This is a genomic window from Bacillus sp. AFS041924, from assembly GCF_002577195.1.
In the GTDB taxonomy this organism is placed as follows: domain Bacteria; phylum Bacillota; class Bacilli; order Bacillales; family Bacillaceae_G; genus Gottfriedia.
Genome location: NZ_NULG01000008.1, coordinates 1 through 56164, shown reverse-complemented (window position 1 = coordinate 56164; position 56164 = coordinate 1). Strand labels below are relative to the sequence as shown.

49 protein-coding genes, 15 tRNA genes, 1 pseudogene and 1 riboswitch are annotated in these 56164 nt (G+C 33.7%); of the genes and pseudogenes, 52 read left to right on the top strand and 13 right to left on the bottom strand.

Translation table 11 applies throughout. The features are described 5' to 3' along the window. The first annotated feature begins 25 nt into the window (after nt 1–25). From COC46_RS03460 to COC46_RS03415, 10 genes are all read left to right on the top strand, one after another. A tRNA-Gln gene (locus COC46_RS03460) sits at nt 26–100 on the top strand. A gap of 27 nt (nt 101–127) precedes the next feature. Beyond that, nucleotides 128–200, top strand: a tRNA-Lys gene (locus COC46_RS03455). Nucleotides 201–217: 17 nt separating this feature from the next. Continuing rightward, nucleotides 218–292, top strand: a tRNA-Gly gene (locus tag COC46_RS03450). Between the two features lie 19 nt (nt 293–311). Next, a tRNA-Ala gene (locus COC46_RS03445) sits at nt 312–387 on the top strand. 242 nt (nt 388–629) lie between these two features. Beyond that, nucleotides 630–1529, top strand: a complete 900-nt coding sequence (gene rocF, locus COC46_RS03440) for an arginase (RefSeq protein WP_098808363.1) — start codon at nt 630–632, stop codon at nt 1527–1529. 844 nt (nt 1530–2373) lie between these two features. After that, the gene (gene cdaA / locus COC46_RS03435) at nt 2374–3192 is read left to right on the top strand and encodes a diadenylate cyclase CdaA (protein ID WP_098808362.1); all 819 of its coding nucleotides are present in this window, start codon (nt 2374–2376) and stop codon (nt 3190–3192) included. After that, a complete protein-coding gene (locus tag COC46_RS03430; RefSeq protein WP_098808361.1) occupies nt 3185–4474 on the top strand; it encodes a CdaR family protein in 1290 nt (429 codons plus the stop codon). The genes cdaA and COC46_RS03430 overlap by 8 nt, the downstream gene beginning before the upstream one ends. Before the next feature lie 13 nt (nt 4475–4487). Further along, on the top strand, nt 4488–5831 hold the full coding sequence (gene glmM, locus COC46_RS03425; protein ID WP_098808360.1) for a phosphoglucosamine mutase: 1344 nt from the start codon (nt 4488–4490) through the stop codon (nt 5829–5831). Between the two features lie 539 nt (nt 5832–6370). Then, nucleotides 6371–8173 carry a glutamine--fructose-6-phosphate transaminase (isomerizing) gene (gene glmS / locus COC46_RS03420; protein ID WP_098808359.1) on the top strand — a complete coding sequence of 601 codons (1803 nt, stop codon included), beginning with the start codon at nt 6371–6373 and terminating at the stop codon, nt 8171–8173. A 602-nt stretch (nt 8174–8775) separates the two neighbouring features. Next, on the top strand, nt 8776–9351 hold the full coding sequence (locus COC46_RS03415) for a TetR/AcrR family transcriptional regulator (RefSeq protein WP_098808358.1): 576 nt from the start codon (nt 8776–8778) through the stop codon (nt 9349–9351). A gap of 161 nt (nt 9352–9512) precedes the next feature. On the opposite strand, the gene COC46_RS03410 is transcribed toward COC46_RS03415, so the two are convergent. The 5 genes from COC46_RS03410 to COC46_RS03390 all read right to left on the bottom strand — a co-directional run bounded on the left by COC46_RS03410 (nt 9513) and on the right by COC46_RS03390 (nt 15421). Continuing rightward, the gene (locus tag COC46_RS03410) at nt 9513–10619 is read right to left on the bottom strand and encodes a Ger(x)C family spore germination protein (protein WP_098808357.1); all 1107 of its coding nucleotides are present in this window, start codon (nt 10617–10619) and stop codon (nt 9513–9515) included. Beyond that, nucleotides 10609–11703: a GerAB/ArcD/ProY family transporter gene (locus COC46_RS03405; RefSeq protein WP_255294797.1), complete on the bottom strand. Its 1095-nt coding sequence runs from the start codon at nt 11701–11703 to the stop codon at nt 10609–10611. The genes COC46_RS03410 and COC46_RS03405 overlap by 11 nt, the downstream gene beginning before the upstream one ends. A gap of 11 nt (nt 11704–11714) precedes the next feature. Further along, nucleotides 11715–13223, bottom strand: coding sequence for a spore germination protein (locus tag COC46_RS03400; protein WP_098808355.1), 1509 nt, complete (start codon nt 13221–13223; stop codon nt 11715–11717). Nucleotides 13224–13507: 284 nt separating this feature from the next. Further along, a complete protein-coding gene (locus COC46_RS03395) occupies nt 13508–14056 on the bottom strand; it encodes a pyridoxamine 5'-phosphate oxidase family protein (RefSeq protein WP_098808354.1) in 549 nt (182 codons plus the stop codon). Nucleotides 14057–14197: 141 nt separating this feature from the next. Next, nucleotides 14198–15421 (bottom strand): epoxide hydrolase family protein, encoded by a 1224-nt coding sequence (locus COC46_RS03390; protein WP_098808353.1) that lies wholly within the window; start codon nt 15419–15421, stop codon nt 14198–14200. Nucleotides 15422–16376: 955 nt separating this feature from the next. On the opposite strand from COC46_RS03390, the gene COC46_RS03385 reads away from it, so the two are divergent. From COC46_RS03385 to COC46_RS03360, 7 genes are all read left to right on the top strand, one after another. Continuing rightward, a complete protein-coding gene (locus COC46_RS03385) occupies nt 16377–17276 on the top strand; it encodes a LysR family transcriptional regulator (RefSeq protein ID WP_098808352.1) in 900 nt (299 codons plus the stop codon). A 94-nt stretch (nt 17277–17370) separates the two neighbouring features. After that, the gene (locus COC46_RS03380) at nt 17371–17538 is read left to right on the top strand and encodes an aspartyl-phosphate phosphatase Spo0E family protein (RefSeq protein WP_098808351.1); all 168 of its coding nucleotides are present in this window, start codon (nt 17371–17373) and stop codon (nt 17536–17538) included. Nucleotides 17539–17866: 328 nt separating this feature from the next. Continuing rightward, a complete protein-coding gene (locus COC46_RS03375) occupies nt 17867–18124 on the top strand; it encodes a sensor histidine kinase (protein WP_369700011.1) in 258 nt (85 codons plus the stop codon). A gap of 170 nt (nt 18125–18294) precedes the next feature. Beyond that, the gene (gene mgsA / locus COC46_RS03370) at nt 18295–18711 is read left to right on the top strand and encodes a methylglyoxal synthase (protein WP_098808350.1); all 417 of its coding nucleotides are present in this window, start codon (nt 18295–18297) and stop codon (nt 18709–18711) included. A gap of 109 nt (nt 18712–18820) precedes the next feature. Further along, entirely contained in the window at nt 18821–18985 is a 165-nt protein-coding gene (locus COC46_RS22085; protein ID WP_176545042.1) for a hypothetical protein, read from the top strand. A gap of 255 nt (nt 18986–19240) precedes the next feature. Beyond that, nucleotides 19241–20605 carry an alkaline phosphatase gene (locus tag COC46_RS03365; RefSeq protein WP_098808349.1) on the top strand — a complete coding sequence of 455 codons (1365 nt, stop codon included), beginning with the start codon at nt 19241–19243 and terminating at the stop codon, nt 20603–20605. 64 nt (nt 20606–20669) lie between these two features. Continuing rightward, entirely contained in the window at nt 20670–21341 is a 672-nt protein-coding gene (locus tag COC46_RS03360) for a DUF4352 domain-containing protein (protein ID WP_098808348.1), read from the top strand. A 47-nt stretch (nt 21342–21388) separates the two neighbouring features. Here COC46_RS03360 and COC46_RS03355 read toward each other — a convergent pair whose 3' ends face one another. After that, a complete protein-coding gene (locus tag COC46_RS03355) occupies nt 21389–21754 on the bottom strand; it encodes a winged helix-turn-helix transcriptional regulator (RefSeq protein ID WP_098808347.1) in 366 nt (121 codons plus the stop codon). 421 nt (nt 21755–22175) lie between these two features. On the opposite strand from COC46_RS03355, the gene COC46_RS03350 reads away from it, so the two are divergent. The 3 genes from COC46_RS03350 to COC46_RS03340 all read left to right on the top strand — a co-directional run bounded on the left by COC46_RS03350 (nt 22176) and on the right by COC46_RS03340 (nt 25526). Next, a complete protein-coding gene (locus COC46_RS03350; protein WP_098808346.1) occupies nt 22176–23378 on the top strand; it encodes an MFS transporter in 1203 nt (400 codons plus the stop codon). Between the two features lie 43 nt (nt 23379–23421). Further along, on the top strand, nt 23422–24252 hold the full coding sequence (locus tag COC46_RS03345) for an aldo/keto reductase (protein WP_304362824.1): 831 nt from the start codon (nt 23422–23424) through the stop codon (nt 24250–24252). Nucleotides 24253–24638: 386 nt separating this feature from the next. Beyond that, the gene (locus COC46_RS03340; protein WP_098808344.1) at nt 24639–25526 is read left to right on the top strand and encodes a TVP38/TMEM64 family protein; all 888 of its coding nucleotides are present in this window, start codon (nt 24639–24641) and stop codon (nt 25524–25526) included. Between the two features lie 100 nt (nt 25527–25626). On the opposite strand, the gene COC46_RS03335 is transcribed toward COC46_RS03340, so the two are convergent. Both COC46_RS03335 and COC46_RS03330 read right to left on the bottom strand, forming a co-directional pair. Continuing rightward, complete coding sequence (locus tag COC46_RS03335; protein ID WP_098808343.1) at nt 25627–25938, bottom strand: magnetosome magnetite crystal formation protein family; 312 nt, start codon at nt 25936–25938, stop codon at nt 25627–25629. 112 nt (nt 25939–26050) lie between these two features. Next, nucleotides 26051–26695 (bottom strand): TVP38/TMEM64 family protein, encoded by a 645-nt coding sequence (locus tag COC46_RS03330; RefSeq protein WP_098808342.1) that lies wholly within the window; start codon nt 26693–26695, stop codon nt 26051–26053. Nucleotides 26696–26869: 174 nt separating this feature from the next. Between COC46_RS03330 and COC46_RS03325 the strand changes: the two genes are divergently transcribed. The 4 genes and pseudogenes from COC46_RS03325 to COC46_RS03310 all read left to right on the top strand — a co-directional run bounded on the left by COC46_RS03325 (nt 26870) and on the right by COC46_RS03310 (nt 29711). Then, complete coding sequence (locus COC46_RS03325) at nt 26870–27256, top strand: DoxX family protein (protein WP_098808341.1); 387 nt, start codon at nt 26870–26872, stop codon at nt 27254–27256. 219 nt (nt 27257–27475) lie between these two features. Next, nucleotides 27476–27998, top strand: a pseudogene (tnpA, locus tag COC46_RS03320) (IS200/IS605 family transposase). A 357-nt stretch (nt 27999–28355) separates the two neighbouring features. Next, nucleotides 28356–28823, top strand: a complete 468-nt coding sequence (locus COC46_RS03315) for a DinB family protein (protein ID WP_098808340.1) — start codon at nt 28356–28358, stop codon at nt 28821–28823. A 231-nt stretch (nt 28824–29054) separates the two neighbouring features. After that, nucleotides 29055–29711 (top strand): VC0807 family protein, encoded by a 657-nt coding sequence (locus COC46_RS03310; protein ID WP_098808339.1) that lies wholly within the window; start codon nt 29055–29057, stop codon nt 29709–29711. Between the two features lie 79 nt (nt 29712–29790). Here COC46_RS03310 and COC46_RS03305 read toward each other — a convergent pair whose 3' ends face one another. Continuing rightward, the gene (locus COC46_RS03305; protein ID WP_098808338.1) at nt 29791–30702 is read right to left on the bottom strand and encodes a cation diffusion facilitator family transporter; all 912 of its coding nucleotides are present in this window, start codon (nt 30700–30702) and stop codon (nt 29791–29793) included. Nucleotides 30703–31008: 306 nt separating this feature from the next. Then, a riboswitch (Lysine riboswitch) is annotated at nt 31009–31182 on the top strand. A gap of 135 nt (nt 31183–31317) precedes the next feature. On the opposite strand from COC46_RS03305, the gene lysA reads away from it, so the two are divergent. After that, nucleotides 31318–32640 carry a diaminopimelate decarboxylase gene (gene lysA, locus COC46_RS03300; protein ID WP_098808337.1) on the top strand — a complete coding sequence of 441 codons (1323 nt, stop codon included), beginning with the start codon at nt 31318–31320 and terminating at the stop codon, nt 32638–32640. 196 nt (nt 32641–32836) lie between these two features. Beyond that, the gene (locus COC46_RS03295) at nt 32837–34039 is read left to right on the top strand and encodes a C40 family peptidase (RefSeq protein WP_098808336.1); all 1203 of its coding nucleotides are present in this window, start codon (nt 32837–32839) and stop codon (nt 34037–34039) included. An 82-nt stretch (nt 34040–34121) separates the two neighbouring features. On the opposite strand, the gene mscL is transcribed toward COC46_RS03295, so the two are convergent. Beyond that, nucleotides 34122–34511, bottom strand: a complete 390-nt coding sequence (gene mscL / locus COC46_RS03290; protein ID WP_098808335.1) for a large-conductance mechanosensitive channel protein MscL — start codon at nt 34509–34511, stop codon at nt 34122–34124. Between the two features lie 152 nt (nt 34512–34663). Here mscL and msrA point away from each other — a divergent pair, with 152 nt between their 5' ends. From msrA to COC46_RS03225, 13 genes are all read left to right on the top strand, one after another. Next, complete coding sequence (msrA, locus tag COC46_RS03285; protein ID WP_098808334.1) at nt 34664–35611, top strand: peptide-methionine (S)-S-oxide reductase MsrA; 948 nt, start codon at nt 34664–34666, stop codon at nt 35609–35611. Between the two features lie 271 nt (nt 35612–35882). Beyond that, nucleotides 35883–36110: a hypothetical protein gene (locus COC46_RS03280; protein WP_098808333.1), complete on the top strand. Its 228-nt coding sequence runs from the start codon at nt 35883–35885 to the stop codon at nt 36108–36110. 171 nt (nt 36111–36281) lie between these two features. Continuing rightward, nucleotides 36282–37553 carry an MDR family MFS transporter gene (locus COC46_RS03275; protein ID WP_098808332.1) on the top strand — a complete coding sequence of 424 codons (1272 nt, stop codon included), beginning with the start codon at nt 36282–36284 and terminating at the stop codon, nt 37551–37553. 202 nt (nt 37554–37755) lie between these two features. Continuing rightward, entirely contained in the window at nt 37756–38856 is a 1101-nt protein-coding gene (locus tag COC46_RS03270) for a D-alanine--D-alanine ligase (protein ID WP_141550866.1), read from the top strand. 258 nt (nt 38857–39114) lie between these two features. Continuing rightward, a complete protein-coding gene (locus COC46_RS03265) occupies nt 39115–40497 on the top strand; it encodes a UDP-N-acetylmuramoyl-tripeptide--D-alanyl-D-alanine ligase (RefSeq protein ID WP_098808330.1) in 1383 nt (460 codons plus the stop codon). A gap of 448 nt (nt 40498–40945) precedes the next feature. Then, nucleotides 40946–42496 carry a degradosome RNA helicase CshA gene (cshA, locus tag COC46_RS03260; RefSeq protein ID WP_098808329.1) on the top strand — a complete coding sequence of 517 codons (1551 nt, stop codon included), beginning with the start codon at nt 40946–40948 and terminating at the stop codon, nt 42494–42496. Between the two features lie 124 nt (nt 42497–42620). Then, on the top strand, nt 42621–43586 hold the full coding sequence (uvsE, locus tag COC46_RS03255; protein WP_098808364.1) for a UV DNA damage repair endonuclease UvsE: 966 nt from the start codon (nt 42621–42623) through the stop codon (nt 43584–43586). 25 nt (nt 43587–43611) lie between these two features. After that, nucleotides 43612–43965, top strand: a complete 354-nt coding sequence (gene acpS, locus COC46_RS03250) for a holo-ACP synthase (RefSeq protein ID WP_098808328.1) — start codon at nt 43612–43614, stop codon at nt 43963–43965. A gap of 454 nt (nt 43966–44419) precedes the next feature. Beyond that, the gene (locus COC46_RS03245) at nt 44420–45439 is read left to right on the top strand and encodes a LolA family protein (RefSeq protein ID WP_098808327.1); all 1020 of its coding nucleotides are present in this window, start codon (nt 44420–44422) and stop codon (nt 45437–45439) included. A 168-nt stretch (nt 45440–45607) separates the two neighbouring features. After that, a complete protein-coding gene (alr, locus tag COC46_RS03240) occupies nt 45608–46780 on the top strand; it encodes an alanine racemase (RefSeq protein ID WP_098808326.1) in 1173 nt (390 codons plus the stop codon). A gap of 138 nt (nt 46781–46918) precedes the next feature. Beyond that, a complete protein-coding gene (locus COC46_RS03235) occupies nt 46919–47200 on the top strand; it encodes a CopG family ribbon-helix-helix protein (RefSeq protein ID WP_069033898.1) in 282 nt (93 codons plus the stop codon). A 4-nt stretch (nt 47201–47204) separates the two neighbouring features. Continuing rightward, nucleotides 47205–47555, top strand: coding sequence for a type II toxin-antitoxin system endoribonuclease NdoA (ndoA, locus tag COC46_RS03230; protein ID WP_056476047.1), 351 nt, complete (start codon nt 47205–47207; stop codon nt 47553–47555). A gap of 118 nt (nt 47556–47673) precedes the next feature. Then, nucleotides 47674–49872 (top strand): Tex family protein, encoded by a 2199-nt coding sequence (locus tag COC46_RS03225; protein ID WP_098808325.1) that lies wholly within the window; start codon nt 47674–47676, stop codon nt 49870–49872. Here the strand turns inward: COC46_RS03225 and cmpA are convergent. Then, on the bottom strand, nt 49862–49972 hold the full coding sequence (cmpA, locus tag COC46_RS03220; protein WP_088014579.1) for a cortex morphogenetic protein CmpA: 111 nt from the start codon (nt 49970–49972) through the stop codon (nt 49862–49864). The genes COC46_RS03225 and cmpA overlap by 11 nt on opposite strands. A gap of 303 nt (nt 49973–50275) precedes the next feature. Here cmpA and COC46_RS03215 point away from each other — a divergent pair, with 303 nt between their 5' ends. The 10 genes from COC46_RS03215 (at nt 50276) to COC46_RS03170 (ending at nt 52781) form a co-directional block, all read left to right on the top strand. Continuing rightward, nucleotides 50276–50728 (top strand): SprT family protein, encoded by a 453-nt coding sequence (locus COC46_RS03215; protein WP_098808324.1) that lies wholly within the window; start codon nt 50276–50278, stop codon nt 50726–50728. 83 nt (nt 50729–50811) lie between these two features. Beyond that, nucleotides 50812–50886: transfer RNA gene (locus COC46_RS03210), tRNA-Asn, on the top strand. Nucleotides 50887–50893: 7 nt separating this feature from the next. Further along, nucleotides 50894–50984 (top strand) — tRNA-Ser (locus COC46_RS03205). A gap of 7 nt (nt 50985–50991) precedes the next feature. Further along, nucleotides 50992–51066 (top strand) — tRNA-Glu (locus tag COC46_RS03200). Between the two features lie 9 nt (nt 51067–51075). Then, nucleotides 51076–51151: transfer RNA gene (locus COC46_RS03195), tRNA-Val, on the top strand. 12 nt (nt 51152–51163) lie between these two features. Then, a tRNA-Asp gene (locus COC46_RS03190) sits at nt 51164–51239 on the top strand. Between the two features lie 303 nt (nt 51240–51542). After that, a tRNA-Gln gene (locus tag COC46_RS03185) sits at nt 51543–51617 on the top strand. A 284-nt stretch (nt 51618–51901) separates the two neighbouring features. Next, nucleotides 51902–51974: transfer RNA gene (locus COC46_RS03180), tRNA-Lys, on the top strand. 14 nt (nt 51975–51988) lie between these two features. Beyond that, nucleotides 51989–52071 (top strand) — tRNA-Leu (locus COC46_RS03175). Between the two features lie 257 nt (nt 52072–52328). Then, nucleotides 52329–52781: a helix-turn-helix domain-containing protein gene (locus tag COC46_RS03170; protein WP_098808323.1), complete on the top strand. Its 453-nt coding sequence runs from the start codon at nt 52329–52331 to the stop codon at nt 52779–52781. A gap of 121 nt (nt 52782–52902) precedes the next feature. Here the strand turns inward: COC46_RS03170 and COC46_RS03165 are convergent, their stop codons facing one another. Then, a complete protein-coding gene (locus COC46_RS03165; protein WP_098808322.1) occupies nt 52903–53721 on the bottom strand; it encodes a M15 family metallopeptidase in 819 nt (272 codons plus the stop codon). A gap of 135 nt (nt 53722–53856) precedes the next feature. After that, the gene (gene cls, locus COC46_RS03160; RefSeq protein ID WP_098808321.1) at nt 53857–55302 is read right to left on the bottom strand and encodes a cardiolipin synthase; all 1446 of its coding nucleotides are present in this window, start codon (nt 55300–55302) and stop codon (nt 53857–53859) included. A gap of 596 nt (nt 55303–55898) precedes the next feature. On the opposite strand from cls, the gene COC46_RS03155 reads away from it, so the two are divergent. From COC46_RS03155 to COC46_RS03145, 3 genes are all read left to right on the top strand, one after another. Beyond that, nucleotides 55899–55975: transfer RNA gene (locus COC46_RS03155), tRNA-Arg, on the top strand. Between the two features lie 5 nt (nt 55976–55980). After that, nucleotides 55981–56057: transfer RNA gene (locus COC46_RS03150), tRNA-Pro, on the top strand. Nucleotides 56058–56061: 4 nt separating this feature from the next. Then, nucleotides 56062–56135 (top strand) — tRNA-Gly (locus COC46_RS03145). The last annotated feature ends 29 nt before the right edge of the window (nt 56136–56164 follow it).

The window sequence follows — 56164 nt, the reverse complement described above, 5'->3', positions numbered from 1 at the left end:
TCCGTCCCCCTCCACCATTTATTGTTGGGCTATAGCCAAGCGGTAAGGCAACGGATTTTGATTCCGTCATGCCCTGGTTCGAATCCAGGTAGCCCAGCCATTTTTTTATTTAATCGTAATTTATTACGAGCCATTAGCTCAGTAGGTAGAGCATCTGACTTTTAATCAGAGGGTCGAAGGTTCGAATCCTTCATGGCTCACTCTTTTTTTTTTATATGCGGAAGTAGTTCAGTGGTAGAATACAACCTTGCCAAGGTTGGGGTCGCGGGTTCGAGCCCCGTCTTCCGCTCCATTTCCATATAAATAATTAAGGGGCCTTAGCTCAGCTGGGAGAGCGCCTGCCTTGCACGCAGGAGGTCAGCGGTTCGATCCCGCTAGGCTCCACCAATATACATAAAGTTAAACCTTAGTCATTTGGCTAAGGTTTTTTGTTGTATATAATCATAAGATATCCTAAGATATAACACTTCAAAATGCATATGTATACAAAAAAATGTCGAGTTGACCCATTTGTTTCAAAAGATTTAAACTATTAATATAATTAGTAACTTTTACAGTCAAAAAATTATATTTTTTTAAAATCAAGTAAGCGTTTTCTTTTATGAATTCAGACGATGGGGGAAATAAAAATGTTAAAAGATATTTCAATTATTGGAGTGCCATTAGATTTAGGACAAACAAGACGTGGAGTAGATATGGGGCCAAGTGCAATTAGATATGCTCAATTACACGAACGTATTGAAAAAATGTCTTATCAGGTTGAAGACTTAGGCGATATTTTGGTAGAGCGTACGCCAGTTAAAGAAGATAATTCAGAACATAATTTAAAGAACTTAAAATCTGTAAAAGAAACATGTGAAAAACTCGCTGCTGAAGTGGATGAAGTAATTAAAAGAAATAGAATGCCATTAGTACTTGGTGGCGATCATAGTATTGCAATCGGTACATTAGCAGGTGTATCAAAGCATTATAATAATCTTGGACTAATTTGGTTTGATGCACATGGAGATTTGAATACTGCTGAGACTTCACCATCTGGTAATATTCACGGTATGTCATTGGCTGTTTCTTTAGGGCATGGGCACGATTTATTAACGAAAATAGGTGGTTACTTCCCTAAAGTAAAACCAGAGAATGTAATTATCATTGGTGCTCGTGATCTTGATGAAGGTGAAAGAGCTATTATTAAAGAATTAGGAATTAAAGTTTATACAATGCATGAGATTGATAAATTAGGAATGACTAAAGTAATGGAAGAAAGTATTGACCATTTGAAAGACTGTGATGGTGTACACTTATCGTTAGATCTTGATGGTCTAGATCCAATTCATGTTCCTGGGGTTGGTACACCTGTTCCTGGAGGAATCACTTATAGAGAAGGTCATTTAGCTATGGAAATGTTATCAGATGCTGATATTATTACTTCTATCGAATTTGTAGAAGTTAATCCAATATTAGACGAAAGAAACAGAACAGCAATCGTAGCGGTTGCTTTAATTGGCTCTTTACTTGGTGAAAAATTACTGTAAATAATAATTAGGATTTTGCTCTACAAAAAAGCTAGCATTTGTTTGCTAGCTTTTTTCACTGTTGAAAAAAATATAACTTTAAATCATATTTTTTCAATGTACAACAAGCTGTATGATGTTGATTTCCACTACGGGATGCTCGTTTTCCATGGGTAGAGACCTAGCCTCCTTAGCGCGCCTGTGAGGTCTTTAGACTTCCTGCATTTCCCATTGGAGTTGAGCACTCTTCCGTTTCAATCAACTTCTTTTACAAAAAAGAACTTTTTTTATTATCTTTTACTTAGAGAAAAGCATCGACCTATTAATTGCCCAGTATGTGTACCAATTTTGATAGTTCAGCAAATAATTTGATACTTATATCAATAGCGTCTAAATATTTTTAAATACTGAAAAAGATAAAAGGAATAACGAAAGTTTGTAAAATGATAAGATTCCAAAAAAAATTACCAGATAAAACCATTCCTATAAACCATTAAAAAATTACAACGGTAACATCAAATGTTTCGCAAAGGGTACGTTTTAACAATTGACGGTTTATCATTCAATGCTTTGAAAAAACTATCATTTTGCTAGTTTTTCTTTGTATCAATTTCTCTAGATAAAATCAGGAAAACGTACCTATATAAAAAACTTCTCACCAAAAAAATTATAAGTTAAATAGGAGTGTTTCTTCTATTAAAGAAGTAGGTCAACTGATATGGGATTTGTAATTTTATTTAATAATGCTTAAATAGTAGTAAAAGTAATGTTAATTTAATAAATAAGTCACAAATTTTGTGTATTACAAAAATATGGTATAATACTCAAGATACAGTTTTATTCTAAAGAATTGGGAGGGTAAAAGGTGCCTTCTTTACATATAAATTTTTTACAGTATTTACAAAATGGATTAGATATACTAATAGTTTGGTTTGTTATTTATAGATTAATTATCATTATTCAAGGGACAAAGGCAGTCCAACTTTTAAAAGGTGTAACGATCATTATTGTTGTAAAAGTATTAAGTAGTCTATTCGGCTTGCATACTTTGCAATTTTTAATGGATCAAGCATTAACATGGGGATTCCTTGCAGTTATTATTATTTTTCAACCAGAGTTAAGGAGAGCACTAGAGCAGCTTGGACGTGGTCGTTTCTTCTCTCGAACTACTGGTAATGGATTTAATGATCAAAATGATGTTGTTGAAAACATTGCAAAGGCCACTGAATATATGGCTAAACGAAGAATTGGCGCACTGATTTCATTTGAGAGACAAACGGGGATGGGTGACTATATCGAATCCGGTATTCGAATGAACGCTAATTTGTCTTCTGAATTACTAATTAATATCTTTATTCCGAATACCCCACTACATGACGGAGCGGTGATTATACAAGGGGAAAAGATTACAGCAGCAGCTTGTTATTTACCACTATCTGAGAGTGCATTTATTTCAAAAGAATTAGGAACTAGACATCGGGCAGCCGTTGGAATTAGTGAAGTTACTGATAGTATTACAATTGTAGTGTCAGAGGAAACAGGTGCAGTGTCAGTAGCTAAGAACGGAAATCTATATAGAGAATTATCTAAAGACGAGCTTGTGAATTTATTGAACTCGGAGCTGAAATCACCTGAAGAGTCCACCGCATCTAAATGGAATTGGAAGGTGAAGCGTAATGGATAATTTTATGGATAATCGTTGGATCTTAAGAGGAATCGCATTATTAGTAACTTTATTACTGTTTATGTCTGTCAACTTAGTTCCACAGTCAAGTTCATCAGGCTTAGGCGATATACCGTTTGTTAATAATAAAGAATTAGTACGAGAAGTACCAGTAACGTCAATTTATGATCAGCACAATTTAATCGTGACGGGTATTCCAAAGAATGTTTCAGTGGAATTAGATGGACCTAATAGTATTGTAAAAACTGCGGAAATGAAAAAAGATTTCGAAGTATATTTGGATTTAACTTCTTATGCTTTAGGTACATACGAAGTGCCTCTAAAAATTAGAAATATTTCAGATAAAATAAAAGCAACTATAAAACCGAGAACAGTAAGAGTAACGATTAAAGAAAAAATTGAAAAAAGTGTTCCAGTTAAAGTTGTTTATCTAAATGAAAAAAATATTAAACATGGCTATAAAGCTGAAAATGCAATTGTTAAACCAGGTTTAGTCAAAATTGTAGGTTCATCAGACGAAGTGTCACAGGTGGCATATGCGAGTGTTGGTGTGGATGTTACTGATGCCAATCAGACATTTAGCCAAGTGTTACCGATTAAGTTATATAACAAAAAAGGTGTTCAACTTCCAATTGCTACACAACCTAGTAAGGTTGAAGTAACTGTCCCAATTGTTTCTGAGAGTGCGGTTTATCCAATCAAGCTAGTGCAAACAGGAGTACTAAAGGATGGTTTAAAATTAAATAGCCTAGTGAGCAAAGTTGATTCAATAAGAATTTATGCTCCTAAAGATTGGTTAGATAATTTTGGTGGTCCTATAGAAGTGCCGGTTGACCTGTCTTTATTTGATAAAAATGGCACATATGAAGTAAGTGTACCTACTCCAAAAGGAGCGTTTAGAGTAGATCAAAGTACGATTAATGTGGACATTAATTTTGATGAGGAAATTGAAAAGAAATTTAGTAAAATCCCAATTAATTTAGTGGGTGAGGATAATCAATATACTTATAAGTTTATTAAGCCTCCTTCAGGAAAATTAGTAGTTACTGGTAAGGGATTCAAGGATGACTTGGATACAATTAAAGCAAGTGATTTAAATATTACAGCTAAGGTTAATGGACTAGATCCAGGCACTAGGGATGTTGCGCTTACTATTACTGGACCTAAAGGAGTTATATTTAGTTTAGAATTTGATACAATAACGATTGAAATTACTGATAATAAATCCGCTCAAACTGATGAGAATTCAGAAGAAGGCGATATTGGACAGTCATCGAATTAGAAGGAGAGTTAAAATGGGTAAATATTTTGGTACTGATGGTGTAAGAGGAGTTGCGAATAAAGAGTTAACTCCAGAATTAGCTTATAAAATTGGACGCTGTGGCGGTTATGTTTTAACAAAAAATAATGTAAAACCGAAAATTATTGTTGGGCGTGACACACGTGTATCAGGACATATGCTTGAAGGTGCACTTGTTGCGGGATTATTATCGATTGGCGCAGAAGTTATGAGATTAGGTGTAATCTCTACTCCAGGTGTTGCCTATTTAACAAAAGCTTTAGGAGCACAGGCTGGTGTTATGATATCAGCTTCGCATAATCCTGTTGCAGATAATGGTATTAAGTTTTTTGGTCCAGATGGGTTTAAATTATTGGATGAGCAGGAAGAAGAAATTGAAGAACTAATGGATGCTGAAGTAGACAAGCTGCCAAGACCGACTGGAAATGATTTATGCCAAGTTAGTGATTATTTTGAAGGTGGTCAAAAATACTTGCAATTCCTTAAAAATACAATTGATGAGGACTTCTCTGGCTTATTAGTGGCTCTTGATTGTGCACACGGTGCCACTTCTTCACTAGCACCATATTTATTCGCTGATTTAGAAGCGGACATCGTTACAATGGGTACGAATCCTAATGGATTTAATATAAATGACGGTGTGGGTTCAACACATCCTGAGGCGTTAGCAGCACTTGTAAAAGAAAAAGGGGCTGACATCGGTTTATCATTTGATGGAGATGGTGATCGTCTGATTGCAATTGACGAAAATGGCGAAATCGTTGATGGTGACCAAATAATGTATATTTGTGCTAAATATTTAAACGAAAAAGGTCGTCTAAAACAAAATACGATCGTATCAACTGTTATGAGTAACTTAGGTTTCTACAAAGCAGTCGAAACGAATGGAATGAAAAGCGCTGTAACAGGTGTTGGAGACCGATATGTTATGGAAGAGATGAGAAAGAATGGCTTCAATCTTGGTGGTGAGCAATCTGGACACATCATCTTTTTAGATCATATTACGACTGGTGATGGCATGTTAAGTGCAATACAGCTCGTAAGTATTGTAAAAGAAACAGGTAAAACATTATCTCAATTAGCTGGAGAAATGAAAAAGTATCCACAATTATTAATTAATGTTCGTGTAACAGATAAGAACGAAGCACTAAATAACGAACGAATCAAAGGAACCATCTCTGAGGTAGAAGAAGAAATGAATGGTAATGGTCGTATTTTAGTTCGTCCATCTGGAACTGAGCCACTTATTCGAGTAATGGCAGAGGCTCCTTCTGAAGCAGAGTGTAAACAATATGTAGAACGAATTGTTGCAGTTGTAAAAGAAGAAGTTGGAGAATAATAATAAATAAAAATATATGCATAGATGAGCACTTTTGTGTAAGTCTATGCATATTTTTGTTATATAAACAACTATTCTAAAATTTATTTCAAAATATTTTTGTTGACCATTTTAAATTCTGTATAGTATAGTTGTTTTATTGTTTTCCTAACAAGGAAGGAGTATATAAACAAAAAAGGTTTAAAAAAGCGCCAGAACTACACAGGACTGAAAGTGTAGTTGACGAGGTGGAGTTTTATCGAAGTTTCGGCGGATGACTCCCGGTTGACGTATCACAACCGCAATTATTTACGTAAAACACATGGGTGACTGTGTGCACAAATGTAGATAATCTGATACACCGTTTAAATATAAAAAAATGAACTCGCTAATGAGCGGAATATGAAAGGTAGGTGGATATTGCTTGTAAGTCCTCTACCATTATTAAACATGACGAGGGAATAGAAAATTAAATAGTTAAACGGTTAGGAAAACAGCGTTCCATTCCTATACAATTTTTGTATGTCTTGTTTTAGGACTTACTAAGCAATAGTTAATTTATGTGTGGAATCGTTGGATATATTGGAAATGATAATGCGAAAGAAATTTTATTAAAAGGTTTAGAGAAATTAGAGTATCGTGGTTACGATTCTGCTGGGATTTCTCTTTTAACTGACAATGGTGTAGAAGTTTATAAAGAAAAAGGTAGAATTGCAGTATTACGCGAATCAATTCCTACTAAAACGGACGGAAATATTGGAATTGGTCATACAAGATGGGCAACTCATGGTGCTCCAAGTAAACGTAATGCACATCCTCACCAAAGCTCTACTGAACGTTTTACACTAGTTCATAACGGCGTTATCGAGAACGATGTACAATTAAAAAACGATTATTTAAGTGATATTGAATTTACAAGTGATACAGATACTGAAGTAATTGTTCAGTTAGTAGAGCTTCAAATTAAAAAAGGTTTATCAGTTCTTGAGGCATTTAGAGAAACACTTAAGCTTCTTAAAGGTTCTTATGCAATTGCATTATTAGATAAACAAAACGAAGACGTAATTTATGTAGCTAAAAATAAAAGCCCATTACTTGTTGGTGTTGGTGAAGAGTTTAATGTTATTGCATCTGATGCGATGGCGATGTTACAAATTACTGATCAATTTATAGAATTAATGGATAAAGAGGTTATTTTAGTTTCAAAAGATAACGTTAAATTAATGGATCTTAACGGAAATAGTATAGAACGTGCTCCATATACAGCTGAAATCGACGCTAGCGATATCGAAAAGGGGACTTATCCTCACTTCATGTTAAAAGAAACAGATGAGCAGCCTTTAGTAATCCGTAATATTATCCAAAAGTACCAAGATGAAAACGGCGAGCTTGTAATTGATGCAGAAATTAAAGCTGCTTTAGCAGAAGCTGACAGATTATATATCGTAGCTTGTGGAACTAGTTATCATGCTGGTCTTGTTGGAAAGCAATTTATCGAAAAGATGGCAGGTGTTCCTGTAGAAGTTCATGTTGCAAGTGAATTCTCTTACAATATGCCACTACTGACAGAAAAACCATTATTCATTTATATTTCACAAAGTGGTGAAACTGCTGATAGCAGAGCATGTCTAGTTCAAACAAATAAATTAGGTTATAAAGCAATTACACTTACAAACGTACCAGGATCAACATTATCACGTGAAGCTGATTTTACTCTTCCTTTATATGCAGGTCCTGAAATCGCAGTTGCTTCAACTAAAGCTTATACTGCACAATTAGCAGTACTTTCAATTGTTGCAAATGCTCTTGCAAAAGAAAAAGGAAAAACAGTTAACTTTAACCTTGTTAAAGAACTTGGAATTGTAGCAAATGCGATGGAATCAATTACAAACCAAAAAGATGAGTTTGAAGAAATTGCTACAGAATATTTAGCTACGACTCGTAATGCATTCTTCATCGGTCGTAACGTAGATTACTTCGTTTGCTTAGAAGGCGCATTAAAGTTAAAAGAAATTTCTTACATCCAAGCAGAAGGATTTGCTGGTGGAGAGTTAAAGCACGGAACAATTGCTCTTATCGAAGATGGAACTCCAATTTTTGCGTTAGCAACACAAGAATCAGTTAATCTAAATATTCGTGGAAATGTAAAAGAGGTTGTAGCTCGTGGTGCTAACCCTTGTATCATTTCAATGGAAGGATTAAGTATGGAAGGTGATCGCTTCATTTTACCAAAAGTACAAGAAGAATTATCGCCAATCCTTTCAGTAGTCCCATTACAATTAATTTCATACTATGCTGCTTTACACCGTGGTTGTGATGTTGACAAACCTCGTAATCTTGCAAAATCAGTTACAGTTGAATAATCAAATTATTGCTCTTACTGCATTAAAGACAGATTTGAAAATAAAAAACTGAACAGGGAGTGTAAAATGATGATCAAATTTAACGATGAAAAACGCATTCCTACAAAAGACGATTTTCATGTTAGTGAAGTTGATGAACGTGTTGTAATTAGAAAACCGATTAAATAAATATATATAGATATATTAAATAGTAAGGACTAGTGGCCATAACCATTAGTCCTTTTTATTTGTCTGAACAGCCAGACTAGCTAGATAAGGAGTATGAAAAAGATGGATATTTTTGGTATAATATTAGTTAGAGCAACAAACGATTGAATTGCTAATGTAGGATTATTAAGATAGATTTTTTAGACGTATTAACTGTATTTACATCATACTTAAATATTGATAAATGGCAAAAATAAGATACACTAGCACTAGCTTTTCTCATTATGAAACGAGTAAAATGGCCACAGTTCAGTCTATAAATATTATTTTTAGATAATAAAGCTGGAACGTATAGTCAAAAATACTGGTATAAGATACACAGTTACCACATAAAAAAATAGTTATCCCGTCGTTTTGATTAGTTATATTTGCTTTTAAGGAGGTAGAGCATTGAGATGGCAAGATCAAAGGAATTTGAAATAGATGCCGTTCTGCTTAAAGCTATGCGGTTATTTTGGGAACAAGGTTATGAAAAGACATCCATGAAAGATCTTGTTTCACATACAGGGATTCATAAAGGGAGCATGTATGATACCTTTGGTGATAAAAAAACATTGTATTTTAAAACATTGGAGCGCTATGTTGAATTTTCTCAGCAATTGACTAAGCGTTGTATGGCTAATGCCCGTTCTACCAGAGAGTCAATCCAATTGTTGTTCGAAATAGCTATCGAAAAGCTAGATGAGTTTCCGGAGGGCTGCATGATAGTGAATACCGCGGTTGAGTTAGCAAATCATGATTCTGAGGCAATAGATTTGGTTCATCAGACCTGGGACAATTTTGAACAGTTAATATGTGAACTTATCCAGGAAGGCCAACAAACAGGGGAATTTTCCAATACGCTAAATGCAGAAGAACTGTCTTCTTATTTTCTTAATGCATTAATAGGACTTCGCGTAATGGTTAAAACTAATCCTGACAAAGAAAAATTACACAAAATAATGGAAATGAATTTGTCAATATTAGACTAATTTGTTCCTGTGGTATTTAAATCTCCTTGCTAGTTGGCTTGGTTAGATGACCTTCAATGGATTTTCAGACAAGCCAACATAGACCTGGCTACTTTTTGTAAAATAAAAAGGAAGTCCTTTATGAAATAGAGGACTTCACAACCACTCAAACATTCTATAATTTATTTTGATTTTCCTGTATTAATTAAATCTACATTTACATTTACTTTAATTTGCAAGTCTGAGTAAATCTTATTCCAATCCATCTTGTTCCATTTTTTATATGACACACTGTTACGTATTAATGTTCCGATCCCTATAGAGTCTGTTTGATCTTTTTTTAATTTAGTTATCAATTTTTTTGAACTAGTTACTAAATAGTTTTCAACTTGCTTTTCCAAATTTCTTTGATATATTTCTTTACTTATATCCATTGTACCCGAGTATTCAAGAATACTACCTTTTAAATCTAGATTTATTATAACAGTCATATTATTACTTTTTCGTCCATTTACTTTTTTATCATTTTCAGAATTTATATTACTTATTAAAAGTTGATCATTTTTTCCTTTCTTTTCATCGAGAATACTAATCATTAAACTGCCATTATTAATATTTCCACTTAAAAAATCTAGGATTTGTATTTCACTTAAACTTAATTGTGAAACATATTGATCTCCTTTAAACGTACCTAATCCTTTTAATTCAATGTTCTCCCCTTCATAAGAAAAAACAGGTAAAACTGGGTCAATACCATCATCATAATAATCTCTTAGAAAACGATGTTTATCAGTATTTAGAATTTTATTTTGACGTCCTAATTTTTCCATAAACGTATAAAGATATTCAGAGTTATCTGGAATAGAAGGTATCTTTTTTTTTAACAAATCTTCCCCTTTTCCCTCTACAATCGCAAACTTAACACGAGTTCCGAATTCTGGGTCCCTTGAAAACGACTTAATTACATTTATTAGCCCTTTTTTTGCCAATTTCTCTCCAAAGATGATTGTTCCTTGCCCTCCAACCAGCTTTAAATTAGTTAAATTTTGAAGTTTAGTAAATGTATCATGAGTTGATTTTCCATTAGCAGTTAAAGTCTGGGTACCAAATGTTCCCTCTTTAGAAACAGTAGGAAACAAGACAGTTGTTTTTATTGGATTTTCGTCACTCTCGGACAAATCGTAAGCACCAGCTTGAAGTATTGCTAGATCTTCAATAACATTACTAGTTCCACAACTAGTTAAAAATAAACAACATATTGCAATTAATACGGTAACTTTATTTTGCATTAGCTGTCTCCCTATTAATAAGGTTTTTAAGAATTTCAGTAAAAAGGATGAAGAGTACAAGACTCGGTAACACCCAGGCTATACCGATTCCAAGGTAACTCAACCAATTTAACCACTGTTCTACATCCACTACGGAGTCCGGTAACATTGCGAGGATAAAGCCTATAGCTAGAATGATGTAAATCCAATTATTAGGCTTCATTCTTTTTATCATGTTTCCTAAAAGTTGCTGAGATCCCCAGAAATATATTACTACTGTTGATAATACTTTAAATGCAAAAACAGAAAAGCATAGATTTTCGGCTCTTGAAAGGAAAGAAACTTCCGTGTATTCAAATAATGTCATAACTGGGTAAATATCATTTAATATTTGGTCGAAGCTAAAAAAGCCAAAACTTACAAATAGGATAATGACGTAAATGAACATAGACATAAAATTTCCAATAAAGAGGGCCTTTGTCCATTTTTTTTCAACCATCGGAAAAAAAAGAATGGAAACTTCAATACCTAAAAAAGCTGAATAAACTTGAAGTGATCCTTTGAAAATATCAGTTTCTCCTTTAAAAAAGAAAGTAGTAAATCGTGAAAAATTAAATTCAGGAAAAAGATAAAAAATTAAAAAAATCATTGGGATCACGAAGCAGAATAATACAGCTATGGCTTTAGTGAAATTATAAATTCCACCTCTTAATAGATAGAAACTAAGGATGGTAAAGAGAATGAGAAATATTGTGTCAGGTAAAGCTGGGAAAAACATCATTTTAAAAATGTTGATGTATAATCTCATAACCATACTTGCGATTCCAATCCAAACTCCAGTAATAAACACATAGAAGGGGAACATTATCCATCTAGGAAGAGTTGTTTCTATAATTTCAAACATTGAACGACCTTTCCCCAACTTATAAATCATGACAATCATCAAGATATTAATATTAACAAGTACAAAAATAAAAAAAATACTTAACCAGCCATTTGTTCCGAAATATTCGGCAGTTATTCGAGGTAAACTATACAAGACTAAACCATTTTGCATCATATAGATTAATATAGATAGTTGAAGTGGATGGAGCCGTTCCTTCATATTAATCACCATTAATTCCTCTCTTGTTCACCGTCGTTTTGTACCATTGATTGCGCGGGTTGAGTTTTTCTTATTTTATAAAATGGTCCCCTCACAATACTATCCATCCAATCCTTGAAAAAGGTTGGTGAAACCGGCATAAAATAAGGTGAAGATAAATTTGTTAATCCAGTTAAATGGATGGTTAATATACCTAAAACAAAAAAGATCCCGATATTACCTAAAAATCCTGCCATCAATATAAATAAGAAGCGAATGATTCGAATGGAAGCACTCATAATATAGCTAGGGACTATGAATGAAGCAATAGCAGAGATAGCTACAACAATGATAAGAATGTTACTAGTAATCCCAGCTTCTACGGCTGCTTGACCAATTACAATACCTCCTACAATTCCAATTGTTTGGCCAATTTTTGTAGGTAGTCTCGCGCCTGCCTCTCTAAGAAATTCAATTACAATTTCTAAAAATATAGCTTCAACGAGAGGAGGGAAGGGTACTCTACTTCTAGATTGCATAATGCTTTGAAGTAAAGATTGTGGAATCATTTCATAATGAAAAGTACAGATTGAAACATAAAAAGCAGTAAGGATCAATGTAATGAATAAAGCCATGTATCTTAAAATCCTAACCATTGTTCCCATAATCCATCGCTGATTATAGTCATCTGGTGACTCAAAAAAATCAAAGAAGTTAGAAGGAGTACAAAAAATATTTGGACTATCATCGACTAGTCCGATGATTTTTCCAGCATATAGTTTGGACACAGCAATATCTGGTCTTTCCGTCGTATAAAATTGTGGGAAGGGTGAATTATGATGATCATCTATTATCTGAATCAATACGTTTGAGTCAGTAATGGAATCAACTTTAACAGATTGAATCCTTTCTTTTAGATGGTTCACCATATCCATATGGGCAATACCATCGATGTAGATTAAAAGAACTTTAGATTTTGAAATTTCTCCAACGGATAACTGGATCATTTTTAAGCGAGGACTTCTAACTCTTCTTCTAATCAATGACACGTTTGTTTTTAATGTCTCATTAAAGGAATCGTGCGGTCCATTTATGACAGTTTCTGTTTCAGATTGTGCAATAGCACGTTCCTCTAATCCAGATACATTTATTAAATATGTATCCTCCCCAGTGTACATAGCAACATTACCATCTAATATCCCATTAATAACTTCTTCTTGATTACTTTCTCGTTTATACAAGGATTGTTGAAAAGTTTTTTCAAGATTATAGAATGATATTTCTCTTAAGGGTGAAAGTATTTCACGCTCTAGAGTGTTGGAATCTACTAACGAGCTTAAAAAAATGATGTGTATTTCATCATGATTAAATGAACGATGAACAAGGTCAAAACTATCACTTAATTCTTTAAGTGTCTGTTCATAAGTAGCTTCTTGAAATTCTATTGCAATATCATTCAATTGATGAGTATTAGGTGGATGAATGAAACCTGTGTCCTTTTGAAAAAAAATCTTTTTGAAGTTTGTTCGAAAGCGACTCATTCAAGTACCTTCCTTTTAAATCAATATAATTTATACTATTTGCCTTAAACTGTAAAAATATGTATTTAGATGCCTTCACTAAAGGTAAAAGTTTAAATGAGGCAATTAAAGAAATAAAAACTGCCACGAAAAAATTCGTGGCAGTTGAATGACGATTAAAGTGTTGGGTTCTTGATCTAAAGGTCAATTGTAACTTGTTCTATAAGGATATTCTGTTATATTTTGACTTTCAATACCGAATTTGCAATGTCGTAACAAGGGGGAGGTCTTACAAGCATTGCAAGTTACGTACGGTCTGTATTATATTTCATACCTTCATAGTACATGCGATTTGGAATCACTTTTTTTTCTTTGGCAGATACTGATGCTGCAACTAATTTGTAGATGCCAGTTTTCCCACCTAACGGGGAAACATATCGTTCTACATGACCACTAGCCAAAGGCCGATTATAATAGCCAGGTACATATTTATCCAACATAACTTGCATGGCTGCCGTGGCTTCATTTAAATCGGTTACGGGAAGGATAGCTCCCTCAACGATGACACTCATATAAGCTGTATCGGTTCCAGCGGGGATTGGACTTGTAATTGTTCCATAATTCTCACCTACAGTAAAGCAAGCTGAAGGGTTATTCTCAATGTAAGTGGCTTTTCTTCCTTCAGCCGCCCCGTGAAAATAAATGGAATTGTTGAGCCAAACGAAATTAAGTGGAATGACATATGGGATATCTTCCTGAGACAAACCGAGAAATCCAGTACGGGCATGTTCTAGAAAGTGATTGATTTTTCCCGTGTCAGTACAAAGGCGATCATAATTGCGAAGTGTAAACATCGAAATCATCTCCTTTTCTTAGTTGGTCACACTTTGCTTGTATTTAAAGAAGTGGTTTCAGAATTCTTGGTTTTCATACGTTCTAAGAATACTTTTTTTAAAAAATACAGTCCCTAATACTTAAAGGGACTGTATTTTATTTTAGCGTAGTGACTTAAATGCCGTACGAAGCTCTGAAGTTATATGCTCTGGTTGCTCCCAAGCTGCAAAGTGTCCACCCTTAGGAAGTCTGTTGTAGTGTATAAGATTAGGATATGCTTTCTCTGTCCAACTCTTAGGTGCAACATATAATTCATCAGGAAAGACGCTTACAGCAACCGGAATTTTTACGCCTTTGACAGCGAAGAAAGAGATTCCGGCGTTACTGTTTTCCCAGTAAATACGAGATGCAGAGACGCCTGAGTTCGTTAACCAGAAGAGCGTGATATTGTCGAGGACGTCGTCGCGAGTTAATCCTTCTTTGACGCCGTCAAAAGATCTTGAAATCAGAGCAAGGCTTTTCCAGTCGTGGTCAAGCATGAAGGCTGCTAAACCAACAGGTGAATCCACCAGTCCAGTCAGTGTCTGCGGACGCGTTCCCATCAAGGCAGCGTAGGCGAATTTATTTTCTAGAACTTGTGCAGCTGCTTCTTTCTCTTCTTCTGAAAGATCAGAAGGAAGCGGGTTGCCAGACCAGATTGCCGCATCAACTTCAGGTGGAATTACGCCAGCCATATTAGTGTGTAGGGCGATCAATCCCTTAGGTTCCTGAACGCCCATCATATCAACGACGATTGCGCCCCAGTCGCCACCTTGTGCCACATACTTGTCATAACCAAGGCGAGTCATTAGCTCACCATAAGCACGAGCGATGCGTTTCGGATCCCATCCTGTCGTAGTCGGTTTACCTGAAAATCCGTAACCAGGCATCGATGGAATGACCACGTGGAAAGCATCTGATGCACTTCCGCCATGTGCCGTAGGATTAGTAAGTGGTTCGATAAGTTTCATTTGTTCGAAAATCGAGCCCGGCCATCCATGCGCAATGATGATTGGCATAGCATTTTCATGCTTTGAACGAATGTGAATGAAGTGTATGTCCAGACCATCGATTTCAGTGATGAAATGTGGATAAGCGTTTAACTTAGCCTCAATTTTGCGCCAGTCATATTCATTCGCCCAATAACGCGCAAGTTCTTGAACCGTTGCAAGCTGAGTACCTTGAGATTGATCCGATACAGTTTCTTTCTCAGGCCATCTTGTAGCATTTATGCGTCTGCGCAATTCGATCAGTTCCTCTTCTGGAACGTTCACATGAAATGGACGAATCGCGTTTTTATCTGTAATTTGCTCATTAACTTGATTATTAGAAATTGTATGCGTCATTATTTAATCTCCCTTTATACGTTTTATTTTGGTTGAGGCCAGGTTAGTTTGTGCGGAAAATTCACGCACTGTGGACCATTTCTTATTTATTGATTTCAATAATTTACCTTAGCTTTTTCTGAAAATCTTCTAATTTTTAGATGGGTCGTATTTATACATAACGGTATCAGCTAAACGACATTTAAGCGTTATCTAGAACATTTCATTAAGTGTTTTTACAGGGATTTTTTAATTTTCATAAAATGAACTCTTTTGATACCACAAATGTGAAAATTGATTATACATGGATCTCTTTCATTAGCCTTGAATGAAGAAAAACTGCATAGAGTTGAGTATAAAACGTCATCTACATCTTGACGTTTAAGTTTGTTTTTTTTGATGTACCTCCTTTCGAAAACAAATTTAACACATTCAAGAACGTTCGGTCAAGAATATTTTTTGAACGAATGTTCTTGAATGTATAAAACGAAATGTTAAGGGCTAGTAGTAATAGATCATTCATTACTTTTTTATATCATTTTTATATTTTCTTTACCGTTCGTTCCAGAAATGATATATTTATTTTGAATATTTTTTCAATAACATTTATTTAGCTTAAATATTTTTTTAATCTTTTTGGAACGTTCGTTCAAAAAATACAATAAACAATCGATATTTATAACAAAAACACGGTGATTCCGTTTCATCAAAAATATAAATTATTCTAATCGAAAATCTTGTATTGTTATAAAATCAGAATAATTTTAATATAAGATTGCTTGGACGAATGTTTAGTATTTAAGGAACAGAATATTTAAATATAGAATTACTCAAATAGTCATACGTAGTACTCGTACCAAATCAATAGTGTCTTAAATAGGTGTACTCCATATTTGACAGTATGGTGAACACCTTATTGATAGATCGTGAAGCTTACATCCTTACTAATAAAAATAAGACAAAGGTGGTGAAAAACATGGAGTTGAAGCAATTAGAATATTTTATGGCAATATGTGAGGAAATGCATTTTACTAAGACTGCGGATAAACTAGGGATAGGGCAACCAACATTAAGCTATCAAATTAAAGCTTTAGAAGATGAAATTGGAATTAGACTTTTTGATCGATTAGGAAAAAAAATAGCACTTACCGAAGCTGGTAAGATCTTACTAGAACACTCTCGTCAAATTTTTAATACAATCAAAGGTGCTAATGAACAATTGCAGGAATTACAAAAACTTAGTAGAGGTAAGTTAATTATTGGTGCACTTTCAGGCGATTTAAGCCATGTTGCCTTACTGGCATTACTTGAGTTTCATTCCATGTATCCACATATACAGTTACAATTTTTTGTATTAGAAGACGTTGTTGAAAAAATAAAACAAAACGAATTTGATTTAGCATTGACAATTATGCCACTAGAGGATGACGGATTAAATATTATTTCATTGTACGAAGAGGAGTTTTATCTTGTTGTACATTCTGAGCATAAATTAGCTAACGAAAATGAACTAGATATAAAAGATATTGAAAAAATACCTTTCATATTAAATCCTAAAGATCACTGTTTTAGAAAATGGTTTGATTCGGTTTGTGGAAAGTCAGGCATCATAATCGAACCAATTATTGAATCAACTGATACAAAATCGATCGTTAGTTTGGTTAAGCAAGGTATTGGAGCTACAATCATATCAAAAACACTATATCATAGTGAAGATAATGGACAATTAGCTGCAATAAAGATAAATCCTACTTTACAAAGAAAAATAACGATTATTCATCATAAGGAAAAGAGGATTGGTTCAGCCGCCAATATTTTTAGAAGTTTATTGAATTCACATATAGATAAATATAATCAGATAGAAAGTCTTATATAAGGGGATCGAATTCATTTACTTAATGCCTTTCTTACTACAAAAATAGACTTGAATTTGAAAACAAAAAGTTCGAAGATTAAGAGGTAACCTGGGGATGTATAAAGAAAAGAAATTACTGGAAGAGATTGAAAACCTACGTTTACTAATGATCAATTTAACTCAGAGAAATTCTCTTTCTTATCCAGAGGTAATAAAAATAAGTCAGAATTTGGATTACTTATTAAATAAGTACGAAAAAACTATAAAGCAAAAGATTAAGTAATTCGTTACATTAGTCATCAAAAATCAAAAAATTAAGAATGAATTCATATCAATAAATCCAAATTAAAACTAAGGGCAAATTTGAAATTACAAAATGAGAAGAGAGTGTAAAGTAATGATCGAAATTACCGACGAAAACTTCATCCCCACAAAAGATGACTTTCATATTAGTGAAGTTGATGAGCGTGTTGTAATAAGAAAACCAAGTAAAGTTGAACTATAATCGCAAAAAGGAGGCTGTTTACGATGGTCTCTTTTTTATTGCATACAAAATCACATCTATCGCAATGTAACTAGTGGAGGAGAGGTACAGTTAGGTATTTCGAATAATGGAAATGATTTATCTACAAGTAACAGATACGGGTATTGGGATTAAACTGGAAGACCATACTCGAATATTTGACCGTTTTTATCGATCTGATAAATCAAGATCCAGACAAATTGGACGCCATGGCTTAGGCTTGGCGATTGCAAAATGGATCGTAGAAATCCATAATGGAACTATACATGTAACTACCGAAATTGGAAAAGGAAGTACGTTTACATTACGAATTCCAACTTCTAATGTTAATCGTAAAAAGGTGTAAGACGATTTTATCAATTTACGAAATTTACATTCTAAAATTGAAAGAGTACAATAGCTAAGCTAAAGTAAAAAAAATCAATGGTTTTACTTGATTGGTGTCGTTTCTATTCAAATGATAAACAAATGCCGAAACTTGAATTCCATTTTTCCTAATAGAAAGGAATGTTGACCTTGAAAATTGCTTTCATTGCGCACGATCAAAAGAAAAATGATTTAGTAAATTTTGCGATGGCATATGAATCTATTTTATCTAAACACGAGTTATATTCTACAGGAACAACTGGAACAAAAATCATGGAAAGTACAAAACTAAATATACATCGATTTAATTCTGGTCCTCTTGGTGGAGATCAGGAAATAGGTGCTTTAATAGCGAAGAATTTGATGGATATCGTTATCTTCTTTCGTGATCCACTAACAGCGCAGCCACATGAACCAGATATTTTGGCTTTAATTCGCTTATGTGACGTATACTCAATTCCTTTAGCAACGAACATGGGTACTGCAGAAATTTTAATTCATGGTTTAGAACGCGGGGACCTAAAATGGAGAAACATCGTGCATGAAAAGCAAATTAGGGAACGGTAGAAAAATGGACTATATCAATAAGAATCGCTATAAAAACGATTAAGAAATCGAATATTTACCCTTGATGAAGGAAAAAGTAATTCTAGTGCAATTGAAAAGGAGGATTATGATGGATAATCAAGGATTTGGACATACGCATAATACAGGCGAAACTGTAATGATCACTGGCCGTTATACTGATGCAGACGGGGAGAATATTGAATTACAAGCGGGACAAAAGTTTCCGAATTGCCCTTCATCAGGAAAGCCAACTAAATGGAGACACGGGAGTTAATTTAGAGGCAAGAAAAATAGGGTTTCAAAAGTATAGTAAAAAAGATTGTACAACATGTAATAAATACATTGTCCAATCTTTTTTTTTATTAGACTGATACGTTATACATTAGACCAAGATGCAAAAGTTAAAATTAATTTAATAAAAACAATTCTTTATTTTTTCTTTACATATACTCTTAATTAAATTAACAAAATCTCATTAAAATTAAAAAGTAAATTCTAATAATTCTTTTATTTTAAGGGGGATTTTTTAATGTTTAGAAACAGACTTACGAAAAAATTAATTCCAGTGGCTGTGCTTTCAACGATGGCATTTGGTACATTTATTGGTTCGTTTGCGAATCATGAAGTACAAGCTAAAGAAACAAACAAGAATGAAATTAGGAATGTAATCTTTTTAATTGGTGATGGAATGGGTGTTTCATACACTACAGCTTATCGTTATTTTAAGGACAATCCAAAAACGAAAGTAGTCGAACAAACTGAATTTGATCACTATTTAGTTGGTCAACAAATGACATATCCTGAGGACCCAATGCAAAATATTACTGACTCAGCTGCAGCGGCAACAGCTATGTCAGCGGGAGTTAAAACCTATAATGCAGCGATTGGTGTAGATAATGATGGGACAAAAGTAAAAACTGTTCTAGAGGCAGCAAAAGAAAAAGGAAAAGCGACAGGTCTAGTAGCTACTTCAGAAATTACACATGCTACACCAGCGTCTTATGGTGCTCATGATGTAAGTCGTAAAAATATGAATGCGATTGCGGATGATTACTACGATGAACTAATTAAAGGTGGACATAAAATAGATGTCATGCTGGGAGGAGGATTAAGTAACTTTGTACGTGAAGATCGTAATTTAACAAAGTTATTTAAAAAAGATGGCTACTCTTATGTAACGAATAAAAACCAAATGTTAAAAGATAAAAACAATAAAATGCTAGGCTTGTTCGCACAAGGTGGAATGCCCAAGATGATCGATCGTGAAGACTCGATGCCTTCACTAAGCGATATGACAAATACAGCAATTAATAAATTAAGCAGAGATAAAGATGGATTCTTTTTAATGGTAGAAGGTAGCCAAATTGATTGGGCTGGACATGACAATGATATCGTTTCGGCAATGAGTGAAATGGAAGACTTTGAAAAAGCATTTAAAGCTGCAATCGCATTTGCCAAAAAGGACAAGCATACATTAGTTGTAGCAACTGCTGACCACTCAACAGGTGGATATTCTATTGGCGCAAAAGGTGATTACAATTGGCATGGAGCTCCGATTGCCGCAGCTAAACGTACACCTGATTTCATGGCTGAACAGATTAGTAAAGGCGCAGATGTAGAAAAAATATTAAAATCTACTATTAAATTAGAATTGAAGCCTGAAGAGATTCAATCAGTTAAAACAGCGGCCGTGTCAAAAAATACGTTAGAGATCGATAATGCAATCGAAGCAATATTTGATAATCGTTCTGTAACTGGTTGGACTACTGGTGGTCACACAGGTGAAGACGTAAACGTTTATGCATATGGTCCTGGCAGTCAATTATTTGCAGGGAAGATCGATAATACTGACCAAGCAAAAAACATCTTTAGAATTTTAAAGAATGGTAAATAAGTAAACAATAAAGTCCCGTTAAATGATGCTATTTAACGGGATTTAAGAATGAAAGGGGATTTATATGAAAAAGTTGATTCCATTTATTTTACTTTCTTTTATGCTTTCAGGGTGTAGCTTCGTTCAAAAAGAGAAAACAACTGTTTCAGCCGAAAATATAAAAAAGGTCTCTACAGTATCCAAAAACCGAGCAAAGTCTTTAAATGATGTATATATTCCAAACCCACAGGTTTCAGATGATACAGGTTTGCTTCTAAAAGGTCAAACACTTAAAGATGAAAAAGGTGAAGTTACATTAGAAGGAATTGCTTCATTAAATAAGTCTTACTCAGTTGGTCCAATCGAAATGAAAATTAAGCATATAAAACTTATGAAAAACTTACCGACGTATTCTTTAATGGATTATTTTCATTATTATACAGAAAGCTATGAAAGTTTCCGATTTATAAAGGTAGAAGTAGAAATGATTAATCACTCGAATAAACAATTACATTTTGGTCCAGTAGCTCATTTGATGACCAGTAATAAGGAAGTAAAGGAATTTAAAGATGACTTCTACATTGAATATTTAGGCGGGGAAATCACTCCTAATGGTTCAAAACAAGGAGCAATGGGATTTATTGTAGATCATACTGATCCGGGCTTGAAATGGATTGAGCTAACTACTAGTGATGTATTAGATGATCAACATAAAATAATTGCCAAAGCAAAAAAAATAAAAGTAGATATTAAGTAGGAATGCAGAATAAAACTCCTTTCTCAAAATAGAAAAAGGAGTTTTTATTATAAGGTTACTTCGTCCTCAACTTGGGGAAGAAGTACTTCATTTTTGTCGGGATACATTTGTTCGATATGATTTTCTCCCCAAGTACATAGCAAATCTAAAACTTCTTTTAAAGACTCTCCATAATCAGTTAAGGAATATTCTACTTTTGGGGGAACCTGATTGAATACTTTTCGATGAACGATATTATCTTCCTGCAATTCTTTCAATTGCTGAGTTAACATCTTTTGAGTAATGTTTGGCATTAATTTTTTTAATTCAGAAGTTCTTTTCGTTCCTTTTGTCAAATGACAAAGTATGACTACCTTCCATTTACCACCGATTACGTCTAATGAAGCCTCGACGGGAATATTGTATTTTTTCATTTTCTCCGCTCCTTCGTTCATCTTTATACAAAACGGCCAACACTATAAATTTTTAATGATTTAAATATCATAACATTCTCTTCATAAACTGTGTAGTTTCTAGTCCGATATAAAATTAATTAGAATAATTTTCGATGATTTTAACCTTTACTCACATAAATGTTACTAAAAAGTAACTATATCACTTCAAAGTGCATACTTCTCTAAATTATTCCTATCGCTCATAATGACAATAGTTAATTGATTAACAAATTATAAAAAGTATTTTTTCCATTTTACTTAAATGTATAAAGGAAGTCGTTAATCTTTTACTTTTTCATTTCATTTATGTTTTGAATGGCAAAGAGACTTTATTCAGGCGCCATGTTTCTTTGTATTCAAACTAACCATAAAAATCATAATAACAAGGAGGAATCTCTATATGAGTTCGACTGCTGCTTCGATTAAAGTACAAGAGAAAAAAAGTGGCACTCCCGCGTTAATGGCTCTTGCCATTAGTGCATTTGGGATCGGAACAACTGAATTTGTTCCCGTTGGTTTGTTATCAACACTAGCTAGTGATTTAAATATATCAATTACATTAGCAGGTTTATTAATTTCCGGTTATGCAATGGGTGTTGCATTTGGAGCACCAATATTAACAGCACTAACTAATAAAATCGGTCGAAAATCGTTATTAATGCTATTAATGGTTATCTTTATAGTAGGAAATAGTGTTGCCGCTTTTTCTACTAGCTTTGGCCTTTTATTAGTAGCAAGAATAATTACTTCATTTTCACATGGTGTTTTCTTTTCAATTGGTTCAACAATTGCAGCTGATGTAGTACCTGAAAATAAACGGGCAAGTGCGATTGCATTTATGTTTACTGGATTGACTGTTGCGACTGTAACGGGCGTTCCATTAGGTACATTTATTGGTCAGCATTTTGGATGGAGATCAACTTTTGGGGCTGTGGCAATACTAGGTATTATTGCAATCATCGCAATTGCACTATTAGTCCCAAAAACAATCAAACAGCCACCAGCTTCAAAAATTAGTGATAACTTGAAAGTTTTAACTAATGGACCATTACTTTTAGCCTTTGCTATTACAGCATTAGGATACGGAGGTACATTTGTAGCATTCACTTATTTAGCACCAATCCTTGAAAAAATTACTGGTTTTGCGCCAAGCTCTGTAAGCATCATCTTACTTGTTTATGGAATTGCAGTAGCACTTGGTAATACATTAGGTGGTAAAGCAGCTAATAAAAATCCTTTAAAAGCATTAACTTGGATGTTTGCTGCACAAGCAATTATTCTCGTGATTCTATCGTTTACGGCACCATTTAAACTAGTTGGAATTGTGACGATTTTCTTCCTAGGCTTACTTGCTTTTATGAATGTACCTGGTCTACAAATTTATGTTGTGAAATTAGCAGAAAAGTATGTCCCATCTGCTGTAGATATTGCATCAGCGTTAAATATAGCAGCTTTCAATGTAGGTATTGCAATTGGAGCCTTTATTGGTGGTTTAGTTGTAGATACAATCGGCTTGATCCATACACCATGGATTGGTGGAGTTATGGTTTTAGGAGCAGTTTTACTAAGCATCTGGAGTGCTTCTTTAGAAAAGAGAAAGTAAATTAATTTTAAAAAAATAATAAGAAAATAGAGGAGATATGAAAATGAATAATCTAGTTAAATTAAACAATGGTTTAGAAATGCCTGTTATAGGTTTAGGGGTTTTCCAAGTAGAGGACGGTCAAGTTGTAATTGATTCAGTCAAGGCTGCAATCCGAAATGGTTATCGTAGTATTGATACTGCAGCGATTTATCAAAACGAAGAAGGTGTAGGTCAAGGAATTAGGGAAGCACTTGAGGAAAATGGTCTTAAACGTGAAGATTTATTTATTACATCAAAAGTTTGGAATGCTGATCTTGGCTACCAATCAACAATTGATGCATTTGAATTAAGTTTGAAAAAACTAGGTCTTGATTATTTAGATCTTTATTTAATCCATTGGCCAGTAGAAGGCAAATATGTTGATACATGGAAAGCACTAGAAACACTATATAAAAATGGAAAAGTAAAAGCGATCGGAATGAGTAACTTCCAAATTCATCACTTAAAAGAAGTAATGGCTAATGCTGAAATAATGCCTATGGTCAATCAAGTAGAATTACATCCGATGCTAAGCCAAGTTGAACTAAGAAAATTCTTAAAAGAAAATTCAATTCAAGTAGAAGCATGGGCTCCGTTAATGCAAGGAGGTCTATTTGAAAACGAAACTTTATTAGAAATTGCAAACAAACATAATAAATCAATTGCTCAAGTTGTATTACGCTGGCATTTACAAAACGGCGTTGTAATCATACCGAAATCGATTAAAGAACACCGTATTCAAGAAAACGCAAATATTTTCGATTTTGAACTAACACAAGAAGACATGAATCGAATCGACGCTCTGAACCAAAACCACCGTGTAGGTCCAGACCCTGACAATTTCGATTTCTAATCTAATCATAAAAACAAAAGGCTGTCAAAAAAATGACAGCCTTTTGAGTATGTAGAATATCTGTATTTAATTGTCACATTTTTTAACAAAATAAATAAATTATATCTAAACCATAGAGGCATTTTATAGTAAGAGTCGAATATTCGAATAGAACATATTCATTTAGATAGTACTTCCTCAATTTCAGACATCGATATGTAGACAAAGTCTCAAAAAATTTGATTTGAAACTGATTTATAACACCTGTCAACATCTGAAGTAAGACTTAAGTCTTACTAAGTCTAATACTTAAGTGCGTTTCAAATTGTATACCAATTTATTACTATTAATATAGTAAATAAAAAATACTGGAGAATGGTCGAGCAGTAGTAGAGGAGTTGATTTTTTTGAGGAAAGACAATAAACAGTTTAATACGATGAAAGAACTAACGCTACATATCATATTAGCTACAATTTTAATCTTAATATTAATCATTAGTTTACCTACTGTAGTGACAATCTATAAAATATCATTTATTTTTGCGATTATGGGAATTCTGCTACTAGATTTTTATCTTATCGTATCGAATCGCAAAAAACTTTTAAAGGTTACAAAAATAGCGTTTATTAGCTTACTTCTTTGTATATCGGTAGTAGAAATAATATTTTATGTTAGTAAATTTTTAGTATTCGTAGATCAGTACGGAATTGAACGAATACTAACCAGTCATATTACTACTGCGAAATTATTATTTTTCTTAATCTGTTTATTTCAACCGATAATTTTACCTTTACCAGAAGCGATTACGATTCCAGCGGGTAGTGCTGTAATTGGCTCTTTTTCCGGAGCGGTAATTGGATTTCTAGGTTCAACTTTAGGTATTGTTATTATGTATTTTCTAGCAAGAATAGGTGGACATAAATTAGTTTCAAAGTTTGTTAAAGAAAAACAGTTACAAAAATACCAGGAATATGTCAAAAAGAATGAAACAATTATTTTGACCTTAATGTTCATCATTCCAATTTTACCCGATGAAATTATTTGTGTCGGAGCAGGTATTAGTAAAGTATCCTTTAAAAAGTTTATCTTAATTGCTTCAATTTCAAAATTGATAACATCTTCTCTACTATCATACTCTGTATATCTGGCTAAATTCTTTTCCTTAACCACTTCGCAAATAGCACTGGCGGGCTCGATATTAGTGGCATGCATCCTAGCCTTATCATTAATTATTAAGAAATCAATTAAACGAACTAATTCAAAAGAAGCTTATGTGGCTTCACAAGGGGAATAAAAAGGCGATATAAGGTTTTATCCTTACATCGCCTTTTTTGTTGTCGAAATTAAAAATTTCCTGAGAAATAATGTAGAAATATAACCTATTTATTGTGCTACTATCCGATTAGAACTTTAATACCTTGAACAATATTCCATATAAATACAATTAAGTTAACGATAAATGCTAAAATAAACCCGCCAATAATAGCAAAACTTGCGCCATCACCAAACGTATTAAACGTGAAAAGCGATATAAGCGCTAAAATAATAATTGTTAGAAATGGGAGTATATGTGAAAAAAAAGCGCGTTTAGAATGAGATTTTAGTTGTTGATCCTTTGCTACAAAATAAACAATTATTGGGAATAAAAAAGGTGCGAAGAATACACTAAAATAACATAATGAGGACAAAATCTTATTTGCTTCCATTTTCTTTACCTCTGTTTCTTATAAAATTTTAATTATTAATAGTATAGTTTAATTTATATATAAAAATCGATTTATTTATAACGATTTTTGAAATTACTTCATTCGAAAATGTTTAAGCTGAGAAATGGGTATCCTTTTTTTGTCTCTTTTTTAAGGAAACATAAACGAAAAAGGTGACAATAATAGTAGCAGTTATACTGATTGTAATCCATGGTGAACCAAGCAAGAAGTTACCATATAAGGTATAAAGAACGGCGATCGGAATATTACCAGCAAAAACAATTGCAATATAAGACAAATATTTCATATTCGTCGAAGCAGCAATAAAACATGCGCCATCAGTCGGAGCTAGAGGAGTCGCAACTGTTAAAAATAAGTATTTCTTTCGATTCGAAATAATCTCTTTAAATAAAGAAGGATACTTATTTTCCATGAATTGCTGGATCGTATTACTTAAAATACTTCTACTTAATAAGTAAATAATTGTTTCTGTGATGACCATTCCAATTAAAGATAAGAGAATGGTTTCAAATGGGCGAAAAAATAAACTACCTACTACAATTAATGCAGAGCTAGGAATAAATAGAAAAATTCTAGCGCAGAAAATAGCGACAAATAATAGCATCGGATTCATAGAGGAATTTGCAATAAAGTGTTTTATATCATTCAAAGACAAATGAAATAAATGATATCGAATTGCCAGTAGTAGCATTAAAATCCAAAAGCCGATTACAATGATTGGAACGACTTTTTTCATGATCTCTGCTCTCCTTTTAAGTTAGAAATCTTCTGTTATAGTATTCTATTCCTCATAGATAAGAAAACTGATTCATTTTTAAAAATTAATAATAAAGGTCATAATCATGTCAAAAAAAGAATAAAAATTAATAAGCACTGAATATCTCAAATCAAAGAGAATTGAGGTGGAGATATGCTTGATGAAGGTTTATTAATTATTAGACTTGTTTTAGGAATTATTTTATTAGCTCATGGGGTACAAAAAGTATTTGGTTGGTTTGGTGGTTATGGTATTAAAGGAACTGGACAATGGTTAGAGTCGATTGGCATCAAACCTGGTGCATTTTTTGCTTTTATAACAGGAGCAGCAGAAATTGTAGGTGGATTATTTGTAGCGGCAGGTGTATATACAGAAATCGGAGCATGGTTGATTATATTAGTTATGGCAGTAGCCGTCATAAAGGTTCACATAAAAAATGGATTCTGGAATAGTTCAAACGGATTTGAATTTAATCTATTAATTATAGCAGCAGCAGTAGGTTTATTATTGACAGGGCCAGGATCAATGGTTTTATTCTAGACTCGTATTTTATTAGTTTTAATATGTAAATTATTGGTTTTTATAGACACTTAAAGATGGCCTTATCTATTGAGGCCTTCTTTTTTGTTGTATAACGAAAACCACCGGCTAGGCCGGTGGTTCTAAAAAGCTTTTAGCTTTGAACAAAATAAAACCTCCTTGATATAATTAAACCCGGTCGGCCAACCAAATTTAATTAATCAAGGAGGAATATTATCCATGGATAATAATAGCCTAGCACACAGTAAATGGAATTGTAAATATCACATAGTCTTTGCACCAAGATACAGAAGACAAGTGATCTATGGAAAATTAAAAAGAGAAATTGGTCAGATTTTAAGGAAACTATTACGAGTATAAAGGAGTAGAAATTATTGAAGCTGAGGCATGTGTAGACCACATACATATGTTGGTAAGTATTCCACCTAAAATGGGCGTTTCACAATTTATGGGATATTTAAAAGGTAAAAATTCATTAATGATTTTTGATCGTCACGCAAATTTGAAATATAAATATGGGAATCGACAATTTTGGTGTAGAGGATATTATGTAGATACAGTAGGCCGAAATAAAAAAGTAATTTCAGAATACATAAGGAATCAACTACAAGATGATTTAGCAGGAGATCAATTAAGTATGAAAGAATTTATTGATCCGTTTACGGGTGAGCCAGTAAAAAAGGCAGTAGTTTTGGAGATGGAAAATACGAACAAAATATGTACTTTGTTCATAAAGCTGTGAACTTTGTGCATAAAGTAGGGTATTTAGTTCATAAACTACGGAGTTTAGTTCATAAAACTCTATTTTTTGTTCATAAAGCGGTCTGTCTTATATAAGACGACTTCTGTGAGCTGAAAATATAGTAGAATTAAAATCAAAAAGCACGAACACTTTGTTAACACGGCTTAAATAATGGTAGAACTGGCTTAATTATTGCTAAAGTAGGCTTAAATATTGTAGAACACGCCTAATTATCGCCAAAACAGACCTTAACACTGGTATGACCAGCTCAAATATGGGACTATCAACTTTTTCATGAAAAATATCCCTCATTCGTGATACGATAAGATTAATAATAATCAAAATGGAGGGATCGAGATGGCAGAAGCGATTTTTGAGCAGCTCAGGTTTACTAGAGCTTACACATTGAGAGCACTTAGCTCAATTTCAAAGGAAGTTGTGGATGTAATTCCAGCAGGATTCAATAATAATATTCGTTGGAATGCTGGTCATGTCTTAGGGGCATACGAGCAATTACTTTATACTAATACTGGTGAAACTGGCCAACTTTCTAAGGACTTCATTGATTTTTTCAAAGGTGGGACTAAACCAAGTGACTGGCAAGAGGAGCCACCAGCTTACGAGGAAATCATTACATTATTAGAACAGCAAGTTGAACAAGTAATTTCTACATATGAAGGTCGTTTAGATGAAGTCATTCCAAAAGAAATGAAACTAGGTAGTTTTGAAATCAAGACTGTTCGAGATATGATTAGCTTTAATATTTTCCATGAAGGATTACATACAGGACTAATAAATGGTTTAAAAAGATCACTTGGCAAATAGAGAAAATAAAGCTTTTTTTTTGATCTTTTGTCCACGTACTAAATCTAGGAGTTTATGCTCCTAGGTTTTTTTGTTATAATCAAGTTTAACCATCTGCTGATTTGAATGATTGAAAATTATGGTAATTCAAAATAAAATATGGCTCTTTTCTAATTGATCTTTGTTTTTTTGTAGAATAGAAAAACTCAAAAATATTACGAAAAATGCCTAAAAAGAACGAGGTTATATATTATGAAGAAAGAAAGTAATTTAATTATTTACGATCTAATTTTGTATTTAGTATTTCCACTTGTTTTATATAAAGTTTTACAGCATTATTTTAGCGATTATTGGGCAATGCTCCTTCCGACGGTTCCAGGGATTTTATATACTTTATTTCGTTTCTGGTATACAAAACAGTTTAATGTAACTGGTATTTTTATCATCTCAACATTAACTGTTAGCACCGTGGTTGATTTGTTAGCACTAGGTTCTGCTAAAAACTTAATTGTGTATAATGTGTATTATCACTTTGCTCTTGTCGGAGTATTTTTAATTTTATTGGCCTTAAAAAAACCATTACCATATTATTTTATGATTGATATTGCTGCAATTCAGGGGCAAGATCGTGAAGAAAGTAAGAAGTTATATAAACAACCATCACTATTTAAAGTGTTTCAATATTTGTTTATTGCGTGGATTGTTAAAGATATCGTATTTGCTATTGGGCAATGGTGGATGGTTGATACGTATGGTTTAAAAGCGTATTACTCACGTACAATTATATTTACAGTGGGAGGATATGTATTTGGTATCATCATGGCGATTGGCTATGCAATTGTTACAATGAGAGCTCAAAAATTAAAAGGGGACGATTCAGAACAATCCTCTGATGAAATTATTATTTAATTAGTAATATGAAGATAAACCACAAGGAATTCCTTGTGGTTTTATTAATTTATCTGTACCATTAATGAATTTCAAATTCCTACAATTTCTGCATTTTTCTTGATCCTGCATTTAAGATATCAAGTTTTTGTATTCTCTCATTTTCGGGCTCGACGTGAATTAATATTTTAGGTTCTACTAAAACTTTTTTTATTTCATCTTCAATTTTGTCACATAATAAGTGGGCTTCTTCAATGCTCATGTGTGATGGTAATACTAAATGGAAATCAATATGCTCTTCGGCACCCGAACGTCTCGTGCGCAAGTCATGATACTCTATAAATTGAGATTTAAAAGAATATAATACATTTTCAATTTGTTTTAACTCATCAGGAGATAGTCCTGTATCAAGTAGAGGGGTGAACGATTTACGACCTAGTTCAATCGATTCCTTCATTATATAAATGGCAATTCCAATTCCGATCAAAGCATCAAGAAATCCCCAACCAGTAAGACTTACTAAAACTAAACTAACTGCGACTCCTAGTGATGAATAGACGTCTGTTAATAAATGTAAAGCATTTGATTGCATTGCAACAGAATGAGTATCCTTTCCTACTTTTTGAACGATTTTTCCTACTCGCCAATTGATTAACGCTCCAACTAACATGACGACTACACCAATCATTGGTAACTTAATTGGAGTAGGATGAAGAAGTTTTTCAACGGATTCAAAGATAATCCATATACCAGCTACAAAAATTAAGATTGTTTCGACCGTACCAGAGATATTTTCAAACTTGCCATGACCATACGGATGGTCCTCATCAGGTGGTCTGTTTGAAATTTTTATAGAGAAAAATGCAATTACTGAAGCAACTAAGTCCAGTAAAGAATGGATTGCTTCGGAGATGATAGCTACTGAACCGGTAAAGATTCCAACTATTAATTTTAATAAAACGATGAATGTGTTACTGCATATTGAAAGTACTGCTATTTTGCTTGAACGCAATCTATTCACCCCTGTCCAATTTTTTCTACTTAAGTTAAGAGTTTTGTAATAAGGCAACAAAAAAGAAAAACCACTAACAGTTTGTTAGTGGTTTGTTTTTTTTCTATTTGATTTATTTTTATTGAAATGATTTTTCATTTTTAAATCACCTTTTCTCTCATATCAAACATATTCTATAGTATAGATACTATTTTGAAAAGGAAAAGCTGTGTATGGAAGTAAATATAAATCGACAAATATTTTCAAAAATGGTTTGACATCTATTTTTAGACTGTGTTATACATAGACTAATATAAAAAATAACAGTCTATTCGTAGAGGTTGCATTGTATATGAGTATCATTTAAGAGAACTGTGGGTTCTAAGACGAAATGAGAAAGGATCCTATGCCGAAGAAATAAATTGCCACACATTTTATTTCTGGGACTACATTTAATAAATGTGGTACTGTCACATGTGTTTGTGAAGAGCTATTGAAGAGATGTGATTGGCTAATTCCTTTTTTAAAGGTGATAGGCACATGAACATATCCTTCATGTGTCTTTTTTAATACACTAATACATTGAAGGAAGCTTCTTAGAATGATCTTACATTTAGGTTTGAAGGGAGAAAACGAATGTATTTACATGGTAATAGCCGAATTAATAATGAAGGACATCTGGAAATCGGAGGTTGTGACACAGTAGAATTAGCCCAAAAGTATGGGACGCCTCTATACATTTATGACGAAGCATTAATCGAATCAAAATGTAGGGAATTTCATGAAGCTTTAAAAGAAACTGGAATGAAATATCAAGTTGCTTATGCTAGTAAAGCGTTCTTATGTGTTGAACAAGCCCGTTTAATAGAAAGAGAAGGATTATGTTTAGATGTTGTATCTGGTGGAGAGTTATATACAGCCTTGCAAGCAGGTTATCCAGCTGAGAAAATACACTTCCATGGGAACAACAAAACAATCGAAGAAATTGAGGAAGCTTTAAATGCAAAAATTGGTTGTTTTGTAGTAGATAACTTCTTTGAATTAGAAGTATTACAGGCATTAGCTGAGCAACGAGATGAAGAGGTTTCAATTTTATTACGTGTTACACCAGGTGTAGAAGCACATACACATGAATATGTGATGACAGGGCAAGAAGATTCTAAATTTGGATTCGACATCATGTCTGGGCAAGCTAATGAAGCAGTTGAAGTTTCATTAAATTCAAACAACCTTAAATTATTAGGAATACATTCACATATAGGATCACAAATTTTTGAGCCAGATGGATTCGTTCATGCAATCAATGTTTTAATGAGCTTTTTAAATGGACTAAAAAATGATTTAGGCTATACAGCTGAAATATTAAACGTAGGTGGAGGCTTCGGAATTCGATATACTTCAGAGGACGAACCTTTAGCTGTTGCCACACATATCGATAAAATTACTTCTATTATAAAACAACAATGTGAAGAGCTAGATTACAAACTACCGGAATTATGGTTAGAGCCTGGCCGTAGTATTGTTGGAGAGGCTGGAACAACACTTTATACGATTGGTTCAACAAAAAATCTTCCTTCAATTCGTAAATATGTATCTGTTGATGGGGGAATGACTGATAATATTCGTCCGGCACTGTACGGATCAAAATATGAAGCAATGCTTGCAAATCGAGCAAGTGATGAGAATAAAGAAGTTGTATCAATCGCAGGTAAATGCTGTGAAAGTGGAGACATGTTAATTTGGGATTGTAAATTACCTGTTGTAGAAAGTAATGATTTATTAGCTGTATCATGTACAGGTGCTTATGGCTATTCAATGGCTAATAACTATAACCGTATTCGTCGCCCGGCGGTAGTCTTTGTTAAAGATGGTGTTTCAAGAGAAGTAGTTCGTCGAGAAACATATGAAGATTTAGTTAGAAACGACAGAGTTTACATTGAAAACTCTTCTACTAGATAATTTACAAGAATTACAGTTAAAACACTTCTATAAAAAATAGGAGTGTTTTATTTCGATTTCCTTAATAAAACATGATAATTTATCGACATATAAAGACATATTTATCATTTATATTACAATATTGTAACAATTGCGACTTACTTCGTGAATCTATGGTATAAATACATACGTAGATTAGCGAGAGGAGAACGCTGAAATGTTAAGAAAAAAACTAGCAGCGCTGGCTGTTGCAAGTACAATAGTATTATCATTAGCGCCAAATGCTTCAGTATTAGCTGATAGCAAAGTAGAAAAAAAGCAAGCTGAAGTAGATAAGTTCCAATCACAATTTAAAGAATTAAGCAGCCAAGTAGAAAAATTAGATAAACAAATTAAAACAACTAAGAATAATATAGAAGCAAAAAAAGCAGAAATCGCTGAAACAGAAGATATTATTAAAGATAAAAAGGCGAGAATTACATATTTACAAGGTAGAATTGAAAAACGTAATCAATTACTTGAGGATCGTTTAGTTGCAATGCAAAAGCAACCAAAAGTTAATTTAGTAACTGACGTATTATTTAATTCAGATAGTATCGTGGATTTCTTTAATCGTGTAAACTCAATTTCAACACTTTTTGAAGCTGATGAAAATATTATTAAAGAACAAAAATCTGAACAAGCAGAAGTAGAGAAAGAAAAACAATTAGTTGATCAAAAGAAAGAATCTTTAGTTACGGCTAAAGAAGATTTAGTTGCTCAACAAAGTGAACTTTCTAAATCACAAGCTGAAAAACAAAAGTCATTAGATACTGCAGAAGCTAACTTAAAGTTAGCTGTTAAAGAGCTTGAAAATGCAAAAGAAGATGAGAGAGTAAAACGTCTTGAGCAACAATCTCTTGAACTAGCAGCTTTATCTAGTGATGATGAAGAAGATGATAGTAGTGATAACAGCACTGCTGCAAAATCTACTTCAAATTCTAGCTCACGTTCAAACTCTGATTCAAAATCAGATTCAAATTCTGGATCTAATCCAGGATCAAATAATGATGGCCCAGCCGCAACTGGAAATTCAATTGTAGATTTTGCTATGAAATACCAAGGTGTTCCTTACGTATTTGGTGGAACTTCTCCAAGCGGATTTGATTGCAGTGGATTCATTTGGTATGTCTATTCACATAATGGATATGGCATCTCTCGTGGAAATGTAAAAACATATTGGAGTAGAGCTACAAAAATCAGTTCTCCACAACCTGGTGACCTAGTATTCTTACAAAATACTTATATTAATGGTCCTTCACATATGGGTATTTACATTGGTGGAAATAAAATGGTACATGCTGGAAGTAAGGGAATTGGCGTAATCAGCTTAAGCAATAGCTGGGTTCGTTCTCACTTCTTAGGCTATGGAAAATTCTAATAGTTTATTAACCTCGTATTATATTTAGTATGGTACGAGGTTTTTTATGTTCTCTTAAAAAATAGCAAAAAAAGATATAAGCTTAGCTTATATCTTTTTGGTTTTTAACCTGTTCTTTTAATAAATCACGAATTTCAATAAGTAAAGCTTCCTCTTTAGTAGGAACGACAGGTTTTGCTTCTTCTGCTACTTTCTTTCTAAACGATAGTCTATTTAGTAATCGGACAAAGAAAAATACTGATATTGAAATAATTAGGAAATCAATAACTGTTTGGATAAAGGAACCATATTTAATTTCGTGAAAAACTAAGCCAGTAAAATTCGATTTTCCTATGATTAATCCAATAACAGGCATCATTATATCAGCAACTAATGAGGACACAATCTTACCGAAAGCACCACCAATAATGACCCCAACTGCTAAATCAAGTACATTCCCTTTCAAGGCAAACTTCTTAAATTCTTCAAACATTTTACTTTCCTCCTGTGTAATTATCGTATAAGTTTACATACAAATCTTCATTCTTTCAAGTAAGCAATTAGACTTTTTAAGCAAAAATATTTATATCGTCTTTTAGATATGGTAAATACTAATTAATGACAATTTTTAGGAGGAGTTAAGGTATGGGGACAGAATTGGCTACATTTGCTGGTGGTTGTTTTTGGTGTATGGTAAAACCGTTTGATCAACAGGACGGAATCATAAAGGTTGTATCAGGCTATACAGGTGGGGAGAAAGAAAATCCAACGTATGAAGAAGTGTGCACTCATTTAACAGGTCATTACGAAGCAGTTCAAATAACATTTGATCCGGAAGTATATCCTTATGAAAAATTATTGGACTTATTTTGGCAACAAATTGATCCGACAGATACAGGTGGACAATTTGGTGATCGAGGAAGTTCATATAAAACGGCAATTTTTTATCATAACGAAAATCAAAAAGAACAAGCAATTGCCTCAAAAGAAAAACTCGAAAAAAGTGGCGTTTTCAAGAAATCAATTGTGACAGAAATATTACCTGCAAAACCATTTTATGAAGCTGAGGAATATCATCAGCATTATTATAAAAAGCATCCAGTTCGTTATCAGTTATACTTTAAAGGTTCTGGTCGCCAAAAATTTTTAAAGGAGCACTGGAAAACTGGTCAAGAAGAGTTAAAGCAAAAGCTCACACCAATTCAGTATGCTGTTACACAAGAAGATGCAACTGAACCGCCTTTTAGAAATGAGTTCTGGGATCATAAAGAAAAAGGGATTTATGTTGATATCGTATCTGGAGTTCCATTATTTAGTTCATTGGACAAATTTGATTCAGGCTGTGGATGGCCAAGTTTTACAAGACCTATATTAAAGGGTGAAGTTGAAGAGAAAAAGGATTATAGCCATGGAATGCTGCGTATTGAAGTGAGAAGTGCAGAATCTGATTCACATCTAGGTCACGTTTTTGATGATGGGCCTGGACCTGAGGGGCTTCGTTACTGCATTAACTCTGCTGCTTTAAGGTTTATTCCATATGAAAAAATGGATGAAGAAGGTTATGGTAATTACAAGAGCATCTTTCTGAAATAGAGTGCTATTTAATTTATTTCACTTATATGGGATATAAATAAATAAACGAATGAAACCGAGATGTAATATTGTCTCGGTTTTTTCTTTATTAAAAGATGACACTGGATTATAACCTAATCATTACTTTTTTAATCTGTCTCAAATATTTTTAAAATGTTTTCTGAAAATATTTACAATTTTGAAATAAGTGTGTTAATATAAAAGTGTCACAAAGTTGTCACAAATTAGGTATTGCAATTCGCGGAAAAGAAGAAACAGGAGGTTAATCATTATGAAGCAAACTGATCTTGAAATCGTTGAAACATATACTCAATATTCTGGTATTGCCTTTTTTATTGGTCTTATTCTTTTTTTACTTTATTTCACTGGAAGCGGTTTCTTACATACAGGCGTAAGCTTAACGGTGAGCATAGTATTGATGGGCTCTTGTTCAACCTTATTTTTATTAGGTACTTTTTTGGGATTGATGTTTTCAGTTTCTTCAAAAGAACAAGTTTAAACGTTAAAAAAAGAGTGGGTGTTCAATGACGAAAAGTCAATTTGGACACCCTTTTATTTTTGTGTAACATATTTTATCTGATGAGTACATAAAGTAATTTGATTAAAGTCACTATTCATCTGATACGTCGAAAAGATGGAAGTTTTGATGCACTAGGAGGTGTCAATAAGGATGAACTTTTTAAAAAAACTAAAAGATATGGATCGTAATGTGTGGATTCGAGTTATTGGAGAAACGATTACGAGTAGTGCGATGATGATGCTAATGCCATTTTTTGCACTATATTTAGAAGGTAAAGTTGATTCGATGTTAAAAGTAGGATTTATCATGTCAATTTCACCTATAGCATCTTTATTTGGTTCGATGGCCGGGGGTAGGCTAGCTGATCTATACGGTCGCAAACGTATGATGGTCTTTTCAACACTTGGAACATCTCTCATTTTAGTTTCGTTTGCTTTAGTAGAAGGCTATACGGCATTCTTAATTTTATCGATTTTGCTAGGGATTAGTAATTCGTTTTTTAATCCAGCAGCTTCGGCAATGGTAGCTGATGTAACTGAACCCGAAGAAAGAACTGAGGCATATGGGTTATTAAGGGTTGGGAGTAATGTAGGTACTGTTATTGGTCCATTATTAGGGAGTTCGGTTGTTTATTTTTCAAAAGACAGTTTATTTTATATTGCAGCAATAACTTTGGGACTTTATAGTATTGCTCAATTAATTCTATTAAAAGAAACACTCCCTCTAGAAAAAAATGTTAAAGAAAAACAGGACAAAACGAGAATCCCGTTTAAAAAGGTTATGAACATCATTATTTCTGATAAATTATTGCTTTTTTATGTAGCAACAGGTGTCATAATATCAATGGGGTTTTCACAAATTGAAGGAATGCTACCACTTTATTTTAAACAAAGTTTTAATTCTCATTTCGGTGAGTGGAATCCTTATCCGTTTTTAATGTCACTTAATGGATTGTTAGTTGTGCTTTTTCAATTTCCTATTTCAAGTTATTTATCGAATCGTTCGATTGGAAAAACGATGTTCTATGGAACGATATTATTTGGTTTAGGTATTTTATCGATTGGTTTTGCACCACCACTTTTGCTTTCTATTGGGTTAGGTAAGTGGATGATTCTTTTCCTATTGGCAATTATTTTCATATACTACACCTTTGGAGAAATGGTCATGTCGCCAGTTCAAATGACATTTGTGGCGAATATCGCACCTGAAGAATTAAGGGCAACTTATATGGCTGTTGGAAGTATGAAGTGGACAATAGGAGGATTCCTTGGACCTTTATTAGGTGGCTTTTTATTTGATTTAAAGTTAGGGGTCTGGCTTTTTATCATTCTTGGAACAGGAGTTGTGCTATCGGGTGTAATGTATCGTTCACTAGATGAAAAGGTAGCCTTAAGAGATAATCAACAAGGTATAGCTCAATAGCTTTCATGCAGTCTGAATTAAGATTTTTTTATTCTGTCGTACTAGTATAGTGTCATACGCTATACTTTTTTTAGTTGTAAAGAAATCACAAAACAGCTATCATTGCATATGTTGTAAAGAAATATAGGTTTCTACCCATAAAAGCTTATACACTTTTGTATAAAGTGGTACAATAGGGGGAGCAAAAAATAGTAGGGGGAACATCATGAAGATTAAGTTAGGATTATTATATGGCGGTAAATCTGCTGAACACAAAGTATCATTACAAACAGCTTTTGCCGTTATTTCTGCATTAGATCACACAAAATTTGATGTGTATCCAATTTATATAACAGAACAAGGCGAATGGTTACAAGGGAAACAAATTGAAGGTAAAGTAGAAAGTGTTGCAGCTTTAAAATTCTCAAATGAAGACCAACATGTAAATGAAATCGCTCCTGTCGCGTTAACTTCATCAATTATTCCTGCAGCTTCAAATCAAGATTCAACTGGCCCAGTTGATGTTATTTTCCCATTATTACATGGACCAAATGGTGAAGATGGAACAGTTCAAGGTTTACTGGAATTATTAAATATTCCTTATGTAGGTAATGGGGTATTAGCTTCAGCTGCTGGTATGGATAAAGTGATTATGAAAAACTTATTTGCTCAAGCAGGTATTCCTCAAGCTAAATATGTTCATTTCCTAAAAACGGAGTGGAAAGAAAATGCGGAATCTTGCTATGAAGTAGTAGAGAAAGAATTAGGTTATCCGGTATTTGTTAAGCCAGCAAACTTAGGATCAAGTGTTGGTATAACGAAAGCTAAAAACCGTGAAGCATTAATCGCTTCATTTGAAGAAGCATTCCAATTTGACCGTAAAATAATTATTGAAGAAAATATTGTTGGACGTGAAATTGAAATTGCTGTTTTAGGTAACGATAAAGTTGAATGTTCTGTTGTTGGTGAAATCAAACCTTCAGTAGAATTTTATGACTATAGTGCAAAATATGAAAGTGGCGATACTGGTTTAATTATTCCAGCTCCTGTAGAAACAAAAACGTATGAAAAAATTAAGCATTACGCAGAAGTTGCATTCAAAGCAATTGATGGTTCAGGCTTAACACGTGCAGATTTCTTTGTAACAGAAGATGGTGGAGTACTAATGAATGAAGTTAATACAATGCCTGGATTTACTCCATTCAGTATGTACCCTCAATTATGGCAGGCTACTGGAGTAACATATCCAAAATTAATTGAAAAATTAATAGACCTAGCTATTGATCGTCACGAGCAAAAACAACAAATTAAATATAATATTTAACAATTGAAAACACTATTCATGCTTGAATAGTGTTTCAGTTTGTTGGCAAAATCTAATATCTGATGTTCAGACTAATTGAAATCGTTTGTCTTTCGAGGCGCAAAGTCTGATGGGGAGTGGAGTTATCGTAAATGGTAATGAGGACCGCAGTCAGCGAAGTAAGCGAGCGTTTTGCGGGCAGTCTGAAACACTATTGATGACAGAATAGTGTTTTCATATGAAAAAAAGAAAAATGTTATAGAAGAGGAGTGGGTGACAATGTCAATCGTACGTACTTTATCTCAAATCGTTCATATGATTCCTGGTAGTGAATTAAAAGGAGAAGATTTAACGATCAATGGAGTTTCAACAGACTCACGTGTAGATTTAACTGGAAAATTATTTATTCCGCTTATTGGTGAAAAATTCGATGCGCATCAATTTTTACCTCAAGCAATTGAGAATGGTGCTAGTGCAGTACTTTGTTCGAGAAAGTTTATAAATGTGCCAACAAACGCTTCTGTTATTTTTGTTGAAGACACGTTAGAAGCTTTACAACACTTGGCTAAATCGTATTTAAGCGAGTGGAATGGTAAAGTAGTCGGTATCACAGGAAGTAATGGGAAAACCTCTACAAAGGATATTTTAACGAGCATTCTTTCAGCAAAATACAAAGTACATAAAACACAAGGGAACTTTAATAATCATATTGGACTTCCGTTAACAGTATTAGCAATGTCAGAAGATACAGAGGTTGCTGTACTAGAGATGGGGATGAGCAATTTTGGTGAAATTGAATTCTTATCTAACTTAGCTGAGCCTGATGCAGCGATTATTACGAATATCGGTGAGTCCCATATGCAAGAGCTAGGCTCAAGAGCGGGTATTGCAAAAGCGAAGCTTGAGATTGCTAGTGGATTATCAAAAAGTGGATTACTTGTAATTAATGGTGATGAACCATTACTAATTGAAGGTACAAAAGACAAAAACTCAATCTATACAATTGAATCATTTGGTTTTAATGAAAGCAATGATGTATATCCAACATTTATTGAAATGAGTGAATCTGGTAGCGAATTTGTAATAAATAATGCTAAGGATTTTCGTTTCAAATTGGGCGTATTAGGCAAACATAATATTAGTAATACATTGGCAGCCATTGCAGTTGCGAGAAAGTTTTCTCTAACTTGGGATGAAATTAGTTCTGGTATGCAAAATTTAGAAATGACAAAAATGCGTATGGAGCTATTAAAAAATGAAAATGGAATAACAATTATTAATGATGCTTACAATGCGAGCGTTACGTCAATGAAAGCGGCACTTTTATTTGCTTCAGAACTAAAAGGTTATAACAGAAAATTTGTGGTTTTTGGTGACATGCTAGAACTAGGTGATCAAGAAATTGCTTTTCATGAAGAAATTGGGGAAGAAGTTGTAAATTTACATTTCGACTTTCTATACACTTTCGGACCATTAAGTAAATTTGCAGCAACTTCAGCTTTCGAACAAATGGACTCTTCGAAAGTAAAAAGCTTTGACGATAAAAATAAACTAATTGAAGATTTATTACAACAAGTTCAGCCAAAAGACCTAGTATTAGTTAAGGGCTCTAGGGGAATGAAGTTAGAAGAAGTTGTAAATGCACTTGTAAAACTGACATAGGGGAAATTTGTTTAGAAAAAGGGAACTTATAAGGTAGAGAAGGTCATGTAAATTCCAATCTTTTGCTGATACCTTATTCCCTTTTTCCTTAACCATGCCCTAATGATATACAAAGTGAAAACTTTATTCTCATAATTTAACAAATGAAAACTGTTCGTAATATAAGGGATGAAAAAAGTTATAAACTATTGAATTTACGGAGAAAATATCTATATTTCAAAGGGTAGCTATAGTTCAAATGTCAAATTGTTAGAATATAACTTCATTTGCTTTTTAGATGGAATGTACGTATAATGGGTAGATATTGTTTCCTTTTCATGATACTTCGGTATTGTTTTCCACTAATAACGAACCTTCCATAATGAACAGTCACGAAACATATAATTTTTATAGATTTTTTATAGATCATTTTTATAGATCAATTGAGATACAAAGGAGATTAACCAAATTGACAACATTTCAAGAATTAGGATTAAGTAGTAAGATCCTGTTTGCGATTGAAAAATTAGGCTTCGAGGAAGCTACACCAATTCAAGCGCAGACTATTCCATTAGCAAAACAAGGCCATGATGTAATTGGTCAAGCGCAAACTGGTACTGGTAAAACTGCCGCTTTTGGTATTCCATTACTAGAGAAAATTGATGTAGATAGCAACAATGTTCAAGGGCTTGTAATCGCACCTACACGTGAATTAGCAATTCAAGTTGGTGAAGAATTACACAAAATTGGTATGAACAAAGGTGTAAAAATTCTTCCGATATACGGTGGACAAGACATTAACCGTCAAATGCGTTCATTAAAAAAATTCCCACATATTATTGTAGGAACTCCTGGTCGTATTCAAGACCATATTAACCGTCGTACAATTCGCCTAAACAATGTAAATACAGTTGTATTAGATGAAGCGGATGAAATGTTAAACATGGGATTCATTGAAGATATTGAAGCGATCTTAAAAGAAGTTCCAGAAAACAAACAAACACTTCTTTTCTCTGCTACAATGCCTGATCCAATTCGTCGCATTGCAGAAACTTTCATGACAAATCCACAAATTGTAAAAGTAAAAGCAAAAGAAGTTACAATGCCTAACATTGAACAACATTTTATTGAAGTTCAAGAAAAGAAAAAATTTGACGTTCTTACACGTTTATTAGATATTCAAACACCAGAATTAGCAATTATTTTTGGTCGTACAAAACGTCGTGTTGATGAATTATCAGAAGCATTAAACTTACGTGGTTATGCTGCAGAAGGTATTCATGGTGATTTATCACAAGCAAAACGTGAGCAAGTACTTCGTAAATTTAAAGCTGGTTCAATTGATGTTTTAGTTGCAACTGATGTAGCGGCTCGTGGATTAGATATTTCTGGAGTTACACATGTATATAACTTTGATATCCCACAAGATCCTGAAAGTTATGTTCATCGTATTGGACGTACAGGACGTGCTGGTAAATCAGGTATAGCGATGTTATTTATTACTCCTCGTGAGTTTAATCAATTAAAAAATATCGAACGTACAACTAAACGTCGTATGGAACGTATGACTGCACCTACATTAGACGAAGCAATTGAAAGTCAACAACGCATCATTGCAGAAAAATTAACTTCGACTATGGAAAGTGATAATTTAGCGTTCTATAAACGTATTGCAGAAGAATTACTTGAAGAGCATGATTCTGTAAGTGTTGTAGCTGCAGCTTTAAAAATGTTAACAAAAGAGCCAAACGAAACACCAATTCGTTTAACTGACGAGCCACCAATGGTCAAACGTGACCGTGGCGGACGCGGAGGAAATGGTGGAAACGGTGGCGGTGGATACCGTCGTGGTGAAAATAGACGTGGCGGTGGAGATGGACGTCGTAGCGATAATCGTCGTGGAGATGGACGTCGTGGAGACCGTGATAACCGTGGAGGAAGCTTCCGTAGCAAACGTAGCGAAGGTTCTCGTGATAACAACCGTGGTGGACAACGTAAAACACAAGACAGCAGTAAATAAGAAATTAGTTAAGGTACATGGTTAAATCCATGTACCTTTTTGTTTATAATTTAATTCTCTCGTAATGTGTGAATTCGGGTAGATTCCATACACTAATTAAAAACATATGAGAGTTGGAATGAAAATGCTTGTAAGACTTGGGTATGTTGCAATGAGTATGAATTTACAAAATGCCTCGCCATCAAAGACGATGACGGTTGCACAGTTTTTAAAGCAAAAGGATAGAGAAGCGGCCATTCGTAAGCTTGAACAAATTGCTAATACAAATATTAATAACTGTATAAGACTACTAAAACACAACAAGGCACATGATATATCATTTTTTCGACTAAGTAGTAAATTAATCCCTTTAGCAAACCATGAAGAAGTGGCAGATTGGAATTATATAAAACCATTAAAGGAAAGTTTATTTGAGTTAGGCAAATTCGCAATTGCGAATGAAATGAGGATTGATTTTCATCCGGATCATTTCGTTATATTAAACTCTACTAATGAAGAATTATTAAAAACATCGGTAAAAACTTTGAAAATGCATTATCAATTGTTAAAAGCGATGAAAATTAATACCGAACAGCGGTGTGTATTACATGTTGGTGGAGGGTATGATGATAAGGAAAAATCACTTGAACAATTAATTGAGAATTTTAGCCTTGTACCCGGACAAATTCAAAAAATGCTAATGTTTGAAAATGATGATACAACATTTACGTTTGATGAAACGTTATTTGCTTGTGAAAAATTAGGTGTACCACTTGTATTTGACTATCATCACCATTTAGTTAACCACATAAATGAAGATTGGGTAAAAAATTGGGGGTATACAGTTGATACATGGAAAGCTTCGAGTTTGCCAATGAAAATGCATATATCAAGTCCTAGAGATGAGAAAGATGTACGTGCACATGCTGATTATGTGGATTCAAATCTGTTTATGACATTTTTAAATGAAATTTATGGCTCAGTTAGTCAAATTGATTGTATGATTGAAGCGAAACAAAAAGATAATGCGTTATTTCAATTGATGGATGATCTAAAAAAACATTCGTCCATTGAAGTAATTAATGGTTCAAGCTTTTATTTTAAACCATAGTGCAAAAAGGTAAGGGTGAGGGAATATGATTGTGGGAATTGGATTAGACTTAGTAGAGATTGAACGAATGAAGGAAATTATTAGTTCGCAGCCTCGTTTCGCGAAAAGGATTCTAACTGAAGCAGAATATGAGATCTACGAAAATTTATCAGAACGAAGAAAACTTGAATTTTTATCTGGACGATTTGCGGCTAAAGAAGCTTGTTCAAAAGCCTTTGGAACCGGTATAGGGAAGGAATTAGGATTCCAAGATATCGAAATATTAAATGATGAAAAAGGTAAGCCGGTATTAACGGTTGATTTGCCGTTTATACCGTTTTTATCAATTACGCATACTGAACATTATGCAGCGGCTCAAGTGGTATTACAGCAAATATAATTATAATAGCAGTCACTCATTTTAAGAGAGTGGCTGCTTTTTTTTTATAAATTGGCTCTGTTACTATTAATTGTTGATTTTAGTNNATGGAAAGCGAAGTACCTGGAATGGAAAATCAACATTCTTTTTTAACAGAGCCTATAAATTAAGAACGTATAAATAGAAAAATCGACGTAGATACGTATTCAGTATAAGCTCAACTACACTTCTGCCTTTGCCTAAATGATCTTCACTCGTTAAGTTTCCTTTTAAATTTTTTAATTTAGCTCGTCATGCTAGTCTGCATATTTTAGAGCTTGACCTCATATAGTTCTATGAGGATATGAGAAGCAAGGTTGCAACGTGCATGAATAAATCTAGATTTTACTTCTAAGCTACTCGCGCACATTTATTCATATGCCTTTGCATAAGATTCTCTTTTTTACACTATAAGAGGAACAAAGGAGCTGGGGAGATGAAGAAAAAGCTTGTAGCGATGCTTTTGACTATCATGTTGGTACTATCATTGGCTGCATGTGGCAAGAAAACGAAGGATGATGTTGTAGGTTCTCTTAGCAATCAGATGGAAAAAATGGATGGTTATAAGGCGGATGCAACATTAACGATTAATAATGGAAATGATCCGCAAAAGTATGAAGTAGTCATTTGGCATAAAAAACCTTCTTACTACCGTGTACAATTAAAAAATGCTAAGAGTGATCAAAATCAAATCATTTTAAGAAACAAAGAAGGTGTGTTTGTTTTAACACCAGCATTAAATAAAAGTTATCGTTTCCAAAGTGACTGGCCATCAAATAGCAGTCAACCATACTTACCGGAATCATTGGTTAATGACCTAGTACAAGATAAAAGTGCAACATTTAAAACAACTAAAAAAGGTTATGTTTTTGAAACGAAAACAAATTATACGAATAGACAATTGCTCCCAACACAAGAAATTACGTTTAAGAAGAAAGGTCTAATACCTGAATCAGTAAAATTATTGGATACAGATAAGAATGTTGTGTTGGATGTTAGATTTGATAAAGTACAATACAATGCTAAATTTGATAGTGATGCATTCGATGTTAAGAAAAATATGACAAGCGCTCGTTTAAGTGTGCCTACATCTACAAATCCAGAAAATGACCCTAATTTATTAGTAACACTTTACCCTAATTATTTAATGAAGGGTGTCGTATTAGAAGATCAACAAGAAGTAAAAACAGAAAATGGTGTTCAAGTCATTCTTTCATATAAAGGTGATAAAAAATCATTTACCTTAATTGAAGAAAAAGCAAGGATTTCAGAGTCAGGAACAACGATGGAAATTACGGGTGAACCAGTAGATTTAGGAAAAACTGTAGGAGCTTTATCTGATAAGATGATCTCATGGTCATACGGAGGAACAGACTTTACAATTGTTTCTAAAAACTTAACTCAAAGTGAGTTAATTCAAGTTGCTCAATCCGTCGGAGATACAGGCACAAAATAATATTTTTTTTCAAACTTAAAAAGGCGTGATGATGCTTTATCACGCCTTTTTAAATTTCAAATAAACTATGAGTGAGAAGGTTATTGGTTGACAATTATAGTAAAATAAGCAAATAATTTTACACATATGAAAAAGAGTAATGGGTAAATCGATAAGGAAGTGTAAATCATGACAGAAACACCATTTTATCGCGACACATGGGTAGAAGTAGATTTAGATGCAATTGAAGAAAACATCAAAAATATTGTATCGCTTTACCCTAATCATCAAGAAATTTATGTAGCTTTAAAAGCGAATGCCTATGGACATGGTTATGTTGAAGTGGCTAAACAAGCATTAAAGTCTGGCGCAACGAGATTGTTGGTTGCATTCATTGATGAAGGGATTTTTCTACGTAACGCGGGAATAGATGCACCGATTTTAGTATTAGGAGCAACTAGACCAGAGGATATTAAGGTTGCTATCAAGCATAAATTAACTTTAACGGCATATAATGTTGATTGGTTAGAAGCTATTTCTCAGAATCTGAAAAATACAGATGGTACAATGATTCATATTAAATTTGATACTGGGATGGGTAGATTAGGCCTAAAGACAAAATCTGAATGGGAGCAGGCTGCATCGATCTTACAAAAAAATCCATCAATTAAACTAGAAGGTTTGTTTACGCATTTTGCTACTGCCGATGAGCTAAATAGATCCTACTTTAAAGAGCAAGTAGACAAATTTTATGAATGTATAGAATGGGTTAAGAGCACTGGATTCTCTCCTGAGGTCATTCATTGTGCGAATAGTGCAGCGGCTGCATTAGAAACTAATTTATTTAATACTGTACGTGTAGGTATTATCATGTATGGTTTAACTCCATCTTTAGAAATAAAACCATTGCTGCCGTTTACATTAAAGCCTGCACTATCGTTTTATACGAAAATCTCACATATTAAGCAATTGCCAGCTAATAGTGGTGTAAGTTATGGAGCAACATATTTTACTTCTGATTCAGAATGGATAGCTACATTACCGGTGGGATATGCTGATGGTTGGCTAAGAGATATGCAAGGATTTTCTGTATTAGTTGAAGGTGAAAAGGCAGAAATCGTTGGTAGAGTTTGTATGGATCAGTGTATGATCAAGCTTTCTAAACATTATCCTGTTGGTACAAAAGTGACTTTAATAGGAGAAAGTAAGGATGGAGTGGTAACGGCTGAGGAAGTCGCTACTCACATGAATACAATCAATTATGAAGTAACATGCCTTATCAATCATAGAGTACCAAGAGTATATAAAAAGAATGGAAATATTAAGTCCATAAGTAATTATCTAGTATCAGATTCATTGTAATTTGATGTATTAAAGTATGAAACACTGTTATTTGGTTAAGATAAACGAAGATATGTGTCTTTCCAATCACTGAAAATAATGGTATGATGTAGTATAGGGAGATATATGGGTAATAGTTGATTCTGGAGGTGCTGAAACTTGTCCGAACTAAATGCGACAACTGAAATAACAGTACGTTTACCAAAACACGTAGTAAGCGAACTAGATGGATTAGTCAAGCAAGAAAACGGTAATCGAAATGAGTATATTTATCAAGCGACTAAGATGTTTTTAAAGGATCGTAAAAGACGCCAAAGTCGTGAACAAATGCGACGTGGATACATGGAAATGGCTAAAATCAACTTATTAATATCTTCTGAGTCATTCTATGCTGAGTCTGAAGCGGATTCTAAAGTGGAGCGCTTAGTTAGCGGGGGGTAATCACTTGATAGTAAAACGTGGCGACGTATATTTTGCAGACCTTTCCCCTGTAGTTGGCTCGGAACAAGGTGGAGTTCGTCCGGTTCTCATAATACAAAATGATATCGGTAATCGTTTTAGTCCTACCGTTATAGTCGCTGCGATTACAGCACAAATCCAAAAAGCAAAGCTTCCAACACATGTTGAAATCGATGCTAAAAAATATGGATTTGAACGTGATTCGGTTATACTACTAGAACAAATTCGAACGATTGACAAACAGCGATTAACCGATAAGATAACACATCTTGATGATGAGATGATGGATCAGGTTGATGAAGCGTTGCAAATCAGTTTAGGACTTGTTGACTTTTAAAGTTGCTTTTTTCAGCAGCTTTACCTACATAGATTATAATAAATGTTTTGTAACCCTTTCGTCTTGAAAGGGTTATTTTAGGTCTTATTAAATTCCCAAAAATTGGAGGCGTTAATTTATGTCACATCAATTGATTAAAAAAATAGCATCTGATTTATCGATTACTTCGAAACAAGTAGCTACTGTCATTGAATTAAAAGAAGAAGGAAATACAATCCCCTTTATTGCCCGATACCGAAAAGAAAAAACGGGTTCACTTGATGAAGTACAAATTCATTCCATTTTAGAAAAATATGAGTATGCCGTAAATCTTCAAACACGAAAAGATGAAGTGATTCGTTTAATTGCGGAAAAAGGTAAACTGACTGATGAATTGCGTAAAAGTATCACATTAGCGACGAAGCTTCAAGAAGTAGAGGATTTATACCGACCATTTAAAGAAAAAAGAAGAACTCGAGCTACAGTTGCAAAAGATAAAGGCTTAGAGCCTTTTGCAGAATGGTTATTTTCAATGCCGAATGAAGGTTCCCTTGCAGATGAAGCATTAAAATACATAAATGTTGAACTAGAAGTAAGTACAGTTGATGAAGTTATTCAAGGTGGAAAAGATATTATTGCAGAATGGATTGCAGACAATGCGACGTATCGTAAATGGATCCGTGAAACTACCTTTAAAAAAGGAACGATTGACAGTACTGTCAAAGATTCCGAAAAAGACGAGAAAAAAGTATATGAAATGTACTATGAATACTCAGAACCAATTTCAAGAATTGTTCCACATAGAGTTCTAGCAATGAATCGTGCTGAGAAAGAAGATATTTTAAAGGTTGCAATTCAATCTCCTTTTGATGAAATTATTTCATTCTTAGAAAGAAAGGTCATTACAAAGGACTCTATTGTAAGACCTATACTAGTAGAGGTTGTTGAAGATGCTTATAAAAGATTAATTCAGCCTTCAATCGAAAGAGAGATTCGTAAGGAACTATCTGAAAAAGCTGATTCGCATGCGATTAATATTTTCTCAGAAAACTTGCGTTCATTATTACTGCAGCCACCATTAAAAGGGAAAATTGTGCTAGGAGTCGACCCAGCATTCCGAACAGGTTGTAAATTAGCGGTAGTAGATGAGACTGGAAAAGTTCTTAAAATAGATGTTATTTATCCTCATCCATTCAGGGGGGAAAGAGAAGAAGTTCAAAGAAATAAACGAGAACAAGCAATTGCAAAAATTAAAGAGATCCTTGTTAAATATCAAATCGAAATGATTGCAATTGGAAACGGTACTGCATCGAGAGAAACTGAGCTATTTATCTCTGAAATTCTAAAAGAAATGAAAAATAATATTTACTATGTAATCGTAAATGAAGCTGGAGCAAGTGTTTATTCAGCATCCGAGCTAGCAAGAGAAGAGTTTCCAGATTTACAAGTTGAGGAACGAAGCGCGGTATCAATTGCAAGACGTCTACAAGACCCGTTAGCAGAACTAGTTAAAATTGATCCTAAATCTGTTGGGGTAGGATTATATCAACATGATGTATCTCAAAAAAGTTTGAATGAATCATTAACATTCGTCGTTGAAACTTCGGTTAACCAAGTTGGTGTAAATGTAAATACAGCGTCAGTTTCACTTCTACAATACGTATCAGGCTTGTCTAAAACAGTAGCAAAAAATATCGTTAATTACCGTGATGAAAAAGGGAAAATTACAAATCGTAAAGAGCTTAAAACAATACCGAGATTAGGTTCTAAAACATACGAACAATGTATCGGATTTTTACGTGTTCTTGAAGGGGATGAGCATTTGGATCGCACAAGTATTCATCCAGAGAGCTACGTACAAGTAAAAAAACTATTAAAGCAATTAAATTTCTCGACGAGTCAAATTGGATCAAATGAATTGAAAGAAAAGTTAAGGTCAATCGATTTAAAAGATGTTTCAGCGCAATTGGATATTGGTGAAATTACGCTAAATGATATTTTAGCATCACTGATGCAACCAGAAAGAGATTTACGTGATGAATTAGCAGCACCAATCCTACGCCAAGATGTTCTTCAAATTGAAGATTTAAAAATAGGTATGGAGCTTGAAGGAACAGTAAGAAATGTAGTCGATTTTGGCGCATTTGTTGATATTGGATTAAAAAATGATGGCCTCGTTCATATTTCTAGAATGAGTAGTAAATTTATTAAGCATCCTCTAGACGTTGTATCAGTTGGTCAAGTCGTAAAGGTTTGGATCGCTGAAGTTGACCAAAAGAAACAAAGAGTAGGCTTATCTATGCTACCAATTGAATCAAAAGAAATCGTCAAAGCTTAATTTTTTGATAATAAAACCAACATTGATTTAATAATTTTATTTGGTAACGGTTTTTTTCATAAAATGCTTTTTGAATTTGAGATTTTAGCCAACTAGGCATTACCATGATGAAAACCTCCAACTTAAAAATCTTCGCCCATCTTAATTTGGGATGGGCGATGAAATAAATGAGTGAGGGGTAACCTTCCGATACATTGTATAAAAAGGATAACTGTATTGTTCATTTTGAATAGTAAAAATTACGCCGTTGTAGAGAGATTTACTAAGAGCAGCCCATTTAGCATAAATCGTACTAATAAGATCTTTTGAAATTCTCATTTGTATGTTTAATGTATGCACATACCCAAGAAATTGTGAGTTGTTCAGCTATAATTAAGAAGAAAAAGAGGATGGCGATTTACAAATGGATAATGAGAAGATTCAAAAATTGGTTGAAGATTTATCGATGACATATTTCGAGCGACCATTTCTTCACCAAGCCTCTTTCAATACTCGATTGAGGACAACTGGTGGAAGGTATTTATTAAAAACAAGCAATATCGAATTAAATAAGCTGTACTATGAAGAATACGGAATTGAAGAGCTGAAGGGGATTATTTTACACGAGCTATGTCACTATCATCTTCATATTATGAAAAAAGGATATAAACACGAAGATCAAGACTTTAAAGATTTACTAAAAAAAGTAGGTGCTCCTAGGTATTGTAAACCGTTAAAAACAATCAAAAAAAGAACACACTCAATTAAGTACAAATATAGATGTTCAGGATGTGGGCAAGCCTTTTTAAGAAAAAGAAAAGTAGACATAAATCGTTTTGTGTGTGGTATCTGCAAAAGTCCGTTAAAACAATTATAAATAGTGTTGACATGTAGTATATGTATAGTTTATATTAATACTTGTCATCACGTCACAAGACAAGATGGAAGAGTTAGAATTTTTCCGCAGTAGCTCAGTGGTAGAGCACTCGGCTGTTAACCGAGTGGTCGTAGGTTCGAACCCTACCTGCGGAGCCATTATTTTAGAGAAGTACCCAAGTGGCTCAAGGGGCGCCCCTGCTAAGGGTGTAGATCGTTAACGCGGTGCGAGGGTTCGAATCCCTTCTTCTCTGCCATACATACGGCCCGTTGGTCAAGCGGTTAAGACACCGCCCTTTCACGGCGGTAACACGGGTTCGAGTCCCGTACGGGTCACCATTTTATCATGGAGGATTAGCTCAGCTGGGAGAGCACCTGCCTTACAAGCAGGGGGTCGGCGGTTCGAGCCCGTCATCCTCCACCATTAATTTCATACGGTCCCGTGGTGTAGCGGTTAACATGCCTGCCTGTCACGCAGGAGATCGCCGGTTCGATCCCGGTCGGGACCGCCATTAATTACTACAGTTTGTAGTATTTTTTTCTTTATTTGGAGAAAAATAGTAGTGAGATGGTTGGATTTTTTTATCTTGAGAGTTTAGTTTGAGAGATAGATTATTACAGTATAAAAAATCCTGTGGGGCGGGTTTATGAAGAGTGCTCGTACATTAGGTAAAGAAGTATAGTATATTGATATGTCGGATTGTTTTTATCTTGAGGAGTAGATTCTAGAGGTAGAACATTACAACATAAAAAAAATCCTGCGGTGCAATTTCATGAAGATTATTCGAAGAAGTAGATTCATGAAGGTTAATCATTGGGCTATAGCCAAGCGGTAAGGCAACGGATTTTGATTCCGTCATGCCCTGGTTCGAATCCAGGTAGCCCAGCCATTTTTGTTTTTAATCGTAATGTTTAAGGTAGAGGGATTTGCTTTTATCTTAAATGCGATCGTGTATACAGCAAGTAAGTTTAAAATTAGTTGGTTTTTCATTGTACTTGTAATATCATGTATTTATAAAACTTATTATTATGAGCCATTAGCTCAGTAGGTAGAGCACGAATGAATAAGCTACGAAGCGACAACATCAGCGTACTTGTCGAGCCACTACTTGAATAGCTACCTGAGACAAGGACGTCAATAGAAACGTACAATATTTTTATACCTTATTAATATGAGCCATTAGCTCAGTCGGTAGAGCATCTGACTTTTAATCAGAGGGTCGAAGGTTCGAATCCTTCATGGCTCACTTTTTGTTTATTCGCGGTCGTGGCGGAATGGCAGACGCGCTAGGTTGAGGGCCTAGTGGAGGTTTCTCCGTGGAGGTTCAAGTCCTCTCGGCCGCATCTTAATATGACTTATCAAGGCATCTTACAATTGTAGGGTGTCTTTTTTGTGTTGTTAGACATCTATAGTAATGAATCAATAGGCTTAATTTTTTTTTGCAGATTAAGAAATCGCTTTTTTGTTAGGTAGTAAAAAAGCCTAATGATAAAAGGAATATTCATGTCAACCACAGGTTGCACCCAAATGCACGTATTGCTATCTTTACTTTACATAGCTTATTTTTCATAATTGAGTTACTGAAAGGTTGTGATTTATTATGATTTTTAGTAAACGATTGAAAGATGAGCGTGAAAAAAGAGGATGGTCACAAAATGATCTTGCGGAGAAGATTCATGTAAGTCGACAAACTGTTTCGAAATGGGAAACGGAGAAGAATTATCCAAGTATTGAGATTCTAATTAAATTAAGTGATCTATTCGATATTACAATCGATGAGTTACTTAGAAGTGATGAGGAATTAAAAGAAAAAATAATTCAAGATAGTAAACAGTTATTACATCCGAAATGGAAAATAACTTTTGAAAGTATTTTTATAGTCGGATTTATTTTATTACTTTCTAAATTGGTGATATTTCTTTTGAATAAATTTACGGGTGCAGATATTACAATTTTAAAAGATAATCCTGTTATTATTAATTTTTTACCGATGATATTGATGGTCATAGGTGGTATCGGTTCAGATTATTTTAAAAAGAAATACGTAGATTGATTAATAATCGTGTTTAAATCAAAAATAAAGAATTCTTTATAGCTCTACGTATCTGTAAAGATCTTCTATATTAGTAATTAAAAAACTCACTTTTGGTACATTCCAAAAGTGAGTCGTAATATTAATAATTAGCGGGATTTACTTGAACTGGTTTAAATTTTTGATTGGTATCAGAGTAATGCCACCATTCTTTTGAATAACCAACAAAACCGGCTTGTTGCATTGCTTTATCCATTATTTGATAATTCTTTTCTTGTACACTGCTTCGTTTATAGCTTCGAGATGCGCGTGAAGAAAAATCATCAAATTTAGATTGCATTTGTACTTCTTTTCCATCTAAAGTACACAGTGTGATATCTAATGTTGCACCTAGTTGATGTCCTCGGATATTTTTAGGATCTGGTTTAGCTACATAATCCGAATTTGGATATGCGTTCCAAAGTGTTTGCTGTGCTGATAAAGGACGGTAAGCATCCCAAACTTTAATCGTATAACCTTGTTTTTTAAGAATAGAGTTTGCTTTAGCTAATTTTTTAGCTGTGCTCGTTCTAAGAATGGCTTGGCTAAAATTGTATATACGTTTGCCTGTAAAGTTGTTGGTTGTATTATATCTCAAATCAACAATAATACTTTTATCTAAAGATTTAATATTAGTGAATTCTGCGATTACATATTTTCCGCTTATAAATCCTGTTTTATTTTTAAATTTAATTTTATACCATCCATTGGATTGCCTATTAATAACCGTTAAAAATTGACCTTTAACCACAGTGCCAATCAACTTATATTTCGTACTCGGGCCGCTGCGGACATTTAGTTTACTCGCAGTTACGGTATAAACTTTACTTGCTGCATATGTAGAGGTTGGGATTGAAAAAAAACTTACCCATAAAAATGAAAAAGTTAAAATACTTACAATTATCTTCTTGATTCTTCTCATAGTTCACCTTCTGTTTAATTTATTTAATAATCTGTTAACTATTTTAATTATTCAATAGAATACACGGACTTTCAACTTAAAACTTATCGGATAACATTAAAAAAACATTACTATTCAGTAATGTTTTTTTGAAATTTATAATATTGGCGATAAAAGGCGAGAAATGGCTTCCTTTATTCTTATAAAGATTGCTCTCTCTTGATATGTTTCAAGTGTGAGCTCCCTAGAATGTTTACTATCAAATAAAAAAAAGTTTTGTAGTTCAGAGGCTTCTTTTTCTGAATAGACGATAGCGTTTATTTCAAAATTCAACTTAAAACTACGTGTATCAATGTTAGTAGTTCCTACTGAAGCTACTTCTTGATCAACAACGATTGTTTTAGCATGTAAAAAACCGTTTTCGTATAGTAATATTTTAGCACCATAGGATAAGAGTTCCCCAGCGTACGATAAAGTTGCCCAATAAACGAAAGGGTGATCAGGCTTACTCGGAATCATTAATCTTACATCGATACCAGATAATATAGCAATTTTACAGGCATCCATAATACTAGCGTCAGGAATGAAGTAAGGGGTTTGGATATAGATACTTTTTTTAGCTGACATAATTAGTTTAACGTACATGTTTTTTAAGTGCTCTGTTTCCGAATTTGGTCCACTGGCAACTATTTGTATGGGAGTACTTCCGATATTTTCATCATTATTAAATGCAAATTCTTCTATAATATGTAGATTCTGTTTAGTTGCTTGTTGCCAGTCTAATATAAACCGTCCTTGAATTTGATTTACTGATTCACCCTTTATTCGAAAATGAGTGTCTCTCCAATATCCAAATTTCCGGTCAATCCCTAGATACTCTTCTCCTACATTAAAACCACCTATATATGCAATTCTTCCATCAATAATACAAAGCTTTCTATGATTTCTATTATTTAATCGAAAATTGATGAGTCTTAGGAATGAAGGGAAGAAGGCTTTTACCTCACCACCATGTTTAACAAGCTCTTTGAAAAAAGAGGGGGTTATTCTTTTGGAACCAATGTCATCATACAGTACTCTTACCTTTACGCCTTCTTCTGCTTTTTTGGTTAGTTCATCTCGCAGTCTTTTTCCTAAAGAATCACGTTGGATGATATAGTACTGAATGTTAATCTCTTTTTTGGCAAGCTGTATGTCCCGGAATAAAGAATTAAATTTTTGGTGACCGTCACTAAATGTTTGTATTTCATTTTCCGTCGTTAATAAGGCGTTAGCAGATTTTAAATTCATCATAATTAAATGTGAATGTTTCGATAGTAATTTATCTTGGCGACAAAAACTTTGATCATTACTAATTTTATTAGCTTGGTCGGTAACTGCCAATTGGAGATAACTTCTTTCTTTATTGGAAAGATGATAGAAGTTTTTTTGTTTTAGTTGCCTACCTAAAAATAAATAGAGAAGAAACCCCAGTATGGGTATAAAGAGTAAAATCATTAGCCATGCCCATGTTGCGGCAACGTCTCTTTTTTCAATAAAGATTAATACTCCAGCTAGAAGTATATTAACGATAAGGAGGATTGTAAGAAAATTAATATCCATTTTTCACACTTCCTATGTAATTAGATTACCTTTTATTTTATTAATAATATCTTTTATATAATAGATTAAACTATACGAACAGTCAGCATACTTACGCAAAAATAAAAGTATTTTCTTATTTGCTCTGGAACTTTTCACGATAGCGACATCAAAAAAAACGGCGAATTATTGATAACATGTCAGAGGATATGGGGACTTTTGAAAATCAGACTATTGTCTAACAGTGTTTATCTTTAAATATTACTATAATAATTCCATAATGCTAATTCGTTTTATGTCTATAATGAGAAAACTATACTGATGAAAGCTGCTGTTCACGAAGTAAATTAAGCCAGGTAAGTATTGATGTAGCGTGATTAAAGCTAATGTGTAATTGAAAAATAAATTAATCGAAGTTTTTTTCTTAAATAGTGTTGACATTAAGTATCCTATACTTTAATATAGTTAAAGTCACGTCAGAAGTTAACGAAGTCAACAAGAGCTTATCGTAGTAAGCATTTAAAGTTAAAAAAACTTTTTTAAAAAAGTGTTGACATCAGCAGTTAGATGTTATAAACTGTAAAAGTCGCTAACAGAGACGACACACTTTATAATATGCGCCCGTAGCTCAATTGGATAGAGCGTTTGACTACGGATCAAAAGGTTATGGGTTCGAGTCCTTTCGGGCGCGCCATATTACGGGAAGTGGCTCAGCTTGGTAGAGCACCTGGTTTGGGACCAGGGGGTCGCAGGTTCAAATCCTGTCTTCCCGACCATTTCGCGGGTGTAGTTTAATGGTAAAATAGAAGCCTTCCAAGCTTCGGTCGTGGGTTCGATTCCCATCACCCGCTCCATTATAATATTGAACTTTGAAAACTAAACA

Excerpts from the sequence above, each read along its gene's own strand:
- COC46_RS03375 (WP_369700011.1), top strand. The coding sequence starts at position 17,867 with ATGGAAATGATTTATCTACAAGTAACAGATACGGGTATTGGGATTAAA.
- glmS (WP_098808359.1), top strand. The coding sequence starts at position 6,371 with ATGTGTGGAATCGTTGGATATATTGGAAATGATAATGCGAAAGAAATT.
- cls (WP_098808321.1), bottom strand. The coding sequence starts at position 55,302 with ATGGATATTAATTTTCTTACAATCCTCCTTATCGTTAATATACTTCTA.
- COC46_RS03165 (WP_098808322.1), bottom strand. The coding sequence starts at position 53,721 with ATGAGAAGAATCAAGAAGATAATTGTAAGTATTTTAACTTTTTCATTT.
- COC46_RS03415 (WP_098808358.1), top strand. The coding sequence starts at position 8,776 with ATGGCAAGATCAAAGGAATTTGAAATAGATGCCGTTCTGCTTAAAGCT.
- COC46_RS03355 (WP_098808347.1), bottom strand. The coding sequence starts at position 21,754 with ATGAAAAAATACAATATTCCCGTCGAGGCTTCATTAGACGTAATCGGT.
- COC46_RS03265 (WP_098808330.1), top strand. The coding sequence starts at position 39,115 with ATGTCAATCGTACGTACTTTATCTCAAATCGTTCATATGATTCCTGGT.
- COC46_RS03225 (WP_098808325.1), top strand. The coding sequence starts at position 47,674 with ATGTCACATCAATTGATTAAAAAAATAGCATCTGATTTATCGATTACT.
- COC46_RS03170 (WP_098808323.1), top strand. The coding sequence starts at position 52,329 with ATGATTTTTAGTAAACGATTGAAAGATGAGCGTGAAAAAAGAGGATGG.
- COC46_RS03390 (WP_098808353.1), bottom strand. The coding sequence starts at position 15,421 with ATGACGCATACAATTTCTAATAATCAAGTTAATGAGCAAATTACAGAT.
- COC46_RS03275 (WP_098808332.1), top strand. The coding sequence starts at position 36,282 with ATGAACTTTTTAAAAAAACTAAAAGATATGGATCGTAATGTGTGGATT.
- msrA (WP_098808334.1), top strand. The coding sequence starts at position 34,664 with ATGGGGACAGAATTGGCTACATTTGCTGGTGGTTGTTTTTGGTGTATG.
- COC46_RS03410 (WP_098808357.1), bottom strand. The coding sequence starts at position 10,619 with ATGCAAAATAAAGTTACCGTATTAATTGCAATATGTTGTTTATTTTTA.
- COC46_RS03330 (WP_098808342.1), bottom strand. The coding sequence starts at position 26,695 with ATGAAAAAAGTCGTTCCAATCATTGTAATCGGCTTTTGGATTTTAATG.
- COC46_RS03280 (WP_098808333.1), top strand. The coding sequence starts at position 35,883 with ATGAAGCAAACTGATCTTGAAATCGTTGAAACATATACTCAATATTCT.
- COC46_RS03310 (WP_098808339.1), top strand. The coding sequence starts at position 29,055 with ATGAAGAAAGAAAGTAATTTAATTATTTACGATCTAATTTTGTATTTA.
- COC46_RS03245 (WP_098808327.1), top strand. The coding sequence starts at position 44,420 with ATGAAGAAAAAGCTTGTAGCGATGCTTTTGACTATCATGTTGGTACTA.
- COC46_RS03430 (WP_098808361.1), top strand. The coding sequence starts at position 3,185 with ATGGATAATTTTATGGATAATCGTTGGATCTTAAGAGGAATCGCATTA.
- rocF (WP_098808363.1), top strand. The coding sequence starts at position 630 with ATGTTAAAAGATATTTCAATTATTGGAGTGCCATTAGATTTAGGACAA.
- COC46_RS03400 (WP_098808355.1), bottom strand. The coding sequence starts at position 13,223 with ATGAGTCGCTTTCGAACAAACTTCAAAAAGATTTTTTTTCAAAAGGAC.
- COC46_RS03315 (WP_098808340.1), top strand. The coding sequence starts at position 28,356 with ATGGCAGAAGCGATTTTTGAGCAGCTCAGGTTTACTAGAGCTTACACA.
- lysA (WP_098808337.1), top strand. The coding sequence starts at position 31,318 with ATGTATTTACATGGTAATAGCCGAATTAATAATGAAGGACATCTGGAA.
- COC46_RS03350 (WP_098808346.1), top strand. The coding sequence starts at position 22,176 with ATGAGTTCGACTGCTGCTTCGATTAAAGTACAAGAGAAAAAAAGTGGC.
- COC46_RS03365 (WP_098808349.1), top strand. The coding sequence starts at position 19,241 with ATGTTTAGAAACAGACTTACGAAAAAATTAATTCCAGTGGCTGTGCTT.
- mscL (WP_098808335.1), bottom strand. The coding sequence starts at position 34,511 with ATGTTTGAAGAATTTAAGAAGTTTGCCTTGAAAGGGAATGTACTTGAT.
- COC46_RS03295 (WP_098808336.1), top strand. The coding sequence starts at position 32,837 with ATGTTAAGAAAAAAACTAGCAGCGCTGGCTGTTGCAAGTACAATAGTA.
- COC46_RS03405 (WP_255294797.1), bottom strand. The coding sequence starts at position 11,703 with ATGAAGGAACGGCTCCATCCACTTCAACTATCTATATTAATCTATATG.
- COC46_RS03215 (WP_098808324.1), top strand. The coding sequence starts at position 50,276 with ATGGATAATGAGAAGATTCAAAAATTGGTTGAAGATTTATCGATGACA.
- COC46_RS03325 (WP_098808341.1), top strand. The coding sequence starts at position 26,870 with ATGCTTGATGAAGGTTTATTAATTATTAGACTTGTTTTAGGAATTATT.
- uvsE (WP_098808364.1), top strand. The coding sequence starts at position 42,621 with ATGCTTGTAAGACTTGGGTATGTTGCAATGAGTATGAATTTACAAAAT.
- glmM (WP_098808360.1), top strand. The coding sequence starts at position 4,488 with ATGGGTAAATATTTTGGTACTGATGGTGTAAGAGGAGTTGCGAATAAA.
- acpS (WP_098808328.1), top strand. The coding sequence starts at position 43,612 with ATGATTGTGGGAATTGGATTAGACTTAGTAGAGATTGAACGAATGAAG.
- cmpA (WP_088014579.1), bottom strand. The coding sequence starts at position 49,972 with ATGCCTAGTTGGCTAAAATCTCAAATTCAAAAAGCATTTTATGAAAAA.
- COC46_RS03385 (WP_098808352.1), top strand. The coding sequence starts at position 16,377 with ATGGAGTTGAAGCAATTAGAATATTTTATGGCAATATGTGAGGAAATG.
- COC46_RS03380 (WP_098808351.1), top strand. The coding sequence starts at position 17,371 with ATGTATAAAGAAAAGAAATTACTGGAAGAGATTGAAAACCTACGTTTA.
- COC46_RS03395 (WP_098808354.1), bottom strand. The coding sequence starts at position 14,056 with ATGTTTACACTTCGCAATTATGATCGCCTTTGTACTGACACGGGAAAA.
- COC46_RS03360 (WP_098808348.1), top strand. The coding sequence starts at position 20,670 with ATGAAAAAGTTGATTCCATTTATTTTACTTTCTTTTATGCTTTCAGGG.
- alr (WP_098808326.1), top strand. The coding sequence starts at position 45,608 with ATGACAGAAACACCATTTTATCGCGACACATGGGTAGAAGTAGATTTA.
- COC46_RS03345 (WP_304362824.1), top strand. The coding sequence starts at position 23,422 with ATGAATAATCTAGTTAAATTAAACAATGGTTTAGAAATGCCTGTTATA.
- COC46_RS03335 (WP_098808343.1), bottom strand. The coding sequence starts at position 25,938 with ATGGAAGCAAATAAGATTTTGTCCTCATTATGTTATTTTAGTGTATTC.
- COC46_RS22085 (WP_176545042.1), top strand. The coding sequence starts at position 18,821 with ATGGATAATCAAGGATTTGGACATACGCATAATACAGGCGAAACTGTA.